This window comes from Cellulomonas sp. EB106-03-03-XG116 (assembly GCF_058792015.1).
This window is the reverse complement of sequence record NZ_JBYTEP010000018.1, coordinates 1-56397: the sequence shown is the minus strand read 5'-3', so window position 1 is coordinate 56397 and position 56397 is coordinate 1. Positions and strand designations below refer to the sequence as shown.

Below are 56397 nucleotides of genomic sequence, written 5' to 3'. Positions count from 1 at the left end.
GAACGCACCAGGGTCGACACCGACGGACGCACAACGACTCACCAGGGTAGCCGCCGGTCCGGGGGGCGGTCAAAGCGACGTCGGTCACCGCCTCGCGGCCCTGCTCAGCGCGCCCGCGCCACCCGGCCGGCGTCCCACACGGGCTCCGGCGTCTCCACGACCGCCCCGTCCTCGCCGAACACGAGGAACCGGTCGAACCCGCGGGCGAACCACCGGTCGTGCGTCACCGCCAGCACCGTGCCCTCGAACGCCGCGAGCCCCGCCTCCAGCGCCTCCGCCGAGTGCAGGTCCAGGTTGTCCGTAGGCTCGTCGAGCAGCAGCAGCGTCGCACCGCCGAGCTCCAGCAGCAGGATGTGGAACCGCGCCTGCTGCCCGCCGGACAGCGTCTCGTACCGCTGCTCCGCCGACGCCACGAGCTCGTACCGGTCCAGCGCCTTGCTCGCCGGCTCCCGGCCCATCCCCGGCCGCCGCCCCTCCCCGCGGTGCAGGATCTCCAGCAGCGTCCGCCCGGCGAACGCCGCGTCCTGCGCGTGCTGCCGGTTCTGCGCGAAGAACCCGGGCACCACGCGGGACCCGAGCCGGGCGACGCCCGTGTGCGTGACGGGGTCGATCGGCAGCTCCCCCTCGGCGGGGGCCTGCTCGGGCTGGGGGTCGCTCCCGCCCGCGGCCAGCAGGCGCAGGAAGTGCGACTTGCCCGACCCGTTCGACCCGAGCACGGCCACGCGCTCGCCGAACCACACCTCGAGGTCGAACGGCTTCATCAGGCCCGTCAGCTCGAGCCGCTCGGCGACCACCGCGCGCTTGGCCGTCCGCCCGCCGCGCAGCCGCACCCGCACGTGCTGGTCGTGGGCCACCACCTCGGGCGGGCCGGCCTCCTCGAACTTGCGCAGCCGGGTCTGCGCCGCGGAGTACCGGGACGCCAGGCCGTCGTTGAACGCCGCCTTCGTCTTGAGCGTGTTCACCAGCGTCACGAGCTTCTGGTGCTCCTCGTCCCAGCGGCGCGCCAGCTCGGCCAGCCGCTCGCGACGCGCCTCCCGGGCCTCGGTGTACGTCGTGAACGTGCCCCCGTGGACCCACACCGTCGCGCCCGCCCGCGCGGGCTCCAGCGTCGCCACGTGCGTCGGCACCCGGGACAGCAGCTCGCGGTCGTGGCTCACCAGCAGCACCGTCTTCGGGCTGTCGAGCAGCCGCCGCTCCAGCCAGCGCTTCGTCGGGACGTCCAGCGCGTTGTCCGGCTCGTCCAGCAGCAGCACCTCCTGCGGGCCGCGGAGCAGGGCCTCCAGCACGAGCCGCTTCTGCTCCCCGCCCGACAGCGTCCGCACGCCGCGGTGCTGCGCCCGGTCGAACGGGACCGACAGCACCGCGTCCGTCACCCGGTCCCAGTCCGCCTCGACCTCGTAGCCGCCGACGTCCGCCCAGTCCGCGAGCGCCTGCGCGTAGCGCATCTGCGAGGGCTCGTCGTCGACCTCCATCATGTGCAGCTCCGAGGCGGTCAGCTCCGCCGCCGCCGCGCCGATCGCGCCCGTCGCGAGCGACGCCAGCAGGTCGCGCACCGAGCGGTCGTCCGCGATCCGGCCCACGTCCTGCCGCATCACGCCGAGGCCGCCCGTGCGGACCACCGCGCCGTCGTGCGGCTGCTCGTCGCCCGCCACGATCCGCAGCAGCGTCGACTTCCCCGCGCCGTTCGGACCGACCAGCGCGGTGCGCTGCCCCTCGCCGACTCGCAGGTCGACGCCCCCGAGCAGCGGACGGCCGTCGGGGAGCACGTAGCGCACGTCGTGCACCTCGAGATGACCCATGGCGCCGATCGTCCCAGGTGTCCCGGCGAGGTCCCAACCCGATATCCGTGCGGTGGCAGGGCGGGAGGTGCGGTGCCAGGCTCGACGCATGAGCGAGAACACCCCTGCCACGAGCACCGACGCCGCCACCGGCGCCGAGGGCGACGCGGACCAGCTCCCCGCCGAGGACACGCTGGTCGGACGCGGCGTCGACGACCTGCTGGACGAGGGCTACAGCCCGCCCGAGCGCCCGCGCCCCGCGTCGAGCCACTTCGGCGAGACGGCCTGGGAGGAGTCGCGCGGCGAGACCCTCGACCAGCGCATCGCCCAGGAGGAGCCCGACGTCTGGGACGACCCCGACCGCGCGCCCGACCCGTCCCGCGAGCCCGACCGCGCCGGCCGGCTGCTCGAGGACGACGACGCCGTGGAGTCCGGCGGCAACGACCAGTTCGCGCTGGACGCGGGCGTCGACGGCGGCGCGGCGAGCGCCGAGGAGGCCGCCGTCCACATCGTCGACGAGGAGGACTGACTCCACGCCTCCTCCCGACGGGTGAGGGCGGGCGGCGGGCACGGGTGCGGGGGCACCGGCGTCCGCCGTCCGCGTCACTCCGCCGCGGGATCCACCGGGCCGGTCGCGGGGGCGCCGGCCGGGGTGGGGGCTGCTTGCACGTCGCCCGCCGAGCGCATCGCCCGCGTCCGGAGCTGGCGCGCGGCCAGCTCCGCGTCCGGCGGGTACACGACCTCCTCCAGCGTCAGCCCGTGCGCCGCCACCACCGCGCTGCCCGGGTCGCGCCGCCCGCCGACCAGCAGCTCCGCCGGCCAGTCCACCGGCCGGCGGCCCTCCCCCACCGCCAGGCTCGCGCCCACGAGCGCGCGCACCATCGAGTGGCAGAACGCGTCCGCGCGCACCGTCGCCACCACCAGCCCGGCGTCCGGCCCGTCCGCGGGCCGCTCCCACGTGAGCTCGTCGAGCGTGCGGATCGTCGTCGCCCCGGGCCGAGGCTTGCAGTACGCCGCGAAGTCGTGCCGGCCCAGCACCCGCCCCGCCGCCTCGTGCATCGCGCCGACGTCGAGCGGCCGGCGGGTCCACAGCACATGCGCGCGGCGCAGCGGGTCGCGCAGCGCGGGGTCGTCGCAGACGCGGTAGACGTACCGCCGGGCGACGGCCGAGAACCGCGCGTCGAACCCCTCGGGCGCGACCCGGACCGCCGTGGCCACCACGTCCGGCGGCAGCACCCCGCCCAGCCGGGTCAGCAGCGACTCCTCCGGCGTCCGGTCCGACCGGCCGGGCACCGCGGCCCACGCGCCCGCCGGGACGTCCACGTGCAGCACCTGCCCGCGCGCGTGCACACCCGCGTCCGTGCGCCCGGCGACCGTCACCCGGGGCGGCGCGTCCCCGCGGTGCTCCGAGCGCAGCACCAGCGCCAGCCCGTCCTCGACCACACCCTGCACCGTGCGCAGCCCGGGCTGGCGGGCCCAGCCGGCGAAGTCCGTGCCGTCGTACGCGAGGTCGACGCGGACGCGGACGGGGGCGTCGTCGGCGGCCGCGGGTCGGGTCGCGTCGGCGGGAGGCGGGTCGAGGGGCTGGTCGGGCACGCCCCCGAGGGTACGGGTCGGGTGCCTGCTCTACCGTGGTCCGGTGCCCACGCCCGACCCCGCCCCGTACACCCTCGCCGTCGACTGCGGGGGCGGCGGCATCAAGGCCTCCGTGCTCGACGCGTCCGGCACCCTGCACGCCCCGGCCGTCCGCGTGCCCACCCCGTACCCCCTGCCGCCCTCCCGGCTCGTCGACACCATCGCCGACATCGCCGACCGGCTCCCGCCCTTCCAGCGGGCCACCGTCGGCATGCCCGGGATGATCCGGCACGGCGTCGTCGTGGCCACCCCGCACTACGTCACCCGCTCCGGGCCGCACACCCGCGTCGACCCCGAGCTCGTCGACGCCTGGTCCGGCTGCGACATCCGCGCCGCCGTCGAGCAGCGCCTCCGCGTCCCCGCCCTCGTCCTCAACGACGCCGAGGTGCACGGTGCCGGCGTCGTCTCCGGCACCGGGGTCGAGCTCGTCCTCACCCTGGGCACCGGGCTCGGCTCGGCCCTGTTCGACGGCGGCCGGCTCGCCCCGCACCTCGAGTGGTCGCACGCCCCGGTGCGTCGGTTGACCACGTACGACGAGTACATCGGGCAGATCCAGCGGGCCCGGCTCGGCGACGGCCTGTGGTCCCGCCGCGTCCGGCAGGTCGTCGAGGGCCTGCGGCCCGTCGTGCTGTGGGACCGGCTCTACCTGGGCGGCGGCAACTCCCGGCAGATCACCCCGCAGGTGCTCGCCCGGCTCGGCGACGACGTCGTCGTCGTGCCGAACCAGGCGGGCATCGTCGGCGGGGTGCGCGCCTGGCAGCTGGGCGGCGACGCCTGAGCTCCGGGGCCGGGCCGGGCCTAGCCCGCGTACGGCGCCGCGACGTCGAGGACCCACGTGACGCCGAACGGGTCGCGCACCATCCCGTAGAGCGGCGCCCACGGCGACGGGGCCAGCGGCACCAGGACCGTCGCGCCCGGCGCGGCCGCGAGCCGTTCCCAGCGCGACGAGATCTCCTCGACCGAGGCGCCGCGCACCGACACGTAGAACGCGTCCGTCCCCGCGTCCCACGGCCGGGCCGCCGGGACGTCGAACGCCATGACGTGGAAGCCGTCCTCCGAGAGGACCTGACCCCAGAGCACCAGGTCCGCCTCGGCCGGGTCCTCGACGGGGCCGGCGTCGCCGTGCGTGGCGACGGTCAGCTCGCCGCCGAACACGTCGCGGTAGTGCTCCAGGGCCGCCCGGGCGTCGCCGCGGAAGTTCAGGTGGGTGGTGGTCGTGATGGTCATGGTGTCTCCTCGACGGGGTGGTGCGCGCGGCCGGTCGACCGGCGCGGGCACCACACTGGGACGTGCTCCGGACAGGTCGTGTCCGGATAGCGCGGCAGGATGGGTCCGTGCCCACGACCGCGCCCCGGCTGCTCGCCCTGCTCTCGCTCCTGCAGGCGCGGCGGGACTGGCCCGCTGCGGTGCTCGCCGACCGCCTCGACGTCACCGACCGGACCGTGCGCCGGGACGTGGACCGGCTGCGCGAGCTCGGCTACCCCATCACCAGCACCCGCGGACGCGAGGGCGGGTACCGGCTCGACGCCGGGTCGCGGCTGCCGCCCCTGCTGTTCGACGACGAGCAGGCCGTCGCGCTCACGGTCGCCCTGCGCACCGCCGCGGCGTCGGGTGCCGGCGTCGAGGAGGCCGCCGAACGTGCCCTGCGCACCGTGCGCCAGGTGCTGCCCGTGCGGCTCGCCCACCGCGTGGACGCCGTGCCGGTCACGGTCATGACCGCCGCGGGCACGCCGACCGTCGAGCCGGCGGTCCTCGTGGCGATCGGTGCGGCCGTGCGGGGGCGGGAGGTGCTGCGGTTCGGTTACGCCCCGCGTGCGGGTGCGGCTGCGGGCGCGGACGCGGACGCGGGCGATGACGCGGCCGGCGCCGACGAATCGCCGACCCGCCGCGTCGAGCCGCACCACCTCGTCGCACGGAGCGGCCGCTGGTACCTCGTCGCGTGGGACCTCGACCGCGAGGACTGGCGGCTGTTCCGCGCCGACCGCGTCCGCCCTCGCACGCCGGGTGGGGCGCGGTTTGTCCCACGGGACCTCCCGGGCGGGGACGTCGAGGCGTTCGTCGCAGCCCGGTTCCGCGGGGCGGCCACGCCGGACGACGGCTGGCGGTGTCGAGGGACGCTCATCCTCGACGCCGACGCCCGCGACGTCGCGCCGTACCTGCCGGACGGGCTGGTCGAGGACGTGGGTGCAGGCCGGTGCCGGATCACGCTGGGGTCCTGGTCGTGGGTCGCCCTGGCGGCGTCGGCGGCGCGGTTCGACGCGACGATCCTGCACGTCGAGCCGCACGAGCTCGCCGACGCCTGCGCGCTGCTGGCGAACCGGTTCGAGCACGCCGCCGCCACGGCCCGGCACCAGCCGCCCATGTGACCCGCGCGCGCCCACCTCGCTCGGGCGACACGGTCACGGACCGCCCGACGTCGACCCGACCACAGGTGAGACGTCGCCGACGACCGCCCCACCCGAGTCCGCGCCGGCCCTCGTCAGAACGGCGGACGTGACGCCGGCGGGCGCACCGGTCCGGTCAGGTGCAGCGTGGGCTCCTCGGTCCCCGGTCTGACGCGGAACGCATGCCCGGTGGGGGTGCGCCAGACGAACTCGCCGGCGGTGGGTTGGTGCACGCGCAGGATACCGGCGGTCTTGAGCCGGTGGTGGGTGCGGCACAGCGGCCCGAGGTTGTGGGCGCAGGTCGTGCCGCGCGGTCGCGGTGGTGCGCCGTCGGGTGGTGGGTCGTACGCGATGGTGTGGTCGAGGTCGCAGCGTGCGGCGGGCACGGGGCAGCCGGGTGCGGTGCAGTACTTGTCGCGGTGCCGGACGTGCTCGGCCAGGGCGGCCGGTGGCCGGTAGGTGGTGCGTCCGACGTCCAGGACGGTCCCGGACAGCGGGTCGGTGACGACGCGCCGCCAGGTCGACCCGAGGTCCAGGGCCATGGCCCGGGCCTGCTGGGCGTCGATCGGGCCGTACCCGGCCAGGTCGCCGGGCTGGTCGTCGGCGCCCATCAGCGTCGACAGCGGGACGGTGACGTGCACGACGGTCCGCGGGCCGGTCGGGTCCACGCGGGCGGTGGCCTCGTCGGCAGGGGGCGCTCCCTCGCTGGGAGCCGCCGTGGGCGGGCCGGAGGGGTGGAGGTCCTCGTGGGCGCCGTCCCGCCGGGACGGCAGCACGGTGCCGTCGGGAGCGATCAGGTTCGCCCCGCGGCCGAGGACGCGGTCGACGAGCTCGTCCGCGCGCAGCTGGTCCAGGGTCCGGGGGTCGCCGGCCTCCCGGGACCGGCGGGCGAGGGCGTCGAGCACGCCGTCGACCCGCACGGCCTCGGCCGCCGGGAGCACGGTCCACAGCCCGGCCATGCCGTCCTGCAGGACCCGGGGCCGGGACACCGTCCGGCAGGACCGGGCGGTGCGGTGCCGGTCGGCGGCCCCCTCGGGGTCGACCCGGTTCAGCGCCCGCGCGACGTCCGTGCGCACCTGCGCGACGGACCGGCCCGCGACCCGCGGCAGCACCTGCGCCTCGACCGCCGCCGCGACGTCAGCGGGTTCGTCCCCGGCGCCCCGCACGATCGCCCGCGCCTTGGCCGGCTCGATCCGCCCGTCGGCCAGCGCGGCACCGGTCTCGGCCAGCGCGCCGGCGTAGGCGAGGCCCTCCCGGATGAGCATCGCCGCCTCACCCGGCGCGACCAGCAGCCGCGCGGACAGGTCGGCCGCGGCGACGTCGGCGTGCACGAACGCGGTGCCGTCGGGCAGCGCCCGGCAGACCGCGGCGATGTTGGGGTGCCGCAGGTCGGGGTGATGCGCCAGCGCCGCGGCCGCCGCGGCCGCGATCGCGTGGGCGTGCGCGGCGATCCGCCGCGCCTGCACCACGACCTCGGACAGCTCGTACGACGGCACCGCCCCCAGGTCCAGCCCGTCCAGCTCGGCCAGCAGCGCCGCCCCGGCCGGCATCCCGTCCCACCGCTCCCCGAGGCCGGCGCCCGCCCCGAGGCCGTCGCCCATCCCCGGCGCGCCACGACCCGCGGCGCGCCGAGCACCGTGGGCGTCGGCCGCGGAGCGGTCCTGCGGGTCATCGGGCATACGGCCACGCTAGGACCCACCCCCCGCCTCGCCCGCGAGCCGCCCGGGCCGCCCTGGGGACGACGCACGCCCTCACCCCTGTGGAGGACTCGCCGCCCCGTCCCCGCGCCCCTGCACGGCGTCGACCGCCCCCAGGACCGCGCGCGTGAACCCCACGGGGGCGGTGAGCGACACCAGGTGCGTGGCGCCCGGCACGACGACGAGCCGCCCGTCCCGGCACGCCCGGAGGAACCGCCGCTCCTCGCCTCGGAAGTGGTCGTACCGCCCGTTCACGAGCCACACGGGGGCGGCGACCCGCGCGAGGTCCTCGACGGGCGTCGCGTCCCGCATGGCCCGGAGCACGTCGTCCATCACGTCGAGCGCGAACCCGCCGGCGGCGACGTCCGCGGCCGCGGTCGGCGTCAGCACCCGGTCGACCATCTGCTGGTTCAGCCCCGCTCCCGCGTCCGGCAGCCGCGCGATCCCCCGGGCGAGCACCGCCCACCCGTCGACGAGCGCCACGAGCGGGCGCGTCGAGCACGCCGCCGCGACGAGCCCCGCGACCTGCGCGGGCCGCCGCGCCGCGTGCGCGATCCCGACGTACCCGCCGAGCGAGAGCCCGACGACGAGCGCGCGCCCGCCGAGGGCGTCGACGCCCTCGGCCACGGCGTCGACGGCCGCGTCCAGCGTGAACCGCTCCCCCCGCCGCTCCCCGTGGCCCGGCAGGTCGACGGCCAGCGCCTCGACGCCGTACGCCCGCAGGGCCTCGACCTGGGCGCGCCACATCGTCCGCGAGGTGCGCAGCCCGTGCACGAGCACCACGGGAACCGTCATGCCCGCGACGCTACCGGCCGCCGGGCTCGGCGCACCCGCCCGCCGAGGCGCACCCGCCCGGCGCACGCAGAAGGGCCCGGGCCCCGCGAGCGTCTGCTCGCGCGACCCGGGCCCTCCCGGTGCTGACGTCAGGTCAGGCCTTGTCGGCCTCGTCCTTCGTGTCGGCGGCCTCGGCCTCGGGGGCGTCGGTCGCGGTCTCCTCGACCGTGGTCTCCTCGGCGGGGGTCTCCTCCGCCGGGGTCTCCTCGGCCTTCGGAGCCGCCTTCTGCGCGGCCTTGGTGGCCTCGCGGACGACGGCCTGCTTCGGCGAGACGGGCTCGAGCACGAGCTCGATCACGGCCATCGGCGCGTTGTCACCCTTGCGGGGGCCGATCTTGGTGATGCGGGTGTAGCCACCCTGGCGCTCGGCCATCTGCGGGGCGATCTCCACGAAGAGCTCGTGGACGACCGACTTGTCGCGGACGACGGTGAGGACGCGGCGGCGGGCGTGCAGGTCGCCACGCTTGGCGAACGTCACCAGGCGCTCGGCGAGCGGGCGCAGGCGCTTGGCCTTGGCCTCGGTCGTCGTGATGCGCTTGTGCTCGAACAGCGCCGTGGCCAGGTTGGCCAGGATCAGCCGCTCGTGCGCCGGGCCGCCACCGAGCCGGGGACCCTTGGTGGGCGTAGGCATGTCGTTACTCCTTGGTTCCAGTGATGGGCCGGCGGGTCACGCTCGTGCGCGCGCCCGCCTCCCCGGCATCAGTACTGCTCGTCCTCGGTGAAGTCGCCCTCGTCGCCGTCGTAGTACGCGGCGGCGGTGGGGTCGAAGTCGAGCGGGCTGTCCTTGAGGGACAGGTTGAGCTCGGCCAGCTTCTCCTTGACCTCGGTGATCGACTTCGCACCGAAGTTGCGGATGTCGAGCAGGTCGGCCTCGGAACGCGCCACGAGCTCGCCCACGGTGTGGATGCCCTCGCGCTTGAGGCAGTTGTACGACCGGATGGTCAGCTGCAGGTCCTCGATCGGCAGCGCCAGGTCGGCGGCCAGGGCCGCGTCGGTCGGCGACGGGCCGATCTCGATGCCCTCGGCCTCGACGTTCAGCTCGCGGGCGAGGCCGAACAGCTCCACCAGCGTCTTGCCGGCGGACGCCAGGGCGTCGCGCGGGCTGATCGCCGGCTTGGTCTCGACGTCGACGACGAGCTTGTCGAAGTCGGTGCGCTGCTCGACACGGGTCGCCTCGACCTTGTAGGTCACCTTGAGCACCGGCGAGTAGATCGAGTCGACCGGGATGCGGCCGATCTCGGCCTCGAACGACTTGTTCTGGTTGGCCGACACGTAGCCACGGCCGCGCTCGACGGTCAGCTCGATCTCGAGCTTGCCCTTCTCGTTCAGCGTGGCGAGGTGCAGGTCCGTGTTGTGGACCTCCACGCCGGCCGGCGGCACGATGTCCGCCGCGGTCACGTCACCCGCACCCTGCTTGCGCAGGTACATCACGACGGGCTCGTCGTTCTCCGAGGAGACGACGAGGTTCTTGATGTTGAGGATGATCTCGGTGACGTCCTCCTTGACGCCCGGCACCGTGCTGAACTCGTGCAGCACGCCGTCGATCCGGATGCTCGTCACGGCCGCGCCCGGGATGGACGACAGCAGGGTCCGGCGCAGGGAGTTGCCGAGCGTGTAGCCGAAGCCGGGCTCGAGCGGCTCGATGGAGAACCGCGAGCGGTACTCCGAGATGACCTCTTCGGTCAGGGTGGGGCGCTGTGCGATGAGCACTTCGGGGTTCCTCTCAGCGTGCGTCCGCCATATGACGCAGCGCAGGTACTCGCTGGGCGGCGCGGGTCTCGGTCCACCCGCGCGACCGGCCGGCACCGCCACGGGCGGGGGATCGCTCCCCCGCCCGTGGCGGCCCGGCTACGGGTCAGACGCGGCGGCGCTTCGGCGGACGGCAGCCGTTGTGGGCCTGCGGCGTCACGTCCTGGATCGAGCCGACCTCGAGGCCGGCCGCGGTCAGGGAGCGGATCGCGGTCTCGCGACCGGAACCCGGGCCCTTGACGAAGACGTCGACCTTCTTCATGCCGTGCTCGGCGGCCTTGCGCGCGGCGGCCTCGGCGGCCATGCCCGCGGCGTAGGGGGTCGACTTGCGCGAGCCCTTGAAGCCCACGTCGCCGCCCGACGCCCAGGAGATCACGGCGCCGCTGGGGTCCGTGATCGAGATGATCGTGTTGTTGAAGGTGCTCTTGATGTGCGCCTGGCCGTGGGAGACGTTCTTCTTCTCCTTGCGGCGCGGCTTGCGCACGGAACTGCGGGTCTTCGGAGGCATCTGCTCGTTCTCTCTCGCTGCTGGTCGTGAGGTCGGTGCCCCGTCGCGGCGCGGGCGGCTGTCTTCAGGACAGGCCCGGCGGGCCGCGGGCGGGTTACTTCCGGCCGGCCTTCTTCTTGCCGGCGACGGTGCGCTTCGGGCCCTTGCGGGTGCGCGCGTTGGTCTTGGTGCGCTGACCGCGCACCGGGAGGCCGCGGCGGTGACGCAGGCCCTCGTAGCTGCCGATCTCGACCTTGCGGCGGATGTCCGCGGCGACCTCACGGCGGAGGTCGCCCTCGAGCTTGAAGTTGCCCTCGAGGTAGTCACGGAGGGTGACGAGCTGGGAGTCGTCCAGGTCCTTGACGCGGGTGTCCGGGCTGATGCCGGTCGCGGCCAGGGTCTGCTGGGCGCGGGTACGGCCGACGCCGTAGATGTAGGTGAGCGCGATCTCGAGCCGCTTCTCGCGGGGGAGGTCGACGCCGACAAGACGTGCCATGTGCCTTTCGGCTCCTTGGACTTCGATCGGAGGTCTGCCGCACCGTCCTCCCGCGGGTTGAAGCGGGCCCCGGCCTCCGAGCCGGGGGTTCACCGGTGGCGACCCGCCGTGGCGGGTGCGCAGCCGGTTCGGCGATGCGCTTGGTGCCGGTCCGTCAGGATCCGGCGGCGGTGCTGCTCAGGTGCGTCCCGAGCGGCAGGGCGTTCAGCCCTGGCGCTGCTTGTGGCGCAGGTTCTCGCAGATCACCTGGACGCGACCGTGCCGGCGGATCACCTTGCACTTGTCGCAGATCTTCTTGACGCTGGGCTTGACCTTCATGGCCTGTTCCTCCGCCGCCGATGCGCCGTGGTCCCTCGCGGGACGCAGGCCGACGGCGATGCTCGTTCGGTCGGTTACTTGTAGCGGTAGACGATGCGCCCGCGGGACAGGTCGTACGGGCTCAGCTCGACCACCACCCGGTCCTCGGGGAGGATCCGGATGTAGTGCTGGCGCATCTTGCCCGAGATGTGGGCGAGCACCTTGTGACCGTTGGTGAGCTCCACGCGGAACATCGCGTTGGGGAGAGCCTCGATCACGCTGCCCTCGATCTCGATGACACCGTCCTTCTTCGCCATGTCCTCCGCTAACTCTTGTCCTGAACTGCCGGTCCACGCCGTCGTCTCCCCCCGGCGGTGCCGGCGGGTCCGGTGCGGACGTGGTGGACGTGCCCTGGTCCTGGCGTCCGGCGACCGTCCTGCACGCGCACGACCGCGGTGCGGTCGGCTCGGGCGGGACGTGCGACAGCGCGAGGGCGCACACCCAACGGACGATCATACGCCATCGGGCGCCGTCCGGGAAACGCGGTGCGGCTCCGTCAAGCGGACGCGCCGGGGCCGGGCACGACGGTCTCAACGCTCGCGGCGCACGGGTTCTTCCCGCGCGCCGCGGGCGCCTCTTTCCCCCCGTCAGGCCCGGTGCCGGCTCCGCCCCGGGCCGGTCCGCACCCCGCGCACCGGGCGCCGCCCCTGCGCGAGCGCGATCAGCGCCGCGCCCAGCGCGAGCAGCACGCCGGCGGCGACGAGCGGCCACGCGGCGTCCGAGCCGGTGGTCGCCAGGCCGCCGCCCGGCGCGGTGGCCGTCACGCCGCCGGGGCGCTCGACGGGCTCGCTCCACGCCACGTCCTCGGCGGCGAGCACCTCGAACCGGTAGCCCCGGCCGTCGACGTCCACGGTGGCCGTGTTGGTGACGTCGGCGCCCGCGGCGGTGAGGCCGGTGACGATCCGCACGGTGGCGGACTCCCCCGCCGGCAGCGAGCCGTCGTGGTCGCAGGTGACGACCCGGTCGACGGCGACGCAGGCGAACCCGGTGCCGGAGGCCGACCGGAAGGTCAGCGACCCCGGCAGGGCGTCGACGACGGTGAACCCGGCGTAGGCGTCCTGGGTGCCCGTGGACATCACCGTGACGTCCCAGGTGATGCTGTCCGCCGTCCGGGCGACGGGGACCTTGCGCAGCGCGAGCTGCACGTCGTCCGCGAGCACGAGGCCGAAGTCGAGCGTCGGGTCGGACTCGCCGCCGACCAGGACCTGCGAGGTCGCGGACCAGGTGGACGAGTCGAGCGCGCGGTCGGCGCCCGCGCCCGCGACGGTCGGCGCGTAGCCGCCCAGGGCGCCGGCCGAGGCGAGCCGGTCGATCCGCACGACGTACTCCCCCGGCAGCAGGCCGTCGAACGCGTACGTGCCGTCGGCGTCGGTGGTCTCCGGTCCCACGGCCGCGCCGGAGGCGTCGGTGACCGGGCGCCCGTCGGTGGTCCGCAGCTCGACGACGACGCCCGGCAGGCCGGGCTCGCCGGCGTCCTGCAGGCCGTCGAGGTCCTCGTCGAACCAGACGAGGTCGCCGACGGTCACGGGCCGCTCGACGAGGCCGGCGTCCCACGTGTCGTCCACGAACGCGGCGGTGAGGCCGTCCGCGGCGGTGGCGGGGCGCACGCCCGGGGTGCCCGGGCCCACCGTGATCGCCGGGGTGCGGGCGAGGCCGGGAGTGGTCTCCTCGACGTCCGAGTCGGCGTCGGCGCGCGGGGCGGCCGTGGCGCGCGGGGCCGTCCAGGTGTAGCGGGCGGCGTCGGACGCGCCGAGCTCGAGCTCGACGCGGTAGGTGCCCGGCTCGAGCAGGTCGAACCGCCACCGGCCGTCCGCGTCGGTCACCGTCCGGGCGACCCCGACGTCGGACGCGTCGAGCAGCCGGACGGCGACGCCCGGGAACGACGGCTCGCCGGCGTCCTGGACGCCGTCGCGGTCGGTGTCGAGCCACACCCGGTCACCCAGCGCCCACAGCGGGCGGAAGCCGAAGTCGAGGGTGTCGTCGGCCTCGCCGCCCACGAGCGGCGCCGCCGTGGACGCGGAGCCCGCGGACGAGTCGGTCGCGGGGTCGCCCGCCCCGGTGGCGGTCGGCAGGTACGGCGCGAGGGCCGCCGCGGAGGCGACCTCGTCGACCGTCACGGTGTAGGCGCCGGGCAGCAGGCCGGTGAAGGCGTACGCCCCGTCGGCGTCGGTGGTGGCCGGGCCGACGGCCGCGCCGGAGAGGTCGGTGACCGGGTCGCCGGCGGCGTCGGCCAGCGTGAGCACGACGCCGGGCAGCCCCGGCTCGCCGGCGTCCTGCAAGCCGTCGCCGTCGACGTCGACCCACACCCGGTCGCCGACGCGCACGGGCAGCTCGGCGAGGCCGGCGTCCTGGGTCGGGTCCGCGTAGTCGGCGTCGACGCCGGCCCAGACCGGGTCGCCGGCCAGGTCGGTCACGGCCGCGAGGGACGCCCCGGGCGCCAGGGTGAACGCCGCGGTCCGGCCGACGCGGGACGTCGACGCGAGCACGGAGGAGTCGCCGGCGGCGTCCCCCACGAGCGCGGACGTGAAGGTCCACCGCCCCGCGAGGGCGTCGGGCAGCTCGACCTCGACCCGGTAGGTGCCCGGGTCGAGCGCGTCGAAGACGTACGCGCCGTCCGCGCCGGTGGCGGTGGTGGCCAGGACGGCGTCGCCGGCGCCGAGCAGGCGCACCGTGGCGCCCTCGACGGCCGTCTCCCCCGGGCCCTGGCGGCCGTCGCGGTCGGCGTCGAACCACACGCGGTCGCCCACGGCCAGCGGCCGCCACTGCAGGCCCGCGTCGTGCGAGACGTCGACCTGGGTCGCGACGAGGTCGGGGTGGGCGTCCTGCCAGGCCTGCGGCATGGAGCCGACCGCGGTGGTCTCGCTGCCGCCGGCGCCGAGCACCACGCCCGCGTCGACGGCGGAGGCCGGCGCAGCCGGGTCGACGACGGCGTCGGAGTCGACGGTGTCGTCGGAGCCCGCGCCGACCCCGGTGTACCGGTACTGCGCGGCGAGGGCGCCGGGCAGCGTGTACGCGAGGTCGTAGGTGCCGGCGGGCAGGCCGTCGACCAGCCAGTCGCCGTCCGCGTCGGTCTCCGCGGAGGCGACGTACGTCGTGCTCCCACCGGAGACGGCGAGCACGTCGACGGTCACGCCGGGCACGCCGGGCTCGGCCGCGGTGTCGTCGGACTGCCGGCCGTCGCGGTCGGCGTCGAGCCACACCCGGTCGCCGACGGCGACCAGCGGGTCGGCGCCGGCGGCCGCGCGGGCGAACCGGGCTCCGGCCTTGAGCGGCACGGAGGTGACGTCGGACGGCCGCCCTGCGGTGTCGTCGGCCGGCACGCGGAACGCGAAGGAGCTCCAGGTGTCGGCGGCGGCGGTCGCCCCGGACAGCGGGGTGCGCATCGCCCACTGGACCCGGACGGACTCGCCGGAGGAGAACCGGTCGGCGGAGGCGAAGCTCACGACGAACTTCAGGCCGGTCACGCGCGCCGCCTGCGCGGCCGGCACCCGCTGGCCGGGGGTCAGCGCGGTGGTCGACCAGGTCGACGGCACCGGGTCGAACGCGGCGCTGGGGGCCAGGCCGCCCTGCCGGTAGTCGGCCGTGGTGGTGAAGACCGCGACGGTGGCGCCGGCCGGGAGGCCCGCGGCGGGCACCAGGGTCGGCACGACGCCGTCCCACACCGGCCGCCACTGGCTGCCGCGGCTGCCGGAGGCGGTGCCGTCCATGGCCGGGTAGTCGCCCGTGGTCGGCAGCATGGAGATCATCTCGAGCCGGTCGGTCGAGATGGTGGCGCGGCTGGTGACCTGCACCTGCCACTGCGTGGTGGAGCCGGCGGTGGTCACGACGGAGCACGGGAACCGGTACCAGTCGCGGTCGTCGGCCCCGGCGCCCCGCGGGGCGCAGTCGGCGGACTGGCCGGCGCGCGCCGGGGTGGTGCGGACGGCGCCCTGGGTGCCGGCGGCGTCGCGGACCCACTCCTCGGAGACGTAGACGTTCGCCCCGCCGATGGTGAGGGCGCCGGCGCGGGCGAGGCAGGACGCGGTGGCCGCGTCGTAGCTGCCCGGCGCGCAGGCGGTGCCGCCGTCGTTCCCGGTGGGCGCGGCCTGCACGGGGCGGGTCGCGGAGGCGGCGGTGGCCGTGTTGACGATGGACGTCGTCGACAGGTCGGTCGCGATGCGCAGCCAGACCAGCACCTCGACGCCCGCGCCGGCCACGAGCCGGCTGTCGGCCGGGAACGTCACGGTCAGCACGCCGTCGCGCTCGGCGACCTCGGGGTCGCCGAGCGGGCTGGCGCCGCCGCCGGCGGCCTGGACGACCACCGGGGCCTGACCCTCGGGCGCGGCGCCGTACACCAGCGAGCCGTCCTCGGGCAGCCGGTCGGTGACGACCAGGCCGGTGAGGTCGGCGGCGTTCGTGCCGCTCGCGGTGTTGGTGACGGCGATCCGGTACCGCACGAAGTCGCCCGGCGCGCGGGACGCGGCGTCGAGCTCGGCCTTCTGCACCCGGATCGTGGCGGCGCCCGCGTGCACGGTGGTGCCGACGGGGCCGGCGGTCTGCGCCTGCGAGCCGAGGTCGGCGCGCAGGGCCTGGGCGGTGACGGAGTTGCTGATCGCGCCCCGGGCGCTCTCGCCCGGGTTCGCGGTCAGCTCGGTCCGGCCCTGGTACCGCCAGCCGTCCGCACCGACGGCGCTGGGCAGGCCGCCGGTGCGGAGCTCGTCGCGGAGCGTGCCGGCGAGCACGACGCGGCCGTAGCCCTGGCCGGGCGCGGGGATGGTCGAGCCGTCGGTGTCGAGGAACCGCACGCGGACGCCGATGACGTCCGCCGCCCGGACGCCGTGCTGCGGCGCGAGGGCGGCGAGGTCGAACGTCCCCGTCGGCACCACGGCGCCCCAGGCCTGCCAGTCCGGCGTGCCGGCGTAGCCGCCGTCGTCGGCGACGTCGAGGTCGGCGCCGGCGACGAGGACCTCGAGCTCGGCGCGCTCGACGCCGGACGGCACGGACTGCACGGCGACCGTCTGGAGACCGACCGCGTTGAAGAACCGCGCGTCGGCGTCGGTGAGCAGGAGCTGGTCGGCCGGGGTGAGGCCGAAGTTCTGCACGGACAGCGTGCTGGTGACCGCGGGCGCGGCAGCGTCGCGCTGCACGTCGACGGGCGAGACCGTCACCGTCGGGAACGCCTCGAGCTGGGCGCCCCGGAGGCTGACGGCGTCGCGGGCGGTGCCGTCGGCGGTGCCCGGGGTGCAGGTGGGGGTGCGGGACATCCCGCGGGTCTCGTCCGCGCAGACGCGCGCGTCGGTGACCCGGGCCTCGGCGACGTTGGCGACCTCGACCCCGTCGTCGCCCACGCCGGCCTCGGGGGCCTCGCCCGTCACGCGGTTGTGCGCCAGCAGGCGGGTGCCGAGCACCAGGCGGGCCTGGTTCGTCCAGGCGATGCGGCCGGTGTACCGGACCTGCACGCCCACGACGTCGGCCAGGGCGGCCTCGTCCTCGTCGAGCAGCTCGGCGCGCGGGACGGTCCGGTGGCTGACGCCGCCGTCGGCGGCCCGCTCGTAGACGACGACCTCGACCGCGGAGGCGCCCGGCAGGCCGGACGCGTCGGTGAGCTCGCGCACGTCGGTGACCGCGAAGGCCGCGAACGGCGCGTCGGCGTCGATCGACGTGGCGGTGTCGATGCCCCGCGGCTCGGTCAGGACGAGCTCGTCGACCCGGGTCCCGGAGGCGCTGGCGGCGGTCGCGGTCAGGGTGGCGGTGGGCCACGCGGAGGCGGGCGCGGTGGCCGGGTCGACGGGCAGCGCGAGGTCGTGCAGGTTGCTGCTGCCGGTCAGCGGGCTGCCGTTGGCGTCCCGGAGCCAGGTCTTCGTGGCGGTGGCGCCGAGCGACGCGGGCTGGACGGTCACGGTGCGCTCGCCGACCGGGTTCACCGGGCCGCCGAGGTCGACGGCCGAGCCGTCGGACGACGCGGTCCCGGTCACGGCGCCGGAGTTCTCGACCGCGCCGGGGGCGGAGCCGGTGTAGGTGTACGCGTCGTTGACCGGCTCACCCGTCGCGCGGGAGGTGTCTCGCAGCGCGAACGTGAGCGCGACCTTGCGCGCGGGGGCGTCGGTCGTCGCGACCGCCCCGGTGGTCAGCGTGCCGAGCAGGCCGCGGCGCCAGTCGGAGGCGGCGAGCGCCTGGCGCTCGGAGTCCGGGCGCGCGGCGTACACGAGCTGCACGCCGCCGATGCGGGCCCGCAGGCTGGCCGACTGCACGGCCACGCCCGGGAACGCGCCGGCGTACGGGAACGCGCCCTGCGCGGCGGCGCCGCCGAACGCGACGTCGGAGCGGGCCGCGGCCGGGTTGGTCCGGTCGGCCCAGGCCGAGCCGGTCCAGACGCGGGTCGCCAGCGACTCCCAGCGGCCGTCCACGACGTCGAAGACCCGCACGTCGGTGACCCGGTCGAAGACGAGGTACGGGTCGTAGACGCCCGAGGCGGCCGCGCCCGAGGTGATCGGCTGGACGCCGGACAGGTCGAACGTGTCGTAGAAGCTCCCGGCCGGCCCGGTCGCCGGGTCCGGCTGCGCCCCCGTGACGCCGTTCGCGTCGGTGACCGTCACGCTCGACAGGTCCTCGCCGCCGGTGCCCCAGGTGAGCGTCGCGGTGGTCGCGTCGCCGTTGCCCTCGGTCCGGTCGCGGTTGTCCATCGTCTTGACCAGCGCCGGGTAGCCGCCCGTGCCGGTGCCGCCGAGCATCTGCACCGTGTCGGAGACGCGGCGGACCGCGCTGGTGACGACGAAGCCCTCGATGGCCGCGGACGAGGTGATCTGGGCGACGTTGGTGCGGTCGGTGCCGTCCGCCCAGGTGCCGGCGGTGACGCCGGACCGGAGCGCGAAGGTGATGCGGACGCGCGCGCGGTCGCCGTTGGCGAACGTCCCGCCCCCGGGGCGCGTGACGACGACGCGCACGCCGCGCCAGGCGGAGGTGTCCCCGAGCGCGGCGGTGGAGCCGGTGTGGTCGACCCACTGCGGGTCGGTCGCGGTGTAGTACTGCAGCTGCGCGGACCCGCCCGCGGGCACGGTGGCGTCGACCGAGGTGGGCGCGAACGCGGTCCACCACGCGGCGCCGGTGGTCCCGCCGGTGGCGGCGGTGCGCGACGCGGCGCTGTCCTCGAGGGTCAGCGTGTCGGGCAGGTGCCCGCTCCCCCCGCTGAGCGGCCGGGCGGTCGCCTCCAGCACGGCGTTGACCGTCGCGCCCGCGGTGCGGGTCACGTACGGCTCGGCGACGTACTTGGCGCCCGCGACGTCCACGGTCGGGACGGCGACGGACACGGTGGCCGCGGTGACGGGTCGGTTGCCGCTCGCCGGGGTGCGCGGCGTGACGGCGGAGGTGTCGGTGCCGAGCCGGGTGGTGGCGACGGTGTGCACGGCGTACGTCGCGGCGGTGCTCGACGTCGCGGTGCGCGCGAGGTACGGCAGGGTGACCGAGGCGCCCATCGGCACCGCGGAGCCGGTGCCGTGCACCGTCGCGCGGAACCCGGTGACCTCGGACCAGGACGCGAGGCCGAACGCCGCCGGGTCGGTCGGGACGGCGGGCGCCGTCGCGTCGAGGTCGACGGTGCGCTCGGTCCCGCCGGCGAGCACGGTCAGCTCGAGGCGCGCCGGACCGGTGAGGCCCTGCACCGCGACGCCGGAGCCGTCCGCGCTGTCGGTGCGGCCGGCGGCGGTGCCGCGCGCGGCGCCGAAGCCGGCGAAGGCGAGGCCGGCACCGAGCGGGTTGGCCAGGGCCGGGAGGTCCGGGTCGAGGGCCGCGTTCGTGGCGGACACCTGCGCGGCGGTGGCCGGGACCTCGACGACGAGGGCGTCCACGGCGCGGCGCGACCAGTTGGTGCCCGCCGCGGTGCCGCGCACGAAGCCGCCGCCGTACACCGGCGTGCTCAGGCCGACGAGCGCGGTCGCGGAGCCCGCGTACGCGCGCGGGTCGGAGATGCGGAAGCCCCGGGTGTCGGTGGTGGTCGCGGAGGTGGTTGCGCCGCGCACGGCCCGGGCGGTGGCGGTGCCCGTCACGGTCAGCGTGTTCATGTCCGACGCGGCGGAGAAGGTCGCGGCGCCCGCGGTGACGTAGTCGGCCTTGGCCCCCGTCCGCGCGACCGGCGTCGCGTCCTGGCTGAGGTGCTCGCGCACGTCGACGCGCAGGGTGGCGGGCGACCCGGGGGCGACGAGGCCCCCGGTCGCCGCGGCGAACACGACCTCCAGGCCGGTGAGGCGGGACCGCGTGGTGGCGTCGAGGCCGGCGAGCAGGTCCGCCGCGGCGTCCGCGCCGGTGGCGGTGCCGATCGCGACCCGCACGGGGGCGCCCGAGCCGGTCCAGGTCCACCCGGCGACGGTGGCGGTCGCGGCGCCGGCCGGCCAGGTCGTGATCGCCAGGCCGGTCAGGTCGGTGAGCATCCCGGCGGTGCCGGCCGCCGGCGCGGTCGCGGGGTTGCTGCCGCCCCAGGTGAGCGTGAGGCGCTCCGCCGGGTCGCCGGTCAGCGTGCCGGTGACGGCCGCGGAGTTCGTCGGGGTGTCCGCGCCGTCCTCGACGCCGGACAGCCAGCCCTCGCGGGACCACGCGACCTGCGTGCTGGTGGCGAGGTTCACCGGGAAGTCGCCGGTGATCCGGACCCGGCCCTTCGCGCCGACGCCGCCCGTGGCCGTCGGCGTGGCCGTGATCGTCCCGGTCTGCGTGCCGCCCCCGTTCGGCGTGACCAGCCGGGTCGACAGGCGCAGGTCCCCGCTGACGCCCGACTGCAGGCCGGTGAGGCCGTCCGAGGTGGTGCTCGTGAACCGCACGGAAAAGGCGGCCGCGGTGGTGTGGTCCGCGGTCGGGGTGCCGCCGACGGCGTCGGCCCAGTACTGCACGGTCGCGCCCAGGCCGGAGACGTCGAGCGCCTGGGTCAGCCGGAGGGCGTCGAGCGTCACATCCATCGTCGCGTGCTCGCAGGACGACTCGTCGCCGGCGCACCGGTAGCCCAGGGTGCTGCTGACGGTGCCCGCCGCGGGGGCCGCGGTGTACGCCGCGTCGAACCCGTACCCGGGGTCGGCGGGCGGCGCCGCCTGCGCGGTCGCGCCGGAGGTCACCGAGAAGCCGGTGACGGTGAGCACCGGGTCGGCGGCGGCGACGGCCGCGGGGGCGCCGGTGGCCACGAGGAGGGGGGCGAGCAGCGCGCCGACGACCGCGAGCACGGCGGGTCGGCGGAGGCGGAGGCGGAGGCGGAGGCGGGACGGTGCGGGCATGCGGGGTTTCCCGGGGGCAGGCGCGGGCGTGCGGCGACCGGGCGTCGCACGGAGGGGGACGCCCTACCTTCGGCCGACCCCTGACCCGTCATGAGTCCGCTATGGGGTGAAAGCACCCCTCTGACCTGGTCTGTCCGCTTTCGAGTGGGGTGGTAGCACCCGCCGGAGGGACCGGATTCACCCGCACGGGTCGCCCGGCGCCTCGGCCGGGTGACGGGTCCCGGCGGCCCGGCCAGCGCCGGCCGTCGCCCCGCCGTCGCCCCGCCCGGGGACGCCGAGACCCACCGTCCCCGGAGCGGGGAGGTGGGTCTCGGTCGGGGTGCCGCGGCCGGGTCAGCCCAGCGGGGCGACGGTCACGCCGCGCGCCGCGAGCTCCGCCGCGCCGCCGTCGACGGCCGTCAGCACCCAGAGGCCGCCGTCGTGCAGGGCGACCGAGTGCTCCCAGTGCGCCGCGCGGGCGCCGTCGGCCGTGACGACCGTCCAGTCGTCGTCGAGCACCTCGGTGGCGTGCCCGCCCCGGGTGATCATCGGCTCGACCGCCAGGCACATGCCGGCGCGCAGCTTCGGGCCGCGGTCGCGGGCCCGGTAGTTCAGCACGTCCGGCGGCTGGTGCATCGCGGACCCGATGCCGTGCCCGACGTAGTCCTGGACGATGCCGAACGGCACGCCGCCGTTGACCGCCGGGTCGGCCGCCGCGACGGCGTCCTCGACCGCGTCGCCCACGACCGCGAGCCGGTCGGCGAGGCCGCCGCCCTCGCCGGCGAGCGCGGCGATGCCGTCCCACATGCAGCGCTCGGTCAGGTCCGCCAGCGCCTGGTCGGCGGGGTCGGCCTCCGGCAGCACCAGGGTGAGCGCGGAGTCGCCGTGCCAGCCCTCGACGATCGCGCCGCAGTCGATGGACACCACGTCGCCCGGCTGCAGCACGCGGCCCGACGGGATGCCGTGCACGACCTCGTCGTTCACCGACACGCAGATGGTCGCCGGGTAGTCGTAGTACCCGAGGAACGACGGCAGCGCGCCGGCGTCCGCGATCACCGCGGCGGCGACGGCGTCCAGGTCGGCGGTCGTGGCACCCGGCACCGCGGCCGCGCGGGCCGCCGCCAGGGCGTCCGCGACCACGAGCCCGGCGCGCCGCATGAGCAGCACCTGGTCGGGCGTCTTGAGCTCGATCTTCTCGCGTCCGAACACGACTCCCCCGCCGGTCAGCCGACCTGCGAGGCGAGGGCCGCGAGCAGCCGCTCGGTGACCTCGTCGACCTCGCCGATGCCGTCCACGCGGACCAGCAGGTCGCGCTCGGCGTACAGGCCCGACACGGGGGCGGTCTGCTCGGCGTAGACGTCGAGGCGGCGGCGGATCACCGGCTCGGTGTCGTCCGCGCGGCCCTCGATCTCGGCGCGCTTGAGCAGCCGCTCCACGACCACGTCGGAGTCCGCGGTGATCTCGAGCGCGGCGTCCAGCGCCCGGCCGTCGGCCTCGAGGATCCCGTCCAGCTCCCCGACCTGCGCCGTGTTGCGCGGGTAGCCGTCGAGCAGGAAGCCCTGCGCGGCGTCCGGCTGCGCGAGCCGGTCGCGCACCATCGCGTTGGTGACCTCGTCGGGGACGAGCTCGCCGCGCGCGGTGTACTCCTGCGCGGTGCGGCCGAGCTCGGTGCCGCCCTTGATGTTGGCGCGGAAGATGTCGCCGGTCGAGATCGCCGGGACGCCGAGGCGCTCGGCCAGGCGCGCGGCCTGGGTGCCCTTGCCGGCCCCGGGGGGACCGAGCAGGACGAGACGGGCGGTGGAGCCGGAGGCTGCCGGAGCGGAGCTCATCGGAGGAACCCTTCGTAGTGGCGCTGCTCGAGCTGCGACTGGATCTGCTTCACCGTCTCGAGGCCGACGCCCACGACGATGAGGATCGACGAGCCGCCGAACGGGATGTTCGTGCCGACGCCCAGGACGATGAACGCGATCGTCGGGATCAGCGCGACCAGCGCGAGGTACAGGGACCCGGGCGCCGTGATGCGGGTGATCACGTAGTCCAGGTACTCGGCCGTGGGACGGCCGGCGCGGATGCCGGGGATGAACCCGCCGTACCGCTTCATGTTGTCCGCGACCTCGTCCGGGTTGAACGTGATCGCCGTGTAGAAGTAGCAGAAGAAGATGATCAGCAGGACGTACAGCGCGATGTGCAGCGGCGCGTCCGTGGCGGCGAGGTTGTTCGCGACCCACTGCTTCCAGCCGGCGGTCTGGTCGCCGAAGCCGGCGAGCAGGGCGGGGACCTGGAGCAGGGACGACGCGAAGATCACCGGGATGACGCCGGCCATGTTGATCTTGATCGGGATGTACGTCGAGGACCCGCCGTAGGTGCGGCGCCCGACCATGCGCTTGGCGTACTGCACCGGGATGCGGCGCTGGGACTGCTCGACGAAGACGACCAGCGCGATGACCAGGACGATGATCGCCATGATCACCAGGAACGCGCCGATGCCGCCGGAGCCGCCCGCGATCGACCACATGGCGCCCGGGAAGGACGCGGCGATCGAGGTGAAGATCAGCAGGGACATGCCGTTGCCGACGCCGCGCTCGGTGATGAGCTCGCCCAGCCACATGATGAGGCCGGTGCCGGCGGTCATCGTGATGATCATGAGCAGCGTCGTCACGATGCTGTCGTCCGGGATCACGTCGACGGAGCAGCCCTGGAAGAGCTGGCCGTTGCGCGCCGTGATGATGACCGTCGTCGACTGCAGGACCGCCAGGCCGATCGTCAGGTACCGCGTGTACTGCGTGAGCTTCGCGGTGCCGGACTGGCCCTCCTTGTGCAGGGCCTCGAACCGCGGGATCACCACGCGCAGCAGCTGGATGATGATGCTCGCGGTGATGTACGGCATGATCCCGAGCGCGAACACCGACAGCTGCAGCAGCGCACCGCCGCTGAACAGGTTCACCAGGCCGAGCAGCGTGTTCGACTCGCCCTGGTCGATGCAGATCTGCACGTTCGGGTAGGACACGCCCGGCGTCGGCAGGAACGAGCCGATGCGGAAGATCACCATGATGCCGATGGTGAACAGCAGCTTGCGCCGCAGGTCGGGTGTCCGGAACGCCCGCACGAATGCGCTGAGCACGTGTCCTCCTGCTCCGCCGAAGCGGGATGTCGTCGAGGCGGCCGGCGCGCCGCGCGCCGGTCCGTCGTCGGGTCGGGCGCGCCACGGCGCCCGGCACCCTGCCGAACCCTAACGGACTTCCGTCCCTGGGTGGGCATCGCCCCACGGCCGTGCGGCCGTGGTGGCGGCGGGGTCGGCGGGCCGCGGCGGGCCCGGTCCCCCGGGGAAAGCCGAACGGGGCCGGCGGGGCGTGGAGCCCTCGCCGACCCCGTTCGTCAGGGATCAGTCCTGCGCGACGCTGCCGCCGGCGGCCAGGATCTTCTCCTTGGCCGAGCCGGAGTACGCGTCGACGGCCACGGCCACCTTCACCGTGAGCTCGCCGGTGCCGAGCACCTTGACGGGCTGGCCCTTGCGGACCGCGCCCTTCGCGACCAGGTCCGCGACCGTGACGTCGCCGCCGTCGGGGTACAGCGCCGACAGCTTGTCCAGGTTCACGACCTGGTACTCGACCCGGAACGGGTTCTTGAAGCCGCGGAGCTTGGGCAGCCGCATGTGCAGCGGCATCTGCCCGCCCTCGAAGCGCTCCGGCACCTGGTACCGGGCCTTGGTGCCCTTGGTACCGCGACCGGCGGTCTTGCCCTTGGACGCCTCACCACGACCCACGCGGGTCTTGGCGGTCTTGGCACCCGGGGCCGGACGCAGGTGGTGCACCTTGAGCGTGCCGCCGGCACCCTCGGTCGCCTGCGCCTCGGCCTTGGGGGCCTTGGCGGCGGCGGCCTTCGGGGCCTTCGCCTTCGCCGCCGGCTTCTCCTCGGCAGCCGCCTCGGCCTCGGCCTTCGCCTTGGTCGTGCGGGCCGGGGCCTTGCGGGCCGGCTTCTCGGCGGCGGACGACTCGGTCGCCGTCGCCTTCTTGGCGCGCGTGGCCTTCGGAGCCGCGGCAGCGGTCTCCTCGACCTTCTCGGTCTCCTTCTCCGCCATCGTCACTCCACCTCCTCGACCGCGACCAGGTGCGTCACCGTCTTGACCATGCCGCGGATCTCAGGACGGTCCTCCTTGACGACGACGTCGCCGATCCGCTTGAGGCCCAGGGTGCGCAGCGTGTCGCGCTGGTTCTGCTTGCCGCCGATGGCGGACTTGGTCTGGGTCACCTTCAGGCGAGCCATCAGGCACCCACCTTCTCCGTCTTCGCGGCACGACCCGCGGCCTGGGCCTTGAGCAGCGACGCCGGGGCGACGTGCTCGAGCGGCAGACCACGGCGCGCGGCGACGGCGGCCGGCTCCTCGAGACCCTTCAGCGCGGCGACCGTGGCGTGCACGATGTTGATCGCGTTGGAGGAGCCGAGGGACTTCGACAGGATGTCGTGGACGCCGGCGCACTCCAGCACCGCGCGCACCGGACCACCGGCGATCACGCCGGTACCCGGGGACGCGGGACGCAGGAAGACGACACCGGCGGCGGCCTCACCCTGGATGGGGTGGGTGATGGTGCCCTGGATGCGGGGGACGCGGAAGAAGTTCTTCTTCGCCTCCTCGACACCCTTGGCGATCGCCGCGGGCACCTCCTTGGCCTTGCCGTAGCCGACACCGACCGTGCCGTCGCCGTCGCCGACGACGACCAGGGCGGTGAAGCTGAAGCGACGGCCACCCTTGACGACCTTGGCGACGCGGTTGATGGAGACGACGCGCTCGAGGAACGCGCTCTTCTCGGCGGCGTCGCCCCGGCGGCCGTCACGGCGACCGCCGTCGCGGCGGTCACCGCCGCCCTGACCCTGGGGAGCGCCCGTGTTGCTGCGCTGAGGAGCAGCCATCAGTGGATCCTCTTCTTCGATGCGGGAATGGTCGTCGTCACAGCGCCAGACCGCCCTCGCGGGCGGCGTCGGCCACTGCGGCCACACGCCCGTGGTACTTGTTGCCGCCGCGGTCGAAGACCACCGCGTCGATGCCGGCCGCCTTGGCGCGCTCGGCGATCAGCTCGCCGACGCGACGGGCCTTGGCCGTCTTGTCGCCCTCGGCGGCACGCAGGTCCACCTCGAGGGTCGAGGCGGAGACCAGGGTGCGGCCCACGGCGTCGTCGACGACCTGCGCGACGAGGTTGCGGTTCGACCGGGTGACGACCAGGCGCGGACGCGCGGCGGTGCCGGCGACCTTCTTGCGCAGCCGGAGGTGGCGGCGCCGACGGGCCTTGAACTTGCCCTTACCGATGATGGTGATCGCCATGGCTCACTTACCAGCCTTTCCGACCTTGCGGCGGACGTTCTCGCCCGCGTAGCGCACGCCCTTGCCCTTGTACGGCTCGGGCTTGCGGATCTTGCGGATGTTCGCGGCGACCTCGCCCACCTGCTGCTTGTCGATGCCCGAGACCGAGAACTTGGTCGGGGACTCGACGGCGAAGGTGATGCCGGCGGGCGGCGTCACGGACACCGGGTGGCTGAAGCCGAGCGCGAACTCGAGCGCGTCACCCTTGGCCGACACGCGGTAACCGGTGCCGACGATCTCCAGCTTCTTCTCGTAGCCGGCGGTGACGCCGGTGACGAGGTTCGCCAGGAGGGTGCGCGTGAGGCCGTGCAGCGACCGCGAGAGGCGCTCGTCGTTCGGACGGGTGACCACGAGGGCCCCCTCGTCGTCGCGGGCGACCTCGATGGGCGACGCGACCGTGTGCGTGAGGGTGCCCTTGGGGCCCTTCACCGTCACGACGGCGCCGTTGATGGAAACATCCACGCCGGCCGGGACCGAAACGGGGATTCTGCCGATACGAGACATTGGCTAGCTCCTTTCCGTCTCGGACTTACCAGACGTAGGCGAGGACTTCCCCACCCACGCCCTTCTTGGCGGCCTGCTTGTCCGTCAGGAGACCGGAGGACGTGGACAGGATCGCCACGCCCAGGCCACCGAGGACCTTCGGCAGGTTGGTCGACTTCGCGTACACCCGGAGGCCGGGCTTCGACACGCGCTTGATGCCGGCGAGCGCACGCTCGCGGCTCGGGCCGTACTTCAGCTCGACCACGAGGTTCTTGCCCACGCGGGCGTCCTCGGTGGTCCAGCCGGAGATGTAGCCCTCGGCCTGCAGGATCTCCGCGATGTGCGACTTCAGCTTCGAGTACGGGATGGTCACCGTGTCGTGGTGCGCCGAGTTCGCGTTGCGCAGACGCGTCAGGAAGTCTGCGATCGGGTCGGTCATCGTCATGGGGGCTATCGCCCTTCCTCGCCGTGGTTTCCGCGGCGGCCGCCCGTGGGGGCGGCGCGCCGCGGACCTGCGACGTCGTTGTTTACCAGCTGCTCTTGGTCACACCGGGGAGCTGGCCCGCGTGGGCCATCTCGCGCACGCAGATCCGGCACAGGCCGAACTTGCGGTACACGGAGTGCGGACGCCCGCAGCGCTGGCACCGGGTGTAGGCCCGCACGGCGAACTTCTGCTTGCCCGCGGCCTTGTTGATCAGGGCGGTCTTCGCCATGTCAGTTCTCCTCCTTGAACGGGAAGCCCAGGTGCTTGAGCAGCGCCCGGCCCTCCGCGTCCGTGGTCGCGGTCGTGACCACCGTGATGTCCATGCCCCGGACCCGGTCGATCTTGTCCTGGTCGATCTCGTGGAACATCGACTGCTCGGTCAGACCGAAGGTGTAGTTGCCGTGGCCGTCGAACTGCTTCGGCGACAGCCCGCGGAAGTCGCGGATGCGCGGCAGCGCGGTCGACAGCAGGCGGTCCAGGAACTCCCAGGCACGGTCGCCGCGCAGCGTGACGTGCGCGCCGATCGGCATGCCCTCGCGCAGCTTGAACTGCGCGATGGACTTGCGGGCCTTGGTGACCTGCGGCTTCTGACCCGTGATCTGCTGGAGGTCGCGGATGGCGCCCTCGATCAGCTTCGAGTCCTTGGCCGCGTCGCCGACACCCATGTTCACGACGACCTTCACCAGGCGCGCGACCTGGTTCACGTTCTCGTGGGAGAACTCCTCGCGGAGCGCCGTGCGGATGGCGTCGTTGTACCGGACCTTCAGGCGCGGGACCGGGTAGGCGCGCGTCGTCTCGTCGGTGGCGGTCATCAGATGTCCTTACCGGAGCGCTTGGCGACGCGGACCCGAACGGTGCGGGTCCGGCCGTCGCGCTCGACCTGCTCGGTGCGGTAGCCGACCCGGGTACCACGCTTGGTCTCGGGGTCGACCAGCATCACGTTGCTGATGTGGATGGGGGCCTCGACCGTCTCGATGCCACCGGTGCGGGAGCCGCGCTGGCTCTGGCCGACCTTGGTGTGCTTCGTGATGCGGTGGATGCCCTCGACGAGCACGCGGTCGCGGTCGGTGAGGACCTCGAGGACGCGCCCCTGCTTGCCCCGGTCCTTGCGGGAACCGGAGATGACGACCACGAGGTCGCCCTTCTTGATCTTCGCCATGTCAGAGCACCTCCGGCGCCAGCGAGATGATCTTCATGAACTTCTTGTCGCGCAGCTCGCGGCCCACCGGGCCGAAGATGCGCGTACCACGGGGCTCACCGTCGTTCTTGAGGATCACCGCGGCGTTCTCGTCGAACTTGATGTACGAGCCGTCCACGCGCCGGCGCTCCTTGCGGGTGCGCACGACGACCGCCTTGACGACGTCGCCCTTCTTGACGTTGCCGCCCGGGATCGCGTCCTTGACGGTGGCGACGATCACGTCACCGATACCGGCGTAGCGACGGCCCGAACCACCGAGAACGCGGATGCAGAGGATCTCCTTCGCACCCGTGTTGTCGGCGACCCGAAGTCGCGACTCCTGCTGAATCATCTATCGAACTCCTGTCGTCTGCCGGTTCTCGCACACGGCGAGCCTGGCCGAACGGATAGTGGACAAGAAGGCGCGAGCCTTACTTCGCCTTCTCGAGGATCTCCACCAGACGCCACCGCTTGGTGGCGGAGAGCGGGCGGGTCTCCATGATGAGGACCAGGTCACCGACGCCGGCCGAGCTGGCCTCGTCGTGCGCCTTGACCTTGCTGGTCCGCCGGATGACCTTGCCGTAGAGCGGGTGCTTGACCCGGTCCTCGACCTCGACCACGACGGTCTTGTCCATCTTGTCGCTGACCACGTAACCGCGCCGCGTCTTGCGGTAGGGACGCTGGGTCCCCGTGGCGGTGGTGGCCTCGTTGGTGTTCTCGCTCATCGAGTCCTCACTCGCTCGCGCTGGGCGCGGTCCGGATGCCGAGCTCGCGCTCGCGCAGGATCGTGTAGATCCGGGCGATGTCGCGACGCACGGCCTTGAGGCGGCCGTGGCTCTCGAGCTGACCGGTGGCCGACTGGAAGCGCAGGTTGAACAGCTCCTCCTTGGCCTTCTTCAGCTCGGCCACGAGGCGCTCGTCGTCGAAGGCGTCCAGCTCGGTGGGAGCCAGGTCCTTGGTGCCGATAGCCATCAGTTACCACCCTCGCGAACCACGAAACGGGTCTTCATCGGGAGCTTGTGCTGCGCGCGGCGCATGGCCTCGCGAGCCAGCGGCTCCGGGACGCCGGCGAGCTCGAACATCACTCGGCCGGGCTTGACGTTGGCGATCCACCACTCCGGCGAACCCTTACCGGAACCCATGCGGGTCTCGGCGGGCTTCTTGGTGAGCGGACGGTCCGGGTAGATGTTGATCCAGACCTTGCCGCCACGCTTGATGTGGCGGGTCATCGCGATACGAGCAGCCTCGATCTGGCGGTTCGTGACGTAGGCCGGCTCCAGAGCCTGGATGCCGAACTCGCCGAACGAGATCGCGGTGCCACCGGTCGCGGCGCCGGAGCGCCCCGGGTGGTGCTGCTTGCGGTGCTTCAGCCTGCGCGGGATCAGCACGGCTCAGGCCTCCGTTCCGGTCTCAGGAGCGGTCGTCGCCTCGGCGGCCGGAGCAGCGGTGGCCTCGGCCGCGGGGGCCTCGGTCCGCTCGTTCCGGCGGCCGCCGCCGCGCGGGCCACGGTCGCCGCCGCGGTCGCCACGGTCCCCACGGGGGCCGCGGGACTGACGCGGGGCCTGCGTGGCCTGCTCGCGGGCGAAGTCGCGCTCGGTCATGTCGCCCTTGTAGACCCAGACCTTCACGCCGATGCGGCCGAAGGTCGTGCGGGCCTCGAAGAAGCCGTAGTCGATGTTCGCGCGGAGCGTGTGCAGCGGCACCCGACCCTCGCGGTAGAACTCCGTGCGGCTCATCTCCGCGCCGCCGAGGCGGCCGGAGACCTGCACGCGGATGCCCTTGGCGCCGGCGCGCTGCGCGGACTGCATGCCCTTGCGCATCGCACGACGGAAGGACACGCGGCTCGCCAGCTGCTCGGCGATGCCCTGCGCGACCAGCTGCGCCTCGATCTCGGCGTTCTTGACCTCGAGGATGTTGAGCTGCACCTGCTTGCCGGTGAGCTTCTCGAGCTCACCGCGGATGCGGTCCGCCTCGGCGCCGCGGCGGCCGATGACGATGCCCGGGCGCGCGGTGTGGATGTCGACGCGGACGCGGTCACGCGTGCGCTCGATCTCCACCTTCGCGATGCCCGCGCGCTCCAGACCCGTGCTCATGAGCTTGCGGATCTGCACGTCCTCGCGGACGTAGTCGCGGTACCGCTGACCCGGCTTGGTCGAGTCGGCGAACCACCGCGAGCGGTGATCGGTCGTGATGCCCAGGCGGTACCCGAGCGGGTTGACCTTCTGTCCCACTGTCAGGCCCTTCCCTTCGTCTCACGCTCGGCGACGACCACGGTGATGTGGCTCGTGCGCTTGAGGATCTGGCTCGCGCGGCCCTGCGCCCGGGGGCGGAACCGCTTCAGCGTCGGACCCTCGTCCACGAACGCCTCGGCCACGTAGAGGTTGCCCTCGTCGAAGCGCTCACCGGCACGCTTGGCGCCCTCGCGGGCGTTCGCGATCGCGGACTCGACGACCTTGAGGACCGTCTCCCCCGCGGCCTGCGGCGCGAACTTCAGCGTCGACACGGCCTCGCCGGCCTGCTTGCCACGGATGAGGTCCACGACGCGCCGGGCCTTCTGGGGCGTGACGCGGACGAACCGCGCCTTCGCCTTGGCTTCCATTGCTGTCCTGCCTTCTTGTCTCTGCCGTCAGGGCAGTCGCAGCGCTGACCCGGGGGTCAGCGGCGACGGCCCTTCCGGTCGTCCTTCTCGTGGCCGCGGAACGTGCGCGTCGGGGCGAACTCGCCGAGCTTGTGCCCGACCATCGACTCCGTCACGAACACCGGCGTGTGCTTGCGGCCGTCGTGCACCGCGAACGTGTGGCCCAGGAAGTCCGGGGTGATCATCGAACGACGCGACCACGTCTTGATGACGTTCTTGGTGCCGGCGGCGTTCTGCGCGTCGACCTTCTTCTGCAGGTGCCCGTCGACGAAGGGCCCCTTCTTCAGGCTGCGAGGCATGTCTCCCGGCTCCCTATCAGCGCTTCTTGCCGGTGCGGCGGCGACGGACGATGAGCTTGTCGCTCGGCTTGTTCGGACGACGCGTGCGGCCCTCCGGCTGGCCCCACGGGCTCACCGGGTGACGACCACCGGACGTCTTGCCCTCACCACCACCGTGCGGGTGGTCGATCGGGTTCATCGCGACACCGCGGACCGAGGGCCGCTTGCCCTTCCAGCGCATGCGGCCGGCCTTGCCCCAGTTGATGTTCGACTGCTCGGCGTTGCCGACCTCGCCGACCGTGGCGCGGCAGCGCAGGTCGACGTTGCGGATCTCGCCCGACGGCATGCGGAGCTGCGCGTACGGCCCGTCCTTCGCGACCAGCTGCACCGAGGCACCCGCGGAGCGGGCGATCTTGGCGCCGCCACCCGGCTTGAGCTCGATGGCGTGGATCGTGGTACCGGTCGGGATGTTGCGCAGCGGCAGGTTGTTGCCGGGCTTGATGTCGGCACCGGCGCCGTTCTCGACGACGTCGCCCTGCTTCAGCTTGTTCGGCGCGATGATGTAGCGCTTCTCGCCGTCCGCGTAGTGCAGCAGCGCGATGCGCGCGGTGCGGTTCGGGTCGTACTCGATGTGCGCGACCTTGGCCGGCACGCCGTCCTTGTCGTGACGACGGAAGTCGATCACGCGGTAGGCGCGCTTGTGGCCACCACCCTGGTGCCGCATGGTGACGCGGCCGGTCGAGTTGCGACCACCGGTCTTGTGCAGCGGGCGGACCAGAGACTTCTCCGGCGTGGAGCGCGTGATCTCGACGAAGTCGGCGACGCTCGCGCCGCGGCGCCCCGGCGTCGTCGGCTTGTACTTACGGATTCCCATGGGGATCTGTCCTCAATCTGCTCTCGGGCCCGGTCAGCCGACCGGTCCGCCGAAGATGTCGATCGTGCCCTCGCGGAGGGTGACGATCGCGCGCTTCGTGTCCTTGCGCTTGCCGGTGCCGGAACGGGTCCGCCGCGTCTTGCCCTTGCGGTTGATCGTGTTCACGGAGTCGACCTTGACCGAGAAGACCTGCTCGACGGCGATCTTGATCTCGGTCTTGTTCGCGCGCGGGTCGACGATGAAGGTGTACTTGCCCTCGTCGAGCAGCCCGTAGCTCTTCTCGGAGACGACCGGCGCGATCAGGATGTCGCGGGGGTCCTTGGCGACGGCGGTCACTTGGCGTCCTCCTCGGCCTCGGACGACGTCGCGACGGCGGTCGCGCCGCGGCCCTTGACGGGACCGGCGAGGAACGTGTCGAGCGCGCCCTGGGTGAACACGACGTCGTCGGAGACGAGCACGTCGTAGGTGTTGAGCTGGTCGGCGACGAGCAGGTGGACCCGCTCGACGTTCCGCAGCGACTTCCAGGCCAGCTCGTCCGCGCGCTCCACGACCACGAGGACGTGCTTGCGGCCGGACAGCGTGTCCAGGACCTGCAGCGCGGCCTTGGTCGACGGCGCCTCGTTGACACCGAAGCCGGTGACGACGTGGACGCGGCCGGCGCGGGCGCGGTCCGAGAGAGCACCGCGGAGCGCCGCGGCCTTCATCTTCTTCGGGGTCCGCTGGGAGTAGTCGCGCGGGGTCGGGCCGTGGACGGTGCCACCGCCGGCGAACTGCGGCGCACGGGTCGAACCCTGGCGGGCGCGGCCGGTGCCCTTCTGCTTGTACGGCTTCTTGCCACCACCGCGGACCTCGCCGCGGGTCTTGGTGTCGTGGGTGCCCTGGCGCGCGGCGGCGAGCTGGGCGACGACCACCTGGTGGATCAGCGGGACGTTCGTCTGCGCGTCGAACACCTCACCGGGCAGGTCGGCCGTGCCGGCCTTCTTGCCCTGGGCGTCGAGCACGTCGACGGTCAGCGTCTCGGACATGAGGTTCATGCCCCCTTCACGGCGGTACGCACGACGACGACGCCCCGCTTCGGGCCCGGAACCGCGCCCTTGAGCAGCAGCAGACCCTTCTCGGCGTCGACCGCGTGGACGGTCAGGTTCTGGGTGGTCTGGCGGGCGTGGCCCATGCGACCGGCCATGCGCAGGCCCTTGAACACGCGCGACGGCGTCGAGGCGCCACCGATCGAGCCCGGCTTGCGGTGGTTGCGGTGCGCACCGTGCGAGGCGCCCACGCCGGAGAACCCGTGGCGCTTCATGACACCGGCGGTGCCCTTGCCCTTGGTGGTGCCGATGACGTCGACCAGCGCGCCGGCCGCGAAGGCCTCCGCGGTGATCTCCTGGCCGAGCGTGTACTCGGCGGCGTCCGGCGTCCGGATCTCGGCCACGTGCCGGCGGGGGGTGACCCCGGCCTTCTCGAAGTGGCCCTTCAGCGGCTTCGTGACCTTGCGCGGGTCCACCTGGCCGTAGGCCAGCTGCACCGCGGCGTAGCCGTCGGCCTCAGCGGAGCGCACCTGGGTCACGACGTTGGTGCCGACCGAGACGACCGTGACGGGGACGAGACGACCGTTGTCGTCCCAGACCTGCGTCATGCCGAGCTTCGTGCCGAGCACCGCCGTGACGGGGCGCGCGTTCTGCTGGGTAACCATGAAATCAGTTCCTTCCCAGCGTCAGAGCTTGATCTCGATGTTCACGTCCGCGGGCAGGTCGAGACGCATGAGCGAGTCGACCGCCTTCGGCGTGGGATCGATGATGTCGATGAGCCGCTTGTGCGTGCGCATCTCGAAGTGCTCGCGGCTGTCCTTGTACTTGTGGGGCGACCGGATGACGACGAAGACGTTCTTCTCCGTCGGGAGCGGCACCGGGCCCACGACCGTCGCACCAGCGCGGCTCACCGTGTCGACGATCTTGCGCGCCGAGCTGTCGATGACCTCGTGGTCGTAGGACTTGAGCCGGATGCGGATCTTCTGTCCCGCCATGGCGTCGTCTGCTTCTCTCTCTCGAACTACTGGAGTCCGACCCCCGCGCTCGGGCGTGTCGCTTTTCGCGACGTTCCTCAGCGCCGGTCCCGTCCGGGTGCGCAGGGCGCGCGCCGGCCGGGACGAGGTCGTTCGTTTGGTGATGAGTCCGACGCCGGGTGACCCCGGGCTGTGAGCTGGACTCGCACGCGTCCCGTGCCCGCTCGTCGGGGCATCCGAGCGCACGCGCGCAGACACCCCCGTCGTCGGGCAACTTGTCTAGTGTGCCAGCCGGGACCCGAAAGGTCCAACCGGACCTGCGTCACACCCGCGTGATCACGCGCCGGGCCCGGCGCGAGGGCGAGTCGCCTACGCGTTCCGGCCCAGCCTACGACCACCGCCGTGGGTCGCACGGGAAGGCGTAGGCCGTACTCCAGCGGCCAGGAGGCGCGACGCGAGCACTCCCGGGGTCCAGAGGTCCGTCCAGGTCCAGCGGACCACGCGCACGCCCCGGGAGCGCAGCCGGTCCTCGCGGCGCTTCTCCGCCCACAACCGCTCCTCGACCGCCCGACGGTCCGGGACGCCGTCCGTGCGGTACTTCTTCCGCCCGTCGAACTCGCCGGCGACGCGCGCGGCGTGCCACCAGAAGTCGACCCGGGCGATGACCGACGACCCCTCGGCGAGCGGCACCTGGAGCGCGGGCGGCTCGAGCCCGTCCAGGTGGATCCGCACACGGCTGACCGACTCCCCCACCGACTCCGCGGCGCCGTCGCCGAGCGCGACGGCGAGAGCCGCCCGGCGCGAGCCGGGACTCCCGGCGCAGGTGGCCAGGGCGGCGAGGAGGTCCTCGCGCGTGGCGAGACCCGTGCGCAGAGCACCGTCGACGACCGGCACGGCCTGCAGCGCGTCGCGTGCCCGGGCGAGGGAGACGAGGGTCTCGGCGGGGGCGGTCGTCCGCAGCCCGCGCCGGGACGCGACCGGCACGTCCGCGGGAGCCGCGTGCCGCACGAGCCCCGCTCGTCTGCCCGTGCCGCGGTGCGCGCCGGTGGGGGTGACCGGGCCGAGGACGTGCACGGCGTCCGGCTCGCCGACGAGCGGGAGCCCCCACAGCACCGCGGCCGACTCGTGCGAGAACACCGGGTGCTCGAGCTGGCGGCCGACGGCCCGCACGAGCAGCAGGTGCCGGCCCTCCGGACCGGCGCGGTCCCAGTCGGTCGCCCGCACGTAGACGCCGGTGCGCGGGCGGACGAGCCGTCCTGCCCGGACCGCGCGCCGCAGCGCGCCGTCGTCCACCCCGGCACGGGCCACGTCCCGGGCGAGGAAGGCGCCGACGGGCAAGAGGGTCAGCGGGTCGTCCATGGGGCCATCCCAGGCGCTGCCGACCGCGCGCACCGCGCCCCTCGGGGTCCCTCTGGGGACGACGCGCGGCCGCGCCCCTGTGGATCGCTCGGCGCCCGCGCGGTGCCGCGTGCACCGGGCCTACGGCTTCCGGCCCTGGCCCCTCCCATCGGGGTGGGCCGGGCCGGAGAACGTGGGTCTCGCACCAGCCCCCCGGGTCAGAGGCGGAAGCGGGTGACCGTCGTCGTCAGGGTGGTTGCCAGGGTCGACAGGTGCTCGGCCTGGGTGCGGGTCGCCTCGCCGCTGCCGGACGTCACCGCGGCCTGGGCCTCGACGTCGTCGATGCCCGCGGCGATCTGGGTGGCGCCGGCCGCGGTCTGCGCGATGCTCCGGCTGATCTCGGTCGTCGTGGCGTTCTGCTCCTCGACGGCGCTGGCGATCGTGGCCTGGTAGTCGTTGATCCGCGCGATGACCTCCGCGATCCCCGCGATCGCGCCGGCCGCCTCGGTGCTGTCCTCCTGGATCGCGCGCACCCGGGTCGCGATGTCCTCGGTGGCGCGCGCGGTCTCCTGGGCGAGCTCCTTGACCTCGGACGCCACGACCGCGAACCCCTTGCCGGCCTCGCCCGCACGGGCGGCCTCGATGGTGGCGTTCAGGGCGAGCAGGTTGGTCTGCTCGGCGATCGTGGTGATGACCTTGACGACGTTGCCGATCTCCGCGGACGACTCCCCGAGCTTGCCGACGGTCGCGTTCGTCTGCTCGGCGGACGCCACGGCCTGGTTCGCCACGCGCGCGGCCTCCTGCGCGGACTGCGAGATCTCCCGGATCGCGGCGCCCATCTGCTCGGCGCCGGTGGCGACGGTGAGGACGTTCGCCGAGACGTCCTTCGCCGCGACCCCGAGCGCGCGGGTCTGGTCGGTGGTGGCCTCGGAGGTGCCGGCGATCTCGTGCGCCCGGTCGAGCAGCGCGGCCGAGCCCCGGTCGAGGGCGGCCGAGCTCTCGGCGAGCGTGTGCACGGTCTCGCGGAGGCTCACCGCGGCGCGGGCGGCGGCGCGGCCCATCTGGCCGATCTCGTCAGAGCCGTCGGGCACGGGGCGCTCGGTCAGGTCGCCCTCGGCCAGCGCCTCGAGCACGTCCCGGACCTGGGCGACCCGACGGGCGGTGCTGCGGCCGACCAGCAGCGCGACGACGACGGCACCGGCCACGCCGGCGAGCAGGAGCACGATCACGAGCACCCGCGACTCCGCGGCCTGGGTGTGCGCGGCGGTGGACGCCTCGGTGGTCAGCGCGACCTCGTAGTCGCCGAGGGCGTCGGCAGTCTCGGCGAGCGACGCCTCGGCCGCGTTGAAGGTCGCCACGAGCTGGTCGACGGTCGGCGAGGTGTACCCGGCCGGCGCCGGCTGCCCGAGGACCTCGGTGTTGAACAGGTCGAGGTACCCCGTCCACGCGGCCTCGAAGGCGTCGACGTTCTGCTGCCAGGCCGGGTCGGCGTCCGGCACCGCGGTGTACCGGGCCAGCGCCTCGGTCACGCCGGCCTCGGCGTCGAGCGTCTGCTGCAGCGCCTCGTCGGAGCCGAGCGTCTCCCCCGGCGTGGTGTACCGGATGGTGCCCTTGTAGGTCGCGGCGAGGTCCTGCTGGATCCCGACCAGGGCGTCGAGGCGCTGGACGTTCTCCGCCTGGATCCGCTGCACCTGGTCGTCGAGGGACCCGAGCCGGGCGACCGCGAGCAGGCCGGTGCCCAGGGCGACGACGGCCATGATCGCGACGGACAGCAGGATCTTCGCCGCGATGCCGCCGGCGGCGCGGCGGGCGGCGCCGTCGGATGCGGACGGGCGGGACGACGGGCGGGCGGGCGCGCTCACGGGACGGTGCTCCTCGACGGTTGGCTGCACGGGGCAGCCTTCCCATCGTCGCGATCCCGACCGTGCTGACGGTTTCTCCCGGACTGGTTGAACCGTCACCGACACACGCGCCGCCCCCCGGACACGCAGAAGGGCCCGGGTGCCGAAGCACCCGGGCCCTCCCGGTCAAGCGGTGTCCCCCGGAGGGGTCAGATCACTTGATGATCTTGGTGACGCGGCCCGAGCCGACGGTGCGGCCACCCTCGCGGATGGCGAAGCCGAGGCCCTCCTCCATCGCGATGGGCTGGATCAGCGTCACGGAGATCTCCGTGTTGTCGCCGGGCATGACCATCTCGGTGCCCTCGGGCAGCGTGATGACGCCGGTGACGTCCGTGGTCCGGAAGTAGAACTGCGGACGGTAGTTCGAGTAGAACGGGTTGTGACGCCCGCCCTCGTCCTTGGCCAGGATGTAGACCTGGCCCTCGAACTCGGTGTGCGGCGTGATCGAGCCCGGCTTCACGACGACCTGGCCGCGCTCGACGTCCTCACGCTTGGTGCCACGGAGCAGGAGGCCGCAGTTCTCGCCGGCCCACGCCTCGTCCATCTGCTTGTGGAACATCTCGATACCGGTGACCGTGGTCTTCTGCGCCGGGCGGATGCCGACGATCTCGACCTCGGAGTTGATCGCGAGCTTGCCGCGGTCGACCTTGCCGGTGACGACGGTGCCACGACCGGTGATCGTGAAGACGTCCTCGATCGGCATGAGGAACGGCTTGTCCATGTCACGCACCGGCTCCGGCACGGACTCGTCCACGGCGTCCAGCAGGTCCTCGACGGACTTGACCCACTCGGGGTCGCCCTCGAGGGCCTTCAGGCCGGAGACGCGGATGACGGGCGCGTTGTCGCCGTCGAAGCCCTGCGACGACAGCAGCTCGCGGACCTCCATCTCGACGAGCTCGAGGATCTCCTCGTCGTCGACCATGTCGGACTTGTTGAGCGCCACGAGCAGGTAGGGCACGCCGACCTGACGGGCGAGCAGGACGTGCTCGCGCGTCTGGGCCATCGGGCCGTCGGTGGCGGCGACCACGAGGATGGCGCCGTCCATCTGCGCCGCACCCGTGATCATGTTCTTGATGTAGTCGGCGTGACCCGGCGCGTCGACGTGAGCGTAGTGACGCTTCTCCGTCTGGTACTCGACGTGCGCGATGTTGATCGTGATGCCGCGCTGCTTCTCCTCGGGCGCCTTGTCGATCTCGTCGAACGGCGTGAAGGGGTTCAGCTCCGGGTACTTGTCGTGCAGCACCTTCGAGATGGCAGCGGTCAGCGTCGTCTTGCCGTGGTCGACGTGACCGATGGTCCCGATGTTGACGTGCGGCTTGGTCCGCTCGAACTTCGCCTTGCCCACTGGGTCCTCCTCAGGACTCTGGTGTAGAGATTGCCGAACGATGCGGGGGGCCGTGCGGCCCCCCGCGGACGTGCGGTCCTACGGGTCGGTTGGGTGGTCGTTCTTTGATCGACCTGTGGGACTACTCGCCCCGGGTCTTCTTGATGATCTCGTCGGCAACATTCCGAGGAACCTCGGCGTAGCTGTCGAACTGCATCGAGTACACCGCACGACCCTGGGTCTTGGACCGCAGGTCGCCGACGTACCCGAACATCTCGGAGAGCGGCACCTGGGCGCGGATCACCTTCACGCCCGTCGCGTCCTCCATGGACTGGATCATGCCGCGACGCGAGTTGATGTCGCCGATGACGTCGCCCATGTAGTCCTCGGGCGTCCGCACCTCGACGGCCATGACCGGCTCGAGGAGGACCGGGTCCGCCTTGCGGACGGCCTCCTTGAGGATCATCGAGCCAGCGATCTTGAACGCCATCTCGGACGAGTCGACGTCATGCGCCGCACCGTCGAGCAGCGTGGCCTTGATGCCGACCAGCGGGAAGCCGGCCAGCACGCCGAGCTGCATGGCGCTCTGGATGCCCTGGTCGACCGACGGGATGTACTCGCGCGGGACGCGGCCACCGGTGACCGCGTTCTCGAACGCGTACAGCTCGCCGTCCTCGGACTCCAGCGGCTCGAAGGTCATCTGGACCTTCGCGAACTGGCCCGAGCCACCCGTCTGCTTCTTGTGGGTGTAGTCGATCTTCTCCACCTTGCGGCGGATCGTCTCGCGGTACGCCACCTGCGGCTTGCCGACGTTGGCCTCGACCTTGAACTCGCGACGCATGCGGTCGACGAGGATATCGAGGTGGAGCTCGCCCATGCCGCCGATGACGGTCTGGCCGGTCTCCTCGTCCAGGCGGACGCGGAAGGTCGGGTCCTCCTCGGCGAGCTTCTGGATCGCCGTGGAGAGCTTCTCCTGGTCGGCCTTCGTCTTGGGCTCGATGGCCACGTCGATGACCGGCTCGGGGAAGGTCATCGACTCGAGGATGACCTGCGAGCTCATGTCCGACAGGGTGTCACCGGTGGTGACGTCCTTCAGGCCGATGAACGCGTAGATGTGGCCGGCCGTGGCCTCGTCGACCGGGTTCTCCTTGTTGGCGTGCATCTGGAAGATCTTCCCGATGCGCTCCTTCTTGCCCTTGGTCGAGTTCATGACCTGGGCGCCCTGCACGACCTTCCCCGAGTAGACCCGGATGAAGGTGAGCTTGCCGAAGAACGGGTGCGCCGCGATCTTGAACGCCAGGGCCGAGAACGGCTCGGTGGCGTCCGGGTGCCGCTCGATGACGACCTCCGGGTCCTTGACGTCGTGGCCCTGGATGGCCGGGACGTCGAGGGGCGACGGGAGGTAGTCGACGACGGCGTCGAGCATGGGCTGGACGCCCTTGTTCTTGAACGCCGAGCCGCACAGGACCGGGAACGCCTCGCCGGAGATGGTGAGCTTGCGGATGCCGGCCTTGATCTCGGCGACCGTGAGCTCCTCACCGCCCAGGAACTTCTCGAGCAGCTCGTCGTCGGTCTCGGCGACGGCCTCGAGCAGCTCGGCGCGGAACTGCTCCGCCCGCTCCTGGAGGTCGGCCGGGATCTCCTCGATCTCGTACTTCGCGCCCATCTCGGTCTCGCCGCGCCACACGAGCGCGCGCATCTCGACCAGGTCCACGACGCCGATGAAGTCGTTCTCGGAGCCGATCGGCAGCTGGATGACCAGCGGCTTGGCCTTGAGGCGGTTCACGATGGTGTCGACCGTGAAGTAGAAGTCCGCGCCCAGCTTGTCCATCTTGTTGACGAAGCAGATGCGGGGGACCTCGTACTTGTCGGCCTGGCGCCACACGGTCTCCGACTGGGGCTCCACGCCCTCCTTGCCGTCGAACACCGCGACCGCGCCGTCGAGCACGCGCAGCGAGCGCTCCACCTCGACGGTGAAGTCCACGTGACCGGGCGTGTCGATGACGTTGATCTGCGTCTCGTTCGACTTGCCCTTGTTCCAGAAGGCGGTCACAGCAGCGGACGTGATCGTGATGCCACGCTCCTGCTCCTGCTCCATCCAGTCCGTGGTCGACGCGCCGTCGTGGGTCTCGCCGATCTTGTAGTTGACGCCCGTGTAGTACAGGATCCGCTCGGTCGTCGTGGTCTTGCCGGCATCGATGTGCGCCATGATGCCGATGTTCCGGACCTTGTTCAGGTCCGTGAGCACGTCCAGTGCCACAGGTTCAGCCCCTCGGTAGTGGGGTCCGCGCTACTGCTGGGATTACCAGCGGTAGTGGGCGAACGCCTTGTTGGACTCGGCCATCTTGTGCATGTCCTCGCGGCGCTTGACCGCGGCGCCCAGGCCGTTGCTGGCGTCGAGGATCTCGTTCATGAGGCGCTCGGTCATGGTCTTCTCGCGGCGAGCCCGCGAGTAGTCCGTGAGCCAGCGCAGCGCGAGGGTGGTCTGGCGGACGGGGCGGACCTCGACCGGGACCTGGTAGGTGGCGCCACCGACGCGGCGGGAGCGGACCTCGAGCGACGGGCGGACGTTGTCCAGCGCGCGCTTCAGCACGACGACCGGGTCGCCCTGGGTCTTCTCGCGGACGCCCTCGAGCGCGCCGTAGACGATGGCCTCGGCGACGGACTTCTTGCCGTCGAGGAGGACCTTGTTGATGAGCTGCGTGACGACCGGCGAGCCGTAGACGGGGTCGACGATCAGCGGCCGGCGGGGGGCGGGACCCTTACGAGGCATCGGTTCAGCCCTTCTTCGCGCCGTAGCGGCTGCGCGCCTGCTTACGGTTCTTCACGCCCTGGGTGTCCAGAGCACCACGGATGATCTTGTAGCGCACACCGGGGAGGTCCTTCACACGACCGCCGCGCACGAGCACGATCGAGTGCTCCTGCAGGTTGTGGCCCTCACCGGGGATGTACGCGGTGACCTCGATGCCCGAGGAGAGCTTGACGCGCGCGACCTTCCGCAGAGCCGAGTTCGGCTTCTTGGGGGTGGTCGTGTAGACGCGGGTGCACACACCGCGCCGCTGCGGGCTGCCCTTGAGGGCAGGCGTCTTCGACTTGTTCGTCTTCGCCTGCCGGCCCTTGCGGACCAGCTGCTGGATCGTAGGCACTACGTCTCCGTCTTGTTGATGAGTCTGGTCTGACCGGCACCCGTCACCCTGGACGGCCGGCAATGGTCCGGATCGTCGCCCGTCGCGCGACTACCCCGAGAGGTCTTGCGTCCCGCTCCGACCCCCGCACCCGGGCGTGTCGACCCCGTCCTGCTCCGCACACCGGTTCCCGGAGCTCCGGGGACGCAGGTGCGGTGGGGCCGATCCACCCGGCGCCGCACGTGGTGACCACGTGAGCGCGCGCGAGAGCCCGACGGCGCGGGCACGGTGTCCCACGTTACTCGGCCGTCACCCCAGGGTCAAAGCACCTGGTGACGGTCGGAGCGTGGGACGTCCATCACAACAGCGGGGGCCCCGCGGGTGTTCCCGCTCCCCCGCACGGCCGAGGGGGCCCGGTCACGCACGCGGCGCGACCGGACCCCCTCGGACCGGTGAGGGTCGACGTCAGCGGTAGTCGCCGAAGTCGATGTCCTCGAGCGGGATCGCCTCGCCCGAGCCGAGGCCCAGGGCGGGGAAGTCGATCTCGTCGTAGCCGAAGGACGGGTACAGCTCGGCCTTCGCCTCCTCGGTGGGCTCCACCGACACCTCGTGGTAGCGGGGCAGGCCCGTACCGGCGGGGATCAGCTTGCCGAGGATCACGTTCTCCTTCAGGCCCAGCAGCGGGTCGGAGCGGCCCGACATCGCGGCCTCGGTGAGGACGCGGGTCGTCTCCTGGAAGGACGCCGCCGACAGCCACGAGTCCGTCGCGAGCGACGCCTTCGTGATGCCCATCAGCTCCGGACGACCCGAGGCCGGCTGACCGCCCTCGGCGACCGCCCGGCGGTTCGCGTCCTCGAACCGGCCGCGCTCGGCCAGCTCGCCCGGCAGCAGGTCCGTGTCACCCGAGTCGAGCACGGTCACGCGACGCAGCATCTGCCGCACGATGACCTCGATGTGCTTGTCGTGGATGTCCACGCCCTGGGAGTTGTAGACCTCCTGGACCTCGTCCACCAGGTGCTTCTGCGTGGCGCGCGGGCCGAGGATGCGCAGGACCTTCTTCGGGTCCACCGCACCCTGGACCAGCTGCGTGCCGACCTCGACGTGGTCGCCGTCGGACACGAGCAGGCGCGAGCGCTTGGTGATCGGGTAGGCGATCTCCTCCGAGCCGTCGTCCGGCGTCAGCACGATGCGCCGCGTCCGGTCCGCCTCGTCGATGGCGATGCGGCCGGAGAACTCCGCGATGGGGCTCTCACCCTTGGGGGTGCGGGCCTCGAAGAGCTCCTGGACACGCGGCAGACCCTGCGTGATGTCCTCGGCCGACGCGACACCACCGGTGTGGAAGGTCCGCATCGTCAGCTGCGTGCCGGGCTCACCGATGGACTGCGCCGCGATGATGCCGACGGCCTCGCCGATGTCCACCAGCTTGCCGGTGGCCAGGGAGCGGCCGTAGCACTTCGCGCAGGTGCCGACGCGCGACTCGCAGGTCAGCACGGAGCGGACCTTGAGCGACTCGACGCCGGCCGCCAGCAGGCGGTCGAGCAGGACGTCGCCGACGTCGTCGCCCGAGTTCCCGATGACCTCGCCGTCGATCTCGACGGCGGTCGCCAGGGTCCGCGCGTAGACGGAGGTCTCGACCTTGTCGTGCCGGCGGAGCGAGCCGTCCGCGGTGGCCACGCCGATCGGCATGGTCAGGCCGCGCTCGGTCCCGCAGTCCTCCTCGCGGACGATGACGTCCTGGGAGACGTCCACCAGACGACGGGTCAGGTAGCCCGAGTCGGCGGTCCGCAGCGCGGTGTCCGCCAGACCCTTGCGGGCGCCGTGCGTCGCGATGAAGTACTCCAGGACCGACAGGCCCTCGCGGTAGTTGGACTTGATCGGGCGGGGGATGATCTCGCCCTTCGGGTTCGCCACGAGGCCGCGCATGCCGGCGATCTGACGGACCTGCATCCAGTTACCACGCGCACCCGAGCCGACCATGCGGAACACGGTGTTGCGGGCGTTGAAGTTCTCCTGCATCGCCTTGGCGACCTTGTCGGTGGCCTGCGTCCAGATCTCGATGAGCTCCTGGCGACGCTCGTCGTCGGTGATGAGGCCCTTGTCGTACTGGCCCTGCACCTTCGCCGCGCGCGCCTCGTGCTCGGTGAGGATCTCCTGCTTGGCGGTCGGCGCCGCCACGTCGGAGATCGCGATGGTCACGCCCGAGCGGGTGGCCCAGCGGAAGCCGGCCTCCTTCAGGGCGTCGAGCGAGGCGGCGACCTCGACCTTCGGGTACCGCTCCGCGAGGTCGTTGACGATCACGGAGAGGCGCTTCTTGTCGACGACGCCGTTCTCGTACGGGTAGTCCACCGGCAGCAGCTCGTTGAACAGCGCGCGGCCGAGCGAGGTCTCGAACAGGAACGGCTCGTCGGCGGAGAAGCCCTCGGGCTCCTGGCCGGGGCCGAACACGAGGCCCTCCATGCGGATCTTGACGACCGCGTTGAGGTCCAGCGAGCCCTGGTCGAACGCCATGATCGCCTCGGACACCGAGCTGAACGCCCGGCCCGCGCCCACCGGGTCCACCTTGTCGGAGGTCAGGTGGAACAGGCCGATGATCATGTCCTGCGAGGGCATGGTCACCGGACGGCCGTCCGACGGCTTCAGGATGTTGTTGCTCGAGAGCATGAGGATGCGGGCCTCGGCCTGCGCCTCCGCGCTCAGGGGCAGGTGGACGGCCATCTGGTCGCCGTCGAAGTCGGCGTTGAACGCGCCGCAGACGAGCGGGTGCAGGTGGATCGCCTTGCCCTCGACGAGCTGGGGCTCGAACGCCTGGATGCCGAGGCGGTGCAGCGTGGGCGCACGGTTCAGCAGCACCGGGTGCTCGGTGATGACCTCCTCGAGCACGTCCCACACGACCGGGCGCGCGCGCTCGACCATGCGCTTGGCCGACTTGATGTTCTGCGCGTGGTTCAGGTCGACCAGGCGCTTCATCACGAACGGCTTGAACAGCTCGAGCGCCATCTGCTTGGGCAGACCGCACTGGTGCAGCTTGAGCTGCGGGCCGACGACGATGACCGAACGGCCGGAGTAGTCGACGCGCTTGCCGAGCAGGTTCTGGCGGAACCGGCCCTGCTTGCCCTTGAGCATGTCGGAGATCGACTTCAGCGGGCGGTTGCCGGGGCCCGTGACGGGGCGGCCGCGGCGGCCGTTGTCGAACAGCGAGTCCACGGCCTCCTGGAGCATCCGCTTCTCGTTGTTGACGATGATCTCCGGCGCGCCCAGGTCCAGGAGCCGCTTGAGGCGGTTGTTCCGGTTGATGACGCGGCGGTACAGGTCGTTCAGGTCGGACGTGGCGAACCGGCCGCCGTCGAGCTGCACCATCGGGCGCAGGTCCGGCGGGATGACCGGGACGGCGTCCAGCACCATGCCGGTCGGCGAGTTCGTCGTGGTGAGGAACGCGTTGACGACCTTGAGGCGCTTGAGCGCACGGGTCTTCCGCTGGCCCTTGCCGGTGCGGATGATCTCGCGCAGGTTCTCGGCCTCGGCGTCCAGGTCGAACGCCTCGAGGCGCTTCTGGATCGCCGCGGCGCCCATCGAGCCCTCGAAGTAGTTGCCGTAGCGGTCCTGCAGCTGGCGGTAGAGCAGCTCGTCGCCCTCGAGGTCCGCGACCTTGAGGTTCTTGAACTTGTCCCAGATGGTGTCCAGGCGCTCGATCTCGGCGTCCGCGCGCTTGCGGATCTGCGCCATCTCGCGCTCGGCCGAGTCGCGGACCTTGCGGCGCGCGTCGGCCTTGGCACCCTCGGCCTCGAGCTCGGCCAGGTCGGCCTCGAGCTTCGACGCGCGGGTGTTGATGTCGTTGTCGCGGCGGTCCGCGATCTCCTTGCGCTCCAGGTCGATCTCGTTCTGGAGGTTCGGGAGGTCCTCCTGGCGGCCGTCGGTGTCGACCCACGTGATCATGTACGCCGCGAAGTAGATGACCTTCTCGAGGTCCTTCGGGGCGAGGTCGAGCAGGTAGCCGAGGCGCGAGGGCACGCCCTTGAAGAACCAGATGTGCGTGACGGGCGCGGCCAGCTCGATGTGGCCCATGCGCTCACGACGCACCTTGGAACGGGTCACCTCGACGCCGCAGCGCTCGCAGATGATGCCCTTGAAGCGCACGCGCTTGTACTTGCCGCAGTAGCACTCCCAGTCCCGGGTGGGGCCGAAGATCTTCTCGCAGAAGAGCCCGTCCTTCTCCGGCTTCAGGGTGCGGTAGTTGATGGTCTCGGGCTTCTTGACCTCGCCGTGCGACCAGGTCCGGATGTCGTCGGCCGTGGCCAGGCCGATGCGCAGCTCGTCGAAGACGTTGACGTCGAGCAAGGGGTCCTACTTCCTTCGCATGCCGGTGCGCGCGGGGCGCCTCGTTCCGGCGGAATGGAGATGCTGCAAGGGGTGCGGGCGGCCCGCCGGCCCCGGTGAGGGGGCCGGCGGACGCTCGGCGTCAGATCTCGTCGACGGTGCTCGCGGCGTTCGGGCGGCGCGAGAGGTCGATGCCCAGCTCCTCGGCGGCGCGGTACACCTCGTCGTCGTTCTCCCGCATGTCGATCGACACGCCGTCGGAGGACAGCACCTCCACGTTCAGGCAGAGGGACTGCATCTCCTTGAGGAGCACCTTGAAGGACTCCGGGATGCCCGAGTCGGGGATGTTCTCGCCCTTGACGATGGCCTCGTACACCTTCACGCGGCCCGGGATGTCGTCCGACTTGATGGTCAGGAGCTCCTGCAGCGTGTAGGCCGCGCCGTACGCCTCGAGGGCCCACACCTCCATCTCGCCGAACCGCTGGCCACCGAACTGCGCCTTACCACCCAGCGGCTGCTGCGTGATCATCGAGTACGGGCCGGTCGACCGGGCGTGGATCTTGTCGTCCACGAGGTGGTGCAGCTTGAGGATGTACATGTAGCCCACGGCCACCGGGTCCGGGAACGGCTCGCCGGAGCGGCCGTCGAACAGCCGCGCCTTGCCGTCCACGCCGACCATGCGCTCGCCGTCGCGGTTGGGCAGGGTCGCGCCGAGCAGACCGGTCAGGGTCTCCTCCGGCACGCCGTCGAACACCGGCGTCGCGACCGGGACGCCCGGCTGCGACGACTTGGCGATGTCGGGCACCTCGTCGACCCAGGACAGGTCGCCCTCGGCCAGCTCGACGTTCCAGCCCTGCTTGGCGATCCACCCGAGGTGGACCTCCAGCACCTGGCCGACGTTCATGCGCCCGGGGACACCCATCGGGTTCAGGACGATGTCCACCGCGGTGCCGTCCGGGAGGAACGGCATGTCCTCGACGGGGAGGATCTTCGAGATGACGCCCTTGTTGCCGTGGCGGCCGGCGAGCTTGTCGCCGTCCGTGATCTTGCGGCGCTGGGCGATGTACACCCGGACGAGCTCGTTCACGCCGGCGGGCAGCTCGTCGCCGTCCTCGCGGTTGAACGTGCGCACCTCGATGACCGTGCCGGACTCGCCGTGCGGCACCTTGAGGGACGTGTCGCGGACCTCGCGGGCCTTCTCGCCGAAGATCGCGCGCAGCAGGCGCTCCTCCGGGGTCAGCTCGGTCTCGCCCTTCGGGGTGACCTTGCCGACCAGCACGTCGCCCGCGGAGACCTCGGCACCGATGCGGATGATGCCGCGCTCGTCCAGGTCCGCCAGCACGTCCTCGGAGACGTTCGGGATGTCCCGCGTGATCTCCTCGGGGCCGAGCTTGGTGTCGCGGGCGTCGACCTCGTGCTCCTCGATGTGGATCGAGGACAGGACGTCGTCCTGCACGAGGCGCTGCGACAGGATGATCGCGTCCTCGTAGTTGTGGCCCTCCCACGACATGAACGCGACCAGCAGGTTGCGACCGAGGGACAGCTCGCCCTCGTCCGTGGCCGGGCCGTCGGCCAGCACGGAGCCGACCTCGACGCGGGCGCCCTGGTCGACCAGCACGCGCTGGTTGTAGGACGTGCCCTGGTTCGAGCGGCGGAACTTCGCCACGCGGTAGGTGCTCGTCGTCGCGTCGTCGTTGGCGACCGTGATGAGGTCCGCCGACACCTCGGTGACCACACCCGGCTTCGAGGCCACGATGACGTCGCCGGCGTCGACCGCCGCGCGCCACTCCATGCCGGTGCCGACGAGCGGCGCCTCGGAGCGGACCAGCGGCACGGCCTGGCGCTGCATGTTCGCGCCCATGAGCGCGCGGTTCGCGTCGTCGTGCTCGAGGAACGGGATGAGGGCCGTCGCGACCGACACCATCTGGCGCGGCGAGACGTCCATGTAGTCGACCGTCTCGGCCGGGACGTCCTCGGTGTCGCCGCCCTTGACGCGGACCAGGACGGTCTCGTCGGCGAACTTGCCGTTCGCGTCCACGGCCGCGTTGGCCTGGGCGATGACGTAGCGGTCCTCGTCGTCGGCGGTGAGGTAGTGCACCTCGTCCGTCACGCGACCGAACTCGACCTTGCGGTACGGGGTCTCGACGAAGCCGAACGGGTTGATCCGCCCGAAGGTCGCGAGCGAGCCGATGAGGCCGATGTTCGGGCCCTCGGGGGTCTCGATCGGGCACATGCGGCCGTAGTGCGACGGGTGGACGTCACGGACCTCCATGCCGGCGCGGTCGCGGGACAGACCACCCGGGCCCAGCGCGGACAGGCGACGCTTGTGCGTCAGGCCGGCGAGCGGGTTGTTCTGGTCCATGAACTGCGACAGCTGGGACGTCCCGAAGAACTCCTTGATGGAGGCCACGACGGGGCGGATGTTGATCAGGGTCTGCGGCGTGATCGCCTCGACGTCCTGGGTCGTCATGCGCTCGCGCACGACGCGCTCCATCCGGGACAGGCCGGTGCGGACCTGGTTCTGGATGAGCTCGCCCACGGCGCGGATGCGGCGGTTGCCGAAGTGGTCGATGTCGTCGGTCTCGACGCGGACCTCGACGGCCTCGCCGTTGCGCCGGCCCGGGAGGGTCGCCACGTCGGCGTGCAGCGCGGCCATGTACTTGATCGCGGCGACGATGTCGTCCTTGGACAGCACCGAGTCGGCGAGCGGCACGTCGATGCCGAGCTTCTTGTTCAGCTTGTAGCGGCCGACCTTCGCGAGGTCGTAGCGCTTCGGGTTGAAGTAGAAGTTCTCGATCAGCGCGCGGCCGGCCTCGACGGTCGGCGGCTCGCCCGGGCGGATCTTGCGGTACAGGTCGAGCAGCGCCTCGTCCTGGGTCTGGACGTGGTCCTTCTCCAGGGTGTCGATGACGGCCGGGAACTGCGCGAACTCCTCGCGGATCTCCGACTCGGTCATGCCGAGGGCCTTGAGCAGCACGGTGGCGTTCTGCTTGCGCTTGCGGTCGACGCGGACGCCGACGTTGTCGCGCTTGTCGATCTCGAACTCCAGCCACGCACCGCGGCTCGGGATCATCTTGACCGAGAAGATGTCCTTGTCGGACGTCTTGTCGGCGGCGCGCTCGAAGTACACGCCCGGGGAGCGGACGAGCTGGGAGACGACGACGCGCTCGGTGCCGTTGATGATGAAGGTGCCGCGCTCGCTCATGAGCGGGAAGTCGCCCATGAAGACCGTCTGGCTCTTGATCTCACCGGTGGTGTAGTTCACGAACTCCGCGGTCACGAACAGCGGCGCCGCGTAGGTGAAGTCCTTCTCCTTGCACTCGTCGGCCGTGTACTTCGGCGGCTCGAAACGGTGCTCGCGGAACGACAGCGACATGGTGCCGCCGAAGTCCTCGATGGGGGAGATCTCCTCGAAGATCTCCTCCAGTCCAGCGGTCTCCGGGACGTCCTGCCGGCCGTTCTCGAGAGCGGCGGCGACGCGGGCCTGCCACTTCTCGTTGCCGAGCAGCCAGTCGAAGCTCTCCGTCTGGAGCCCGAGGAGGTCCGGGACCTCGAGGGGCTCGTCGATCCGGGCGAACGAGACGCGGCGGGAGATGGTGCGGTTCGCGATGGCTTCGGACGTTGCGGAGGAGGTGCGCGAGGCAGCCAAGAGGGGTCCTTCCCAGCAGATCGAGTTCCCTGCGACGGGCCCGGCGGTTCGCGACCCCCCGGCCACAGGCCCTGCGGGCATCGCGTACTACGATGCCGTCGGGCGCGGGTTATACGGGGTCGCGGGCACAGGCCAGCGCAAAGCGCTAGCGTAGTACAGACGTGGCGCCATGTCCACCCGCCGTGGTATGGGGCGTGCGCCACACCTGGTCGCGGGCCCGGGGCCGTCCGCGTCGGGCACGCCGTCGTGCCTCCGGGCGTGTGCAACGCCCGCTCCCCCGCGCGCATTCCGCGGCGCGCCGAGGGGGTACGCGACGCGTCGAGCGAGCACCCGCGGACTGCTCGCTCGCCGTGTCCCTGACTCGCTCGCGCTGCCGGGGGTCGGCCGGGCGGCCGGGCGCGCCGCCCACCCCCGGGCACGACGCAGGCCCGCACCCCCGAGGGGGTGCGGGCCTGCGTGCGAGGCGACCCGGGTGTCAGCGCGCGAGCGCGCCGCACCCGGAGCGGGTCACTTGAGGGTGACGGTGGCGCCGGCGCCCTCGAGGGCGGCCTTGGCCTTGTCCGCGGTCTCCTTGTTGACGTTCTCCAGGACCGGCTTCGGAGCGCCGTCCACGAGGTCCTTGGCCTCCTTCAGACCGAGCGAGGTGAGGCCGCGCACCTCCTTGATGACCTGGATCTTCTTGTCGCCGGCGGCCTCGAGGATGACGTCGAACTCGTCCTTCTCCTCCTCGGCGGCGGCCTCGGCACCGGCACCGCCGGCGGCGGGCGCGACGGCCACGGCGGCCGGGGCCGCAGCGGTGACCTCGAAGACGTCCTCGAACGCCTTCACGAACTCGGAGAGCTCGATGAGGGTGAGGCCCTTGAACTGCTCGATGAGCTCGTCGGTGGTGAGCTTCGCCATGATGGCGGTTCCTTCCGTTCGGTCCTCGCCGGTCAGGTCGACCGTGCGGGGCAGTGTGGGGAGCGCGTGAGCCGGGGTGGCTCAGGCAGCGGTGTCGGCGGTCTCCTGCTGGACGCGGAGCGCCTCGACGGTGCGCACGGCCTTCGAGGCGGGCGCGGTGAAGAGGTACGCCGTCTGGAACAGCTTGGCCTTCATCGCACCGGCCGCCTTGGCCAGCAGGACCTCGCGGGACTCGAGGTCCGCGAGCTTGGTGACGTCCGCAGCGGTCAGGGCGCGCCCGTCGAGGACACCGCCCTTGATGACCAGTGCGGGGTTCGCCTTGGCGAAGTCACGCAGACCCTTGGCGGCCTCGACCGGGTCACCGGTGACGAAGGCGATGGCGGACGGGCCCTTGAGCTCGTCGGCGATCCCCTCGATGCCGGCTTCCTTGGCCGCGATCGCGGTCAGCGTGTTCTTCACCACGGCGTAGTTCGCGTTGCCGCTCAGCGACCGTCGCAGCTGCTTGAGCTGCGCGACGGTGAGCCCGCGGTACTCGGTCAGCACGGCAGCGTTCGAGTCGCGGAACTGGTCCGTGAGCTCGGCGACTGCGGCTGCCTTGTCCGGCCTCGCCATGGCAATCCTTCCGATGGTGGTGCCGCCGGGCGTCGTCCTCGGCCCCGGCACGAGAAGAGCCCCGGCGCAGGCGCCGGGGCTCGCAGTCGAGGCGCTCGCGCACCTCACCATCGAACTTCGATCACCTGCGCGGGCCTCCGCGTGAGCGGGACTTCGGGCGGCTCTCGCGCGCACCCCACGGAGGCGGGGAGAGCACGGGGGCCGACGACCTGCGGTCTTGGGCAGCGACCAGAGTACGGCACGCGGCGCCGGGGCCCAAATCCGCTGGCCCGGCCGAGGCGGGAGCCCGGCTGCTACCTCGGCGCGCCCTGCGCCGACGCGCCCTGCGCGGCCTCCGGCAGGTGCGCCGCCAGGAGCTCAGCCAGGTGCACGCCCTGGACATCGGCGAGCTGGTCGGCCTGGGTACGGCACGAGTACCCGTCCGCCAGGAGCACGTCCCCGGGCGCCGCCGCCCGCAGCGCCGGCAGCAGCGCGCGCTCGGCGACCTGGACCGACACGTCGTAGTGCCCGGCCTCCATGCCGAAGTTGCCCGCGAGCCCGCAGCAGCCGGCGAGCTCCGAGAACGACGCGCCGGCGTCGGTCAGGAGCGCGTGGTCGGCGGTGAAGGTCATCACGCTGTGGTGGTGGCAGTGCGGCTGCACCACGGCGGTGACGTCCGACAGGTCCGGCAGCTGCCACCGCTCCCCCGGCCCGATCGGCGTGGGCGCGGTGAGCAGCTCGGCGAGGGTCCGGGTCGACCGGGCGACCGCGACCGCGCGCGGGTCGTCGGGGAGCAGGTCCAGCAGGTCGGACCGCAGGACGGCCGTGCAGGACGGCTCCAGGCCGACGATCGGGACGCCGTTCACCGCGTACGGCCCGAGCACCTCGAGCAGGTGGGTGAGCCGCTTGCGCGCGCCGTCGAGCTGCCCGGTCGAGATCCAGGTGAGCCCGCAGCACGCGTCGTGCTCGGGGACCAGCACCTCGTAGCCGGCGGCCCGCAGCACCTTCACGGCCGCGACGGGCACCGACGGCGCCAGGCTGTCGCTGAACGAGTCGGTCCACAGCAGCACGGGCGGGCGGCCGGAGGTGCCGGTGACGGACAGCGCGCCGGCGCCCTGGGCCGTGGGCGCCGACCCGCGTCGCGCCGCGACCTCGCCGCGGCGCACCCGGTCCCGGAACGGCGAGGCGGCGAACGACACCATCTTCCGGCGGGTGTCCATGCCGCCGAGCTTCAGCACGACCTTCGCCAGCGGCCGGACGGACAGCGCGGCGTTGGCCAGGCGCGCCAGCCCCGGGATCCCGGTCACGAGCCGGGTCCACCGCGGCAGCCAGCCGAGCGCGTAGTGGTTCACCGGGCGCAGCCGCCCGCGGTAGGTGCGGTGCAGCACCTCCGCCTTGTACTGCGCCATGTCGACGCCCGCCGGGCAGTCCGAGGAGCACGCCTTGCACGACAGGCACAGGTCGAGGACGTCGTGCACCTCGGGCGAGGACCAGCCGCGGGACACCAGGGTGCCGTTCGCCATCTCCTGCAGGACGCGGGCGCGGCCGCGGGTGGAGTCCTTCTCGTCCCGGGTCGCCAGGTACGACGGGCACATGAACCCGCCCGCCGCCGACGAGTCCGCGCGGCACTTGCCGACGCCGACGCACCGGTGCACGGCCGTGGTGAAGTCGCCGTGGTCGTGGCCGAACGCGAAGCCGCCGTGGCCCGCGGGGATCGGCCGGGCGTGCGGGCGGCGCAGGTCGGCGTCGAGCGGGCGCGGCCGGACGAGGACGCCGGGGTTGAGCAGGTCGTCCGGGTCGAGCAGCGCCTTGAACGCCTCGAACGCGCCGATGGCCTTCTCGGAGTACATGACCGGCAGCAGCTCGGACCGCGCGCGCCCGTCGCCGTGCTCGCCGGACAGCGACCCGCCGTGCGAGGCGACCAGGTGCGCGGCGTCGGTCATGAACGCCCGCATCGGGTCGCCGGACCGCTCCATCGGGACGTCGAGCCGCAGGTGGACGCAGCCGTCGCCGAAGTGCCCGTACGCCAGGCCGTCGACGCCGTGCCGCGCCATGAGCGCCTCGAGGTCGCGCAGGTAGGCGCCCAACCGCTCGGGCGGCACCGCGGAGTCCTCGAAGCCCGGCCACGCCTGCTCGCCCGACGGCGTCCGGCCGCCGAGGCCGGCGCCGTCCTCGCGGATGCGCCACATCGCGGCCGCCTCCGGCCCGGGCGGGAACACGCCGACCGCGCGGGTGCCGGCGTCGGCCGCCAGCGCGTGCGCGCGCTCCAGCGCCTCGTCCAGGGTGTCGCCGCCGACCTCGCACATCATCCAGCCCGCGCCCTCGGGCAGCGGCGGGACGGCCGCGGCGCCCTTGACCCGGCGCACGACGTCGACCAGGCGGGCGTCCATGCCCTCGATGGCCAGGGGCCGGTGCGCCAGCAGCGCCGGGACGGCGTCGGCGGCCGTGGCCATGTCCGGGTAGCCGAGCACGACGAGCACCGGGGCCGCGGACACCGGCACCAGGCGCACCGTCGCGCCGAGCAGGGTGACCACGGTGCCCTCCGTGCCGACGAGCGCCTTGGCCAGGTCGGCCCCGTTCTCCGGCAGCAGGTGCTCGAGCGAGTAGCCGGACACCTGGCGGCCGAACCGGCCGAGCTCCGTGCGGAGGGTCGCCATCTCGGCGCGGACGAGCGCGTCCAGACCGTCGACCGGGTCCAGGCCCTTCCCGGCGGTGAACCGCCGGCCCCGCCCGTCGACGACGTCGAGCTCCAGGACGTTGTCGGCGGTCCGCCCGTAGGCCACCGCGCGCGGCCCGCAGGCGTTGTTGCCGATCATGCCGCCGAGGGTGGCGCGGGCCTGGGTCGACGGGTCGGGGCCGAACCGCAGGCCGTGCGGCGCCGCCGCCCGCTGCAGCATCGCCATGACGACGCCGGGCTCGACCCGTGCGGTGCGGGCCTCCGGGTCGACGTCGAGCACCCGGTTCACGTGCCGGGACCAGTCGAGCACGACGCCGGTGCCGACGGCGTTGCCGGCGACCGAGGTGCCGCCGCCGCGGGACGTCACCGGGGCGCCGAGGCCGCGGGCGACGTCGAGCGCGGCGAGCGCGTCGTCCACGTCGCGCGGGAACACGACGACGGACGGCACCACGCGGTAGTTCGACGCGTCCGTGGAGTACTCGGCGCGACGGCGGGCGGAGTCGTCCACCGCTCCCCCGACGACGGCGCGCAGCGCGCGGACGAGCTCGGCGGCGTCGGGGCCCTGCGGCGTGCGGGGGTCGGCGCCCGGGGGGAGGGACGTGGCGGTCGGCACGCGGTCAGTGTTCCACCGGCCGGGCGGTGGGTGGCGCGCCGTCCAGGGCACGGACGGGGCACCCGGGGCCCGCGCACGACGACGCCCCCGCCGGCCCGGACGGGCGACGGGGGCGTCGGGGCGGGGCGCGTCAGGACTCGAGCGCGGCGTCCAGCGTGATCTCGGTGCCGGTGAGCGCCTTGCTGACCGGGCAGGTGGCCTTCGCGTCCTGCGCGGCCTTCAGGAAGCCGGCCTCGTCCAGGCCCGAGACCTCGCCGCGGACCGTCAGGGCGATGCCGCTGATCCGGAAGCCGCCGGCGGGGTCGGGGCTGAGCGTCACGTCGGCGGAGACCTCGAGGGACTCGGGCGTGCCGCCCGCCTCGCCGATCAGCGCGGACAGCTGCATCGCGTAGCAGGACGAGTGCGCCGCCGCGATGAGCTCCTCGGGGCTGGTGGTGCCGCCGGCCTCGTCGGCCGCGCGCTTCGGGAACGACACGTCGTAGGTGCCGACCTTCGAGCTGGTGAGCTCCACCTGGCCGCCGCCCTCGTTGAGGGTGCCGTTCCAGGCGGTGCGTGCGGTGCGAGTGGGCATGTCGAGGCTCCTCACGAGTGGGTGGCCGGGCGGCCGGGCAGCCGCCGCGCTGCACACGGTAGGTCGCCCGGACCGCCGCCGCACCCCGCGCCCCGCGGGGGTGCGGCGTGGGGCGTCAGCCCACGTACTCCCAGTGCCACGGCTCCGGCTTCGAGCCGGTCGACCGGGCCCAGTCCGGCAGGGTCCAGCCGTACTCCTCGGCGTGCGCCAGCATCCAGTCGTGCTGGTCGGTGCCGAAGGAGTAGGCGTTCCCGCCGAGGTCGACCGCGACGCCGCCGCCGTGGTTCGACGTGCCGGGCGTCGCGCAGAGGTTGCCCTTCTGCGCCCGGCACGCGACCTGCTGGCCGTAGGACCGGTAGGAGTCGGTGATCGCCAGGGGCGTGCCGAACGCCTGGGTGAACGCGACGTTCAGCTGCTCCAGCGCCTCGGCCGCGTCGCAGCGCAGCTCCTGGCCCGGGGCGAAGTCGAGCTCGCACAGCGCGGACGACGGGATCTTGCCGTTGGCGTAGCCCTCGAGCGAGGTCCGCTGGGCCTCCTTGCGGGCGGCCTCCGCCGCGGCAGCGGCGGCCGCGGCCGCCTCCTGCGCCTGCTGGGTGACCGTCTGCAGCTCCGCGGTCAGCGTGGCGACCCGGTCGCTCGCGGCCGCGAGGCGGGCCGCGGTGGGGTCGTCGTCGTCGGCCAGGGCGGCCGTGGCGTCGGCCGTCTCGGCAGCGTCGGTCGGCAGGGCCGACGGGGAGGCCTCGGCCGCGTCGTCCGCGCCGGTGTCCTCGTCCGACGTGGTCACGGCCCCGCCGGCCGCCGCGGCGTCGGCGAGCGCCGAGGAGCCGGCCTGCTCGACCGCCTCGGCGAGCACGTCGCCGGACAGCACGGGCGCCGGCGTGCCGCCGGTGGCCGGCTGCAGCGCGCTCAGCGCCGGCTGCTCCGCCTGGGTCGCCGCGATCAGGGTGTCGAGCTCGGCGACCGCGGTGTCGAGGGCCGCGGTGGCGTCGGCCGGGACCGCAGCGGCGATCGCGTCGGCCTTGGCGTTGCCGGCCGCCTGGGCGGTGCTGGTCGCGGACACCACGGCGGCGCCGCGCTCCTGCACGACCGCCGGGGACAGCGTCGCGGCGGTGTCGGCCGGGCTCGGCGACGGGGTGGGCTCGGCGTCGGTGGCCGTGCCGGCGGCGCCGAGGGCGGCACCCCCGACGGCGGCCGGGGCGATCGCGAAGCCGCCGACGCCGAGGGCCAGGCCGACGGCCACGGCGCCCTGCGCCATGCGGGCCGCGGACCGACGCGGGGGCCGGTGGCGGCGGCGCTCGGCGCGGTTCGGCGCCTCCGCCGAGGCGAGGGTCGCGACCGGCACGCCACGGGCGGGGGTGCGCACGGAGGCGCGACCCTCGGCGCGGTGCGAGCCGCGGGCCGTGGTCGGCTCGGCGGCGCGGCGGCCACCCGGGGCGGCGGCGCGGCGGCCGGCCGCGGCGGACGACCGGCGGGTCGGGAG

53 protein-coding genes are annotated in these 56397 nt (G+C 73.2%); 4 read left to right on the top strand and 49 right to left on the bottom strand.

What is annotated here, in order from left to right; all coding sequences use genetic code 11:
- Positions 1 to 104 precede the first annotated feature (104 nt).
- A complete protein-coding gene (locus AC3WUG_RS09205) occupies positions 105 to 1799 on the bottom strand; it encodes an ABC-F family ATP-binding cassette domain-containing protein (RefSeq protein ID WP_492327377.1) in 1695 nt (564 codons plus the stop codon).
- An 88-nt stretch (positions 1800 to 1887) separates the two neighbouring features.
- Between AC3WUG_RS09205 and AC3WUG_RS09200 the strand changes: the two genes are divergently transcribed.
- On the top strand, positions 1888 to 2307 hold the full coding sequence (locus tag AC3WUG_RS09200; RefSeq protein WP_217614933.1) for a DUF5709 domain-containing protein: 420 nt from the start codon (positions 1888 to 1890) through the stop codon (positions 2305 to 2307).
- A gap of 74 nt (positions 2308 to 2381) precedes the next feature.
- Here the strand turns inward: AC3WUG_RS09200 and AC3WUG_RS09195 are convergent, their stop codons facing one another.
- Positions 2382 to 3374 carry a tRNA pseudouridine synthase A gene (locus AC3WUG_RS09195; protein WP_492327376.1) on the bottom strand — a complete coding sequence of 331 codons (993 nt, stop codon included), beginning with the start codon at positions 3372 to 3374 and terminating at the stop codon, positions 2382 to 2384.
- 43 nt (positions 3375 to 3417) lie between these two features.
- Between AC3WUG_RS09195 and AC3WUG_RS09190 the strand changes: the two genes are divergently transcribed.
- The gene (locus AC3WUG_RS09190) at positions 3418 to 4191 is read left to right on the top strand and encodes an ROK family protein (RefSeq protein ID WP_492327375.1); all 774 of its coding nucleotides are present in this window, start codon (positions 3418 to 3420) and stop codon (positions 4189 to 4191) included.
- A 20-nt stretch (positions 4192 to 4211) separates the two neighbouring features.
- Here AC3WUG_RS09190 and AC3WUG_RS09185 read toward each other — a convergent pair whose 3' ends face one another.
- Positions 4212 to 4640 carry a VOC family protein gene (locus AC3WUG_RS09185; RefSeq protein ID WP_492327374.1) on the bottom strand — a complete coding sequence of 143 codons (429 nt, stop codon included), beginning with the start codon at positions 4638 to 4640 and terminating at the stop codon, positions 4212 to 4214.
- A 107-nt stretch (positions 4641 to 4747) separates the two neighbouring features.
- On the opposite strand from AC3WUG_RS09185, the gene AC3WUG_RS09180 reads away from it, so the two are divergent.
- Positions 4748 to 5779 carry a helix-turn-helix transcriptional regulator gene (locus tag AC3WUG_RS09180; protein ID WP_492327373.1) on the top strand — a complete coding sequence of 344 codons (1032 nt, stop codon included), beginning with the start codon at positions 4748 to 4750 and terminating at the stop codon, positions 5777 to 5779.
- 113 nt (positions 5780 to 5892) lie between these two features.
- Here the strand turns inward: AC3WUG_RS09180 and AC3WUG_RS09175 are convergent, their stop codons facing one another.
- The 43 genes from AC3WUG_RS09175 to rplJ all read right to left on the bottom strand — a co-directional run bounded on the left by AC3WUG_RS09175 (position 5893) and on the right by rplJ (position 51077).
- Complete coding sequence (locus AC3WUG_RS09175; protein ID WP_492327372.1) at positions 5893 to 7476, bottom strand: HNH endonuclease signature motif containing protein; 1584 nt, start codon at positions 7474 to 7476, stop codon at positions 5893 to 5895.
- A 72-nt stretch (positions 7477 to 7548) separates the two neighbouring features.
- A complete protein-coding gene (locus AC3WUG_RS09170; protein WP_492327371.1) occupies positions 7549 to 8289 on the bottom strand; it encodes an alpha/beta fold hydrolase in 741 nt (246 codons plus the stop codon).
- A gap of 133 nt (positions 8290 to 8422) precedes the next feature.
- Positions 8423 to 8959 (bottom strand): 50S ribosomal protein L17, encoded by a 537-nt coding sequence (rplQ, locus tag AC3WUG_RS09165; protein WP_158374067.1) that lies wholly within the window; start codon positions 8957 to 8959, stop codon positions 8423 to 8425.
- Between the two features lie 68 nt (positions 8960 to 9027).
- Positions 9028 to 10038, bottom strand: a complete 1011-nt coding sequence (locus AC3WUG_RS09160; RefSeq protein ID WP_147794340.1) for a DNA-directed RNA polymerase subunit alpha — start codon at positions 10036 to 10038, stop codon at positions 9028 to 9030.
- Positions 10039 to 10183: 145 nt separating this feature from the next.
- On the bottom strand, positions 10184 to 10585 hold the full coding sequence (rpsK, locus tag AC3WUG_RS09155) for a 30S ribosomal protein S11 (RefSeq protein WP_147794341.1): 402 nt from the start codon (positions 10583 to 10585) through the stop codon (positions 10184 to 10186).
- Between the two features lie 94 nt (positions 10586 to 10679).
- Positions 10680 to 11060: a 30S ribosomal protein S13 gene (gene rpsM / locus AC3WUG_RS09150; protein WP_147794342.1), complete on the bottom strand. Its 381-nt coding sequence runs from the start codon at positions 11058 to 11060 to the stop codon at positions 10680 to 10682.
- A gap of 204 nt (positions 11061 to 11264) precedes the next feature.
- On the bottom strand, positions 11265 to 11378 hold the full coding sequence (gene rpmJ / locus AC3WUG_RS09145; protein ID WP_013117849.1) for a 50S ribosomal protein L36: 114 nt from the start codon (positions 11376 to 11378) through the stop codon (positions 11265 to 11267).
- 74 nt (positions 11379 to 11452) lie between these two features.
- A complete protein-coding gene (gene infA, locus AC3WUG_RS09140; RefSeq protein ID WP_146838576.1) occupies positions 11453 to 11674 on the bottom strand; it encodes a translation initiation factor IF-1 in 222 nt (73 codons plus the stop codon).
- A gap of 330 nt (positions 11675 to 12004) precedes the next feature.
- Positions 12005 to 20647 (bottom strand): SdrD B-like domain-containing protein, encoded by an 8643-nt coding sequence (locus AC3WUG_RS09135; RefSeq protein ID WP_492327370.1) that lies wholly within the window; start codon positions 20645 to 20647, stop codon positions 12005 to 12007.
- Between the two features lie 333 nt (positions 20648 to 20980).
- Positions 20981 to 21835 (bottom strand): type I methionyl aminopeptidase, encoded by an 855-nt coding sequence (gene map, locus AC3WUG_RS09130; RefSeq protein WP_492327369.1) that lies wholly within the window; start codon positions 21833 to 21835, stop codon positions 20981 to 20983.
- Between the two features lie 14 nt (positions 21836 to 21849).
- Entirely contained in the window at positions 21850 to 22455 is a 606-nt protein-coding gene (locus AC3WUG_RS09125) for an adenylate kinase (RefSeq protein ID WP_492327368.1), read from the bottom strand.
- Positions 22452 to 23747: a preprotein translocase subunit SecY gene (gene secY / locus AC3WUG_RS09120; protein WP_492327367.1), complete on the bottom strand. Its 1296-nt coding sequence runs from the start codon at positions 23745 to 23747 to the stop codon at positions 22452 to 22454. The genes AC3WUG_RS09125 and secY overlap by 4 nt, the downstream gene beginning before the upstream one ends.
- Positions 23748 to 24008: 261 nt before the next feature.
- Complete coding sequence (gene rplO, locus AC3WUG_RS09115) at positions 24009 to 24704, bottom strand: 50S ribosomal protein L15 (protein ID WP_147794348.1); 696 nt, start codon at positions 24702 to 24704, stop codon at positions 24009 to 24011.
- A 2-nt stretch (positions 24705 to 24706) separates the two neighbouring features.
- A complete protein-coding gene (rpmD, locus tag AC3WUG_RS09110) occupies positions 24707 to 24889 on the bottom strand; it encodes a 50S ribosomal protein L30 (RefSeq protein WP_146838591.1) in 183 nt (60 codons plus the stop codon).
- Positions 24889 to 25533 carry a 30S ribosomal protein S5 gene (gene rpsE / locus AC3WUG_RS09105; RefSeq protein ID WP_324846242.1) on the bottom strand — a complete coding sequence of 215 codons (645 nt, stop codon included), beginning with the start codon at positions 25531 to 25533 and terminating at the stop codon, positions 24889 to 24891. Before rpsE ends, rpmD begins: the two co-directional genes overlap by 1 nt.
- 37 nt (positions 25534 to 25570) lie before the next feature.
- Entirely contained in the window at positions 25571 to 25942 is a 372-nt protein-coding gene (gene rplR, locus AC3WUG_RS09100) for a 50S ribosomal protein L18 (protein WP_147794350.1), read from the bottom strand.
- Between the two features lie 3 nt (positions 25943 to 25945).
- Positions 25946 to 26485, bottom strand: a complete 540-nt coding sequence (gene rplF, locus AC3WUG_RS09095) for a 50S ribosomal protein L6 (RefSeq protein WP_147794351.1) — start codon at positions 26483 to 26485, stop codon at positions 25946 to 25948.
- Positions 26486 to 26510: 25 nt separating this feature from the next.
- Entirely contained in the window at positions 26511 to 26909 is a 399-nt protein-coding gene (gene rpsH / locus AC3WUG_RS09090) for a 30S ribosomal protein S8 (protein ID WP_147794352.1), read from the bottom strand.
- Positions 26910 to 26991: 82 nt separating this feature from the next.
- Positions 26992 to 27177: a type Z 30S ribosomal protein S14 gene (locus AC3WUG_RS09085; RefSeq protein WP_122147680.1), complete on the bottom strand. Its 186-nt coding sequence runs from the start codon at positions 27175 to 27177 to the stop codon at positions 26992 to 26994.
- A 1-nt stretch (position 27178) separates the two neighbouring features.
- Positions 27179 to 27760: a 50S ribosomal protein L5 gene (rplE, locus tag AC3WUG_RS09080; protein ID WP_147794353.1), complete on the bottom strand. Its 582-nt coding sequence runs from the start codon at positions 27758 to 27760 to the stop codon at positions 27179 to 27181.
- The gene (gene rplX / locus AC3WUG_RS09075; RefSeq protein WP_147794354.1) at positions 27760 to 28107 is read right to left on the bottom strand and encodes a 50S ribosomal protein L24; all 348 of its coding nucleotides are present in this window, start codon (positions 28105 to 28107) and stop codon (positions 27760 to 27762) included. The genes rplE and rplX overlap by 1 nt, the downstream gene beginning before the upstream one ends.
- Position 28108: 1 nt before the next feature.
- The gene (rplN, locus tag AC3WUG_RS09070; RefSeq protein ID WP_146838605.1) at positions 28109 to 28477 is read right to left on the bottom strand and encodes a 50S ribosomal protein L14; all 369 of its coding nucleotides are present in this window, start codon (positions 28475 to 28477) and stop codon (positions 28109 to 28111) included.
- 79 nt (positions 28478 to 28556) lie between these two features.
- Positions 28557 to 28850 carry a 30S ribosomal protein S17 gene (rpsQ, locus tag AC3WUG_RS09065; protein ID WP_492327366.1) on the bottom strand — a complete coding sequence of 98 codons (294 nt, stop codon included), beginning with the start codon at positions 28848 to 28850 and terminating at the stop codon, positions 28557 to 28559.
- Positions 28851 to 28857: 7 nt separating this feature from the next.
- On the bottom strand, positions 28858 to 29097 hold the full coding sequence (gene rpmC, locus AC3WUG_RS09060) for a 50S ribosomal protein L29 (protein WP_109130752.1): 240 nt from the start codon (positions 29095 to 29097) through the stop codon (positions 28858 to 28860).
- Positions 29097 to 29513: a 50S ribosomal protein L16 gene (rplP, locus tag AC3WUG_RS09055; protein WP_122147685.1), complete on the bottom strand. Its 417-nt coding sequence runs from the start codon at positions 29511 to 29513 to the stop codon at positions 29097 to 29099. The genes rpmC and rplP overlap by 1 nt, the downstream gene beginning before the upstream one ends.
- 3 nt (positions 29514 to 29516) lie before the next feature.
- Positions 29517 to 30356: a 30S ribosomal protein S3 gene (rpsC, locus tag AC3WUG_RS09050; protein ID WP_147794356.1), complete on the bottom strand. Its 840-nt coding sequence runs from the start codon at positions 30354 to 30356 to the stop codon at positions 29517 to 29519.
- A gap of 2 nt (positions 30357 to 30358) precedes the next feature.
- The gene (gene rplV, locus AC3WUG_RS09045; protein WP_147794357.1) at positions 30359 to 30724 is read right to left on the bottom strand and encodes a 50S ribosomal protein L22; all 366 of its coding nucleotides are present in this window, start codon (positions 30722 to 30724) and stop codon (positions 30359 to 30361) included.
- A 56-nt stretch (positions 30725 to 30780) separates the two neighbouring features.
- Positions 30781 to 31062, bottom strand: a complete 282-nt coding sequence (rpsS, locus tag AC3WUG_RS09040; RefSeq protein ID WP_146838615.1) for a 30S ribosomal protein S19 — start codon at positions 31060 to 31062, stop codon at positions 30781 to 30783.
- A gap of 16 nt (positions 31063 to 31078) precedes the next feature.
- On the bottom strand, positions 31079 to 31915 hold the full coding sequence (gene rplB / locus AC3WUG_RS09035; protein ID WP_147794359.1) for a 50S ribosomal protein L2: 837 nt from the start codon (positions 31913 to 31915) through the stop codon (positions 31079 to 31081).
- A 33-nt stretch (positions 31916 to 31948) separates the two neighbouring features.
- Complete coding sequence (gene rplW / locus AC3WUG_RS09030) at positions 31949 to 32251, bottom strand: 50S ribosomal protein L23 (protein WP_492327365.1); 303 nt, start codon at positions 32249 to 32251, stop codon at positions 31949 to 31951.
- A complete protein-coding gene (rplD, locus tag AC3WUG_RS09025; RefSeq protein ID WP_147796935.1) occupies positions 32248 to 32940 on the bottom strand; it encodes a 50S ribosomal protein L4 in 693 nt (230 codons plus the stop codon). The genes rplW and rplD overlap by 4 nt, the downstream gene beginning before the upstream one ends.
- Before the next feature lie 5 nt (positions 32941 to 32945).
- Positions 32946 to 33605, bottom strand: coding sequence for a 50S ribosomal protein L3 (gene rplC / locus AC3WUG_RS09020; protein ID WP_147794361.1), 660 nt, complete (start codon positions 33603 to 33605; stop codon positions 32946 to 32948).
- A gap of 21 nt (positions 33606 to 33626) precedes the next feature.
- A complete protein-coding gene (rpsJ, locus tag AC3WUG_RS09015; RefSeq protein ID WP_122147693.1) occupies positions 33627 to 33935 on the bottom strand; it encodes a 30S ribosomal protein S10 in 309 nt (102 codons plus the stop codon).
- Positions 33936 to 34283: 348 nt separating this feature from the next.
- Positions 34284 to 35273: a type IV toxin-antitoxin system AbiEi family antitoxin domain-containing protein gene (locus AC3WUG_RS09010; RefSeq protein ID WP_492327364.1), complete on the bottom strand. Its 990-nt coding sequence runs from the start codon at positions 35271 to 35273 to the stop codon at positions 34284 to 34286.
- A 197-nt stretch (positions 35274 to 35470) separates the two neighbouring features.
- A complete protein-coding gene (locus AC3WUG_RS09005; RefSeq protein WP_492327363.1) occupies positions 35471 to 37114 on the bottom strand; it encodes a methyl-accepting chemotaxis protein in 1644 nt (547 codons plus the stop codon).
- A gap of 193 nt (positions 37115 to 37307) precedes the next feature.
- A complete protein-coding gene (tuf, locus tag AC3WUG_RS09000; RefSeq protein ID WP_492327362.1) occupies positions 37308 to 38498 on the bottom strand; it encodes an elongation factor Tu in 1191 nt (396 codons plus the stop codon).
- A gap of 121 nt (positions 38499 to 38619) precedes the next feature.
- Entirely contained in the window at positions 38620 to 40737 is a 2118-nt protein-coding gene (fusA, locus tag AC3WUG_RS08995) for an elongation factor G (protein ID WP_492327361.1), read from the bottom strand.
- A 42-nt stretch (positions 40738 to 40779) separates the two neighbouring features.
- The gene (gene rpsG / locus AC3WUG_RS08990; protein WP_122147699.1) at positions 40780 to 41250 is read right to left on the bottom strand and encodes a 30S ribosomal protein S7; all 471 of its coding nucleotides are present in this window, start codon (positions 41248 to 41250) and stop codon (positions 40780 to 40782) included.
- Between the two features lie 4 nt (positions 41251 to 41254).
- Positions 41255 to 41623 (bottom strand): 30S ribosomal protein S12, encoded by a 369-nt coding sequence (gene rpsL, locus AC3WUG_RS08985; RefSeq protein WP_147794366.1) that lies wholly within the window; start codon positions 41621 to 41623, stop codon positions 41255 to 41257.
- Between the two features lie 444 nt (positions 41624 to 42067).
- Complete coding sequence (locus AC3WUG_RS08980) at positions 42068 to 45937, bottom strand: DNA-directed RNA polymerase subunit beta' (RefSeq protein WP_147794367.1); 3870 nt, start codon at positions 45935 to 45937, stop codon at positions 42068 to 42070.
- Positions 45938 to 46058: 121 nt separating this feature from the next.
- Positions 46059 to 49565 carry a DNA-directed RNA polymerase subunit beta gene (rpoB, locus tag AC3WUG_RS08975; RefSeq protein ID WP_492327360.1) on the bottom strand — a complete coding sequence of 1169 codons (3507 nt, stop codon included), beginning with the start codon at positions 49563 to 49565 and terminating at the stop codon, positions 46059 to 46061.
- Between the two features lie 507 nt (positions 49566 to 50072).
- Positions 50073 to 50465, bottom strand: a complete 393-nt coding sequence (rplL, locus tag AC3WUG_RS08970) for a 50S ribosomal protein L7/L12 (protein ID WP_147794369.1) — start codon at positions 50463 to 50465, stop codon at positions 50073 to 50075.
- Between the two features lie 81 nt (positions 50466 to 50546).
- Positions 50547 to 51077: a 50S ribosomal protein L10 gene (rplJ, locus tag AC3WUG_RS08965; RefSeq protein WP_154728239.1), complete on the bottom strand. Its 531-nt coding sequence runs from the start codon at positions 51075 to 51077 to the stop codon at positions 50547 to 50549.
- Between rplJ and AC3WUG_RS08960 the strand changes: the two genes are divergently transcribed.
- Entirely contained in the window at positions 51076 to 51222 is a 147-nt protein-coding gene (locus AC3WUG_RS08960; RefSeq protein ID WP_492327359.1) for a hypothetical protein, read from the top strand. The genes rplJ and AC3WUG_RS08960 overlap by 2 nt on opposite strands.
- A gap of 148 nt (positions 51223 to 51370) precedes the next feature.
- On the opposite strand, the gene AC3WUG_RS08955 is transcribed toward AC3WUG_RS08960, so the two are convergent.
- From AC3WUG_RS08955 to AC3WUG_RS08945, 3 genes are all read right to left on the bottom strand, one after another.
- Positions 51371 to 54265, bottom strand: coding sequence for an FAD-binding and (Fe-S)-binding domain-containing protein (locus AC3WUG_RS08955; RefSeq protein WP_492327385.1), 2895 nt, complete (start codon positions 54263 to 54265; stop codon positions 51371 to 51373).
- A 211-nt stretch (positions 54266 to 54476) separates the two neighbouring features.
- Entirely contained in the window at positions 54477 to 54917 is a 441-nt protein-coding gene (locus AC3WUG_RS08950; RefSeq protein ID WP_217614952.1) for an OsmC family protein, read from the bottom strand.
- Between the two features lie 115 nt (positions 54918 to 55032).
- Positions 55033 to 56397, bottom strand: a 1365-nt coding sequence (locus tag AC3WUG_RS08945; protein WP_492327358.1) for a M15 family metallopeptidase, incomplete at its 5' end; no start/stop codon positions are given.

What these genes read in the sequence shown, in the direction of transcription:
- rpsE (WP_324846242.1), bottom strand. Translation starts at nt 25,533, where the DNA reads ATGGCTGCTCCTCAGCGCAGCAACACGGGCGCTCCCCAGGGTCAGGGC.
- rplJ (WP_154728239.1), bottom strand. Translation starts at nt 51,077, where the DNA reads ATGGCGAGGCCGGACAAGGCAGCCGCAGTCGCCGAGCTCACGGACCAG.
- rplR (WP_147794350.1), bottom strand. Translation starts at nt 25,942, where the DNA reads ATGGCGATCACCATCATCGGTAAGGGCAAGTTCAAGGCCCGTCGGCGC.
- AC3WUG_RS09125 (WP_492327368.1), bottom strand. Translation starts at nt 22,455, where the DNA reads ATGAGCTCCGCTCCGGCAGCCTCCGGCTCCACCGCCCGTCTCGTCCTG.
- rplC (WP_147794361.1), bottom strand. Translation starts at nt 33,605, where the DNA reads ATGGTTACCCAGCAGAACGCGCGCCCCGTCACGGCGGTGCTCGGCACG.
- rplN (WP_146838605.1), bottom strand. Translation starts at nt 28,477, where the DNA reads ATGATTCAGCAGGAGTCGCGACTTCGGGTCGCCGACAACACGGGTGCG.
- rpsQ (WP_492327366.1), bottom strand. Translation starts at nt 28,850, where the DNA reads ATGAGCGAGAACACCAACGAGGCCACCACCGCCACGGGGACCCAGCGT.
- AC3WUG_RS08960 (WP_492327359.1), top strand. Translation starts at nt 51,076, where the DNA reads ATGGCAATCCTTCCGATGGTGGTGCCGCCGGGCGTCGTCCTCGGCCCC.
- AC3WUG_RS09135 (WP_492327370.1), bottom strand. Translation starts at nt 20,647, where the DNA reads ATGCCCGCACCGTCCCGCCTCCGCCTCCGCCTCCGCCTCCGCCGACCC.
- AC3WUG_RS09085 (WP_122147680.1), bottom strand. Translation starts at nt 27,177, where the DNA reads ATGGCGAAGACCGCCCTGATCAACAAGGCCGCGGGCAAGCAGAAGTTC.
- AC3WUG_RS09185 (WP_492327374.1), bottom strand. Translation starts at nt 4,640, where the DNA reads ATGACCATCACGACCACCACCCACCTGAACTTCCGCGGCGACGCCCGG.
- rpmJ (WP_013117849.1), bottom strand. Translation starts at nt 11,378, where the DNA reads ATGAAGGTCAAGCCCAGCGTCAAGAAGATCTGCGACAAGTGCAAGGTG.
- rpsS (WP_146838615.1), bottom strand. Translation starts at nt 31,062, where the DNA reads ATGCCTCGCAGCCTGAAGAAGGGGCCCTTCGTCGACGGGCACCTGCAG.
- AC3WUG_RS09175 (WP_492327372.1), bottom strand. Translation starts at nt 7,476, where the DNA reads ATGCCCGATGACCCGCAGGACCGCTCCGCGGCCGACGCCCACGGTGCT.
- rpsK (WP_147794341.1), bottom strand. Translation starts at nt 10,585, where the DNA reads ATGCCTCCGAAGACCCGCAGTTCCGTGCGCAAGCCGCGCCGCAAGGAG.
- rpmD (WP_146838591.1), bottom strand. Translation starts at nt 24,889, where the DNA reads ATGGCTCGCCTGAAGGTGACCCAGACCAAGTCCGCCATCGGCGGCAAG.
- rpmC (WP_109130752.1), bottom strand. Translation starts at nt 29,097, where the DNA reads ATGGCTATCGGCACCAAGGACCTGGCTCCCACCGAGCTGGACGCCTTC.
- rplQ (WP_158374067.1), bottom strand. Translation starts at nt 8,959, where the DNA reads ATGCCTACGCCCACCAAGGGTCCCCGGCTCGGTGGCGGCCCGGCGCAC.
- AC3WUG_RS09010 (WP_492327364.1), bottom strand. Translation starts at nt 35,273, where the DNA reads ATGGACGACCCGCTGACCCTCTTGCCCGTCGGCGCCTTCCTCGCCCGG.
- rpsG (WP_122147699.1), bottom strand. Translation starts at nt 41,250, where the DNA reads ATGCCTCGTAAGGGTCCCGCCCCCCGCCGGCCGCTGATCGTCGACCCC.
- rplF (WP_147794351.1), bottom strand. Translation starts at nt 26,485, where the DNA reads ATGTCTCGTATCGGCAGAATCCCCGTTTCGGTCCCGGCCGGCGTGGAT.
- rplO (WP_147794348.1), bottom strand. Translation starts at nt 24,704, where the DNA reads ATGGCGGAGAAGGAGACCGAGAAGGTCGAGGAGACCGCTGCCGCGGCT.
- infA (WP_146838576.1), bottom strand. Translation starts at nt 11,674, where the DNA reads ATGGCGAAGAAGGACGGTGTCATCGAGATCGAGGGCAGCGTGATCGAG.
- rplE (WP_147794353.1), bottom strand. Translation starts at nt 27,760, where the DNA reads ATGACCGCCACCGACGAGACGACGCGCGCCTACCCGGTCCCGCGCCTG.
- rplV (WP_147794357.1), bottom strand. Translation starts at nt 30,724, where the DNA reads ATGGAAGCCAAGGCGAAGGCGCGGTTCGTCCGCGTCACGCCCCAGAAG.
- rplL (WP_147794369.1), bottom strand. Translation starts at nt 50,465, where the DNA reads ATGGCGAAGCTCACCACCGACGAGCTCATCGAGCAGTTCAAGGGCCTC.
- rplD (WP_147796935.1), bottom strand. Translation starts at nt 32,940, where the DNA reads ATGTCCGAGACGCTGACCGTCGACGTGCTCGACGCCCAGGGCAAGAAG.
- AC3WUG_RS09205 (WP_492327377.1), bottom strand. Translation starts at nt 1,799, where the DNA reads ATGGGTCATCTCGAGGTGCACGACGTGCGCTACGTGCTCCCCGACGGC.
- rpsM (WP_147794342.1), bottom strand. Translation starts at nt 11,060, where the DNA reads ATGGCACGTCTTGTCGGCGTCGACCTCCCCCGCGAGAAGCGGCTCGAG.
- AC3WUG_RS09200 (WP_217614933.1), top strand. Translation starts at nt 1,888, where the DNA reads ATGAGCGAGAACACCCCTGCCACGAGCACCGACGCCGCCACCGGCGCC.
- AC3WUG_RS08950 (WP_217614952.1), bottom strand. Translation starts at nt 54,917, where the DNA reads ATGCCCACTCGCACCGCACGCACCGCCTGGAACGGCACCCTCAACGAG.
- AC3WUG_RS09170 (WP_492327371.1), bottom strand. Translation starts at nt 8,289, where the DNA reads ATGACGGTTCCCGTGGTGCTCGTGCACGGGCTGCGCACCTCGCGGACG.
- rplB (WP_147794359.1), bottom strand. Translation starts at nt 31,915, where the DNA reads ATGGGAATCCGTAAGTACAAGCCGACGACGCCGGGGCGCCGCGGCGCG.
- rpsH (WP_147794352.1), bottom strand. Translation starts at nt 26,909, where the DNA reads ATGACGATGACCGACCCGATCGCAGACTTCCTGACGCGTCTGCGCAAC.
- rpsJ (WP_122147693.1), bottom strand. Translation starts at nt 33,935, where the DNA reads ATGGCGGGACAGAAGATCCGCATCCGGCTCAAGTCCTACGACCACGAG.
- rplX (WP_147794354.1), bottom strand. Translation starts at nt 28,107, where the DNA reads ATGGCGAAGATCAAGAAGGGCGACCTCGTGGTCGTCATCTCCGGTTCC.